This window comes from Amycolatopsis sp. PSD-21, from assembly GCF_055561455.1.
Genome location: NZ_CM145712.1, coordinates 7,023,056 through 7,077,412, shown reverse-complemented (window position 1 = coordinate 7,077,412; position 54,357 = coordinate 7,023,056). Strand labels below are relative to the sequence as shown.

Genomic DNA, 54,357 nt, shown 5'->3' with positions numbered 1-54,357 from the left:
GCGAGGCCGAACAGCTCGCCGACATCGAGCGGATCCGGACTGCGGCCGCGTGGCTGCCGGTACTCGACAACCTGGACATCGCGCTGGCGCACGCGGACGCCGACCCCGCCTCGATCGTCGAAGGGGTCAGGGCCGTCCGGGAGCTGGCCGACGCCGTCATGACACGGCTGGGCTTCTCCCGCCGCGCAGACGAGGCCGGGACGCCGTTCGATCCGTCCGCTCACGAAGCGGTGAGCACCGTCCAGGCGGGGGATGCGCCTGCGGGCACCATCATCGAAGTGGTGCGGCCGGGCTACGGGGAAGGGCCGAACCAATTGCGCCCGGCCGCGGTCGTGGTGGCGAGGCAGGACTGATGGCGCAGGACTTCTACACCGTCCTGGGCGTGGGCCGGACCGCGGACCAGGCGGAAATCCAGCGTGCGTACCGGAAACTGGCCCGGCAGTACCACCCGGACATCAACAAGGACCCCGGCGCCGAAGACCGGTTCAAGGAGATCTCCGAGGCCTACGACGTGCTGTCGGAGCCGGAGACCCGCCGCCGTTACGACGCGTTCGGCCCGGATTTCCGGCAGGTCCCCGACGGGATGGACCCGGAAACGTGGGCGCGGGCCAGGTCCGGTGGCCCGTTCACCACGGGGAGCCCGTTCGGGAGCGCCGAGGACATCGACCTCGAAGACCTGCTCGGCGGGATCTTCGGCGGCCGGACCCGGCGGCACGGTCCGATGCCCGGCGCGGACCAGGAAGCCTCGATCGAACTCACCGTCGAAGACGCGCACCACGGTGGCAAACGGTCGATCACCCTGGGCCCGCGCACGATCGAGGTCGACATCCCTGCCGGTGTCACCGACGGCCAGCGGATCCGGCTCGCCGGCCAGGGTGGGCGCGGCACGGACGGCGCGCCGCCGGGTGACCTGTACCTGATCGTGCACCTCGCGCCGCATCGGCGGTACCGCGTCGACGGCCGGGACCTGACGGTCGATCTCCCGCTGTCGCCGTGGGAAGCGGCACTGGGAACCACCGTGACGCTCGAAATCCCCGGCGGGGAAGCGAAGTTGAAGGTGCCGCCGGGCACGTCGACCGGGCGGAGGCTCCGGCTGCGCGGCCGCGGGCTTCCCCATCCCCGCGGCGCGGCGGGCGATCTCTACGCCAAGGCCTCCGTGGTCGTCCCGGCCGAGCTGACCGACGAGGAACGGGAACAGTTCGAACGACTGGCCGCGGTGTCCGCATTCAACCCGAGGAGCTCCGACCGGCGATGACCACCTACGCGCTGGTGCGCCACCCCGGCGCCGCCTACCTCGACCTGAAGACCTTCGCGCACGCGACCGGGCTGTCCGAGGAACTGGTCCGCCGCTTGACCGCGCTCGGCCTGTTCGAACCCGTCACGGACAGCGGCGGAGAACTGTGGTTCCGGGCCGGAGAACTCGTGGCCGCGGCCCGGATCCGGCGTCTGCGTGCCGGATTGCCGCTCAACTACGCCGCCGTCGGCCTCGTCGCCGACCTGCTCGACCGCATCGCGGAACTCGAGGCGGCCCTTCGTACCCGATCTCGACGCAGCGGAGACTGATCATGGACCCGAACAGGCTCACCCAGAAATCCCAGGAAGCGCTGCACGACGCCCAGACCGCCGCGCTGCGGCTCGGCCACCCCGATGTCGACGGCGAGCATCTGCTGCTGGCCCTGCTCGACCAGCCCGACGGACTCGTCCCGCGGTTGCTGACCGAGGCAGGCGCGGACCCGGCCCTGCTGCGCGGCGAAGTCGAGGCCGAACTCGCGCGCCGTCCCAAGGTCACCGGGCAGGCCTCCGCCCCTGGTGAGACGCGCGTGACCGCCCGGCTCGCTCGTGCGCTCGACGCCGCCGACCGTGAGGCCGGACGGCTCAAGGACGACTACGTCTCGGTCGAGCACCTCGTCGCGGCTCTGGTGGAGGAAGGCGCCACGAGCGCCGCCGGACGGCTGTTGCGATCCGCCGGGCTGACCCGGGACAAGTTTCTCGAGGTGCTGCGGAAGGTGCGCGGCAACCAGCGCGTCACCTCCGCGACGCCGGAATCCGCTTATGAGGCCTTGGAAAAGTACGGCCGCGACCTCGTGGCCGACGCCGCGGCGGGCAAACTCGACCCGGTCATCGGCCGTGACGCCGAGATCCGCCGCGTGATCCAGATCCTCTCGCGCAAGACGAAGAACAACCCCGTGCTCACCGGTGAACCGGGGGTCGGCAAGACCGCGATCGCCGAGGGACTGGCGCAGCGGATCGACCGCGGCGACGTGCCGGAGGGGCTGAAGGGCAAGACGGTCTTCTCCCTCGACCTCGGCGCACTGGTGGCCGGGGCGAAGTACCGGGGCGAGTTCGAAGAGCGTTTCAAGGCGGTGCTCAACGAGGTGAAGGCCGCCGAGGGCCGGATCCTGCTGTTCGTCGACGAACTGCACACGGTCGTCGGCGCCGGGGCCACCGAAGGCGCGATGGACGCGGGCAACATGCTCAAGCCGATGCTCGCCCGCGGCGAACTGCACCTCATCGGCGCCACGACGGCCGACGAGTACCGCAAGTACATCGAAAAGGACGCGGCTCTCGAACGCCGGTTCCAGCCCGTGCTGGTGGACGAGCCGTCGGTCGAAGACGCCATCTCCATCCTCCGGGGGCTCAGGGAACGACTCGAGGTGTTCCACGGCGTCAAGATCCAGGACAGCGCTCTGGTCGCCGCCGTCGTGCTGTCCCACCGGTACATCTCGGACCGGTTCCTGCCGGACAAGGCGATCGATCTGGTGGACGAGGCGTGCGCGATGCTGCGCACGGAAATCGATTCGATGCCCGCGGAACTCGACGAGCTGAGCCGCCGCCTGACCCGCGGCGAGATCGAGGAAGCCGCACTGGCCAAGGAAAACGACGCGGCGAGCGGGGCACGGCTGGAAGAACTGCGCCGCGAGCTGGCCGATCTGCGCGCCGAAGCCGGCGGGATGCGCACGCAATGGGAGGCCGAACGCGCCGCCCTGAACAAGGTCCAGACCTTGCGTGAGGAGATCGAACGAGTCCGCCACGACGCCGAAGCCGCCGAACGCGCCTACGACCTCGACCTGGCCGCGCAACTGCGGCACGGCAAGCTGCCCGAGCTCGAACGACGACTCGCGGGTGAAGAAGAGCTGCTGGCGGCCCGGCAGGCGGGTACGCGGCTGCTGCGTGAGGTCGTGACCGAGGAGGAGATCGCCGCCGTGGTGTCACGGTGGACCGGCATCCCGGTCAGCAGGCTGCAGGAGGGCGAGCGGGAAAAACTGCTGCGGCTGGACGACCTCCTCCACGAACGCGTCATCGGGCAGGACGAGGCGGTGCGGGCGGTCGCCGACGCCATCATCCGCGCCCGCTCGGGGATCAAGGATCCGCGCCGCCCGATCGGCTCGTTCCTGTTCCTCGGCCCGACCGGGGTCGGGAAGACCGAACTGGCCAAGGCGCTCGCGGCGAGCCTGTTCGACACCGACGACAACATCGTCCGCGTCGACATGAGCGAGTACCAGGAGCGGCACACGGTCTCCCGGCTCATCGGCGCGCCGCCCGGGTACGTCGGCCACGACGAGGGCGGCCAGCTCACCGAAGCCGTCCGCCGCAAGCCGTACTCGGTCGTCCTGCTCGACGAGATCGAGAAGGCGCACGCGGACGTGTTCAACACGCTGCTGCAGGTCCTCGACGACGGACGGCTCACCGACTCGCAGGGCCGCACGGTCGACTTCCGCAACACGGTCATCATCATGACCTCCAACATCGGCGCCCACTTCCTCGTGGACGGTGTCGACGCCGGCGGGGAGATCAAGCCCGACGCGCGTGACGCCGTCATGGCCGCCTTGCGCGGGCACTTCCGTCCGGAGTTCCTGAACCGGATCGACGACATCGTGCTGTTCACCCCGCTCACCGAACCGGAGATCGAGCGGATCGTGGAGCTGATGCTGGCCGATCTGCGCGGGCGGCTGGCGGCGCGGCGGATGACACTGGCCGCGCCCCTGGAGACCCTGCGCTACATCGCGGAGCAGGGTTTCGACCCGGTCTACGGCGCGCGCCCGTTGCGCCGGTTCCTCGCCCGCGAAGTGGAGACCAGGATCGGACGGGCGCTGCTCGGCGGGGAGGTCGGGGACGGCGCCGTGATCCAGCTCGGCCTCGCCGACGGCAAGCTCACCGTGACCTGCAGGAACCCCGACACCGAGGAAGCGGCGTGACCGACGCCGATTCACCGGTCGATCCCATACGAGAAGGACCGTCCGTCGTCGCGGCCGCGCTCGTCGACTGGATCGAAGCCCGGCTGCCGCGGCTGGTGGACGACGTGTGCGCGGCCGTTCGCGAGCGTATCGAGCTCTACCGCGACGAAAGGATCGTGCCGCGCGCCGACCTGCGCCGGTCGATCGCGGTGAACCTGCGGTTCATGGTCGACGCGCTGGCCGGGACCGGAGACCCCGACCAGAGTGCTCCGGAGGACACCGGTGCCCGCAGGGCACACCAGGGCGCCCCATTGCCCGAAGTGCTGCAGGTGTACCGGGTCGCCTGCGGGATGCTGTGGGACTTGCTCGTGCGGCACGCCCGCGCGTCCGCCTCGGAAGGCGCCATGGACGAGCTGGCCGACGTCGCGAGCCTGCTGTGGCAGGTCACCGACGGCCACGCGGTCCGGGTCACCGAGGCCTATCGGGCGACGAGTGCCGAGCTGCTCGCGGCCCAGCAACGACGGCGTTCGGCGCTGGCCGAAGCATTGTTCACCGGCCAGCGGGTCTTCGACGCCGGGCCGTGGGAAGCGGGACGGCTACTGGGCTTTTCGCTGGACGGCAAGCTCGCGGTGGTCACCGCCGAAACACTGAGCCTTGCTCAGGAGAGCCTGGTCGGCATCGAGCGGCGACTGGCGCGGCTCGGCATCGTCTCGGCGTGGCACCTCACGCCCACGCAGCAGGCCGGTGTCGTGTCGCTGCGCGAGGAGCAGTACGACGCGCTGCTGGCGCTACTGCAGGACGTGGCCAGGGCCCGGACCGGTATCAGCCCGCTGTACCGGTCGCTGACCGACACCCCGCGCGCACTCCATCTCGCCCGCGCGGCCCTCGCCGGCATCCAGCCGGAACGGCGCGAGGCCCGCGCGTTCAGCGCCAGCCCGCTCGCCGCGTTCGTCGCCTACGACCCGGACGAAGGGCGACGGCTCGCGGACGAGGTCTTCGGGGCGGTACTCGACCTGTCCGCGGAGGAACGCGATGTACTGCTGGAGACGCTGGAGGCCTACTTCTCCGTCGGTGGCTCGTCCGAACGGGCGGCGCAGGTTCTGCACTGCCACGCCAACACAGTCCGGTACCGGCTGCGCCGGATCCGCGAGCTGACCGATCGGTCGCTGACCGAACCCCGGCAGGTCGCCGAACTGGTGACCGCCCTGCAAGCGCTGAGCCTGAGCTCGCCGCGCCGGTCCGGCACGGTGCTGCTCGGCGAGCGCTGATCCCCTGTCGTACCCCGAACCTTTCATCGAATCCTGGGAAGTCTCATGAGCGAGCAGCGCACGATCACCGCCAAGACCATCGGCACGCCGCAGGGCGGGCTGTTCGACAATCCGTGGCCTCCCGATTTCCCCGCCGTCGGCCAGCGGGTCGCGATCTTCGTCTACGAGGTGACGAAGGTCGACGGGGAAAGCACCGGGAACATCCGGACCTACCACGTCGGCCCGGCCGAAACCGCGTCCCGTGGTGCGATCGGCACCGATTACGAACTGCCGCAAGGGGTCGCGGTCGCGTGGCGCGGCTGCGGGACCGGCACGGTGGTCCAGGTCTCCGATTCCACGCAGCGTGAGCGCACCTGCGAAGTGACCCCCGAAGACGCGGGACTGCTGTGAGCACACCGGAAGACCTGGCCCAACCCGTTCTCGCGCCGCTGACCGAAAGCGCGCTCTTCCTGACCCTGACGATCGGGGCAGGGGGAGAGGCGGCCGTACACGACCTGTTACCGGATCTGGCGGGGATGGTCCGGTCGGTCGGGTTCCCGTTGCCGGACGAACATCTGACCTGCGTCGCGGGCATCGGCTCGGCGGCGTGGGACCGGCTCTTCACCGGTGAGCGCCCGGCCTTGCTCCATCCGTTCCGCGCCCTGTCCGGATCCAGGCACCAGGCGCCATCCACACCCGGCGACCTCTTCCTGCACATCAGGGCGACGCGGCTGTACCCGTGTTTCGAACTTGCTCGCCGGGTGGTGGCCCGCCTCGACACCGCGGTCTCGGTCCAGGACGACACGGTCGGGTTCCGTTATTTCGACCGCCGGGATCTGCTCGGCTACGTCGACGGCACGGAGAACCCGGTCGGCCACGCCGCCGGTGTGGCCGCGCTCGTCGCCGACGAGGATCCTGGCTTCACCGGCGGCTCCTATCTGATCGTGCAGAAGTACCTGCACGATCTGGCGAAGTGGACCGCCAAGCCGGTCGAGGAACGCGACCGGGCGGTGGGCAGGCATCTGGCCGACGATGTCGAGATCGCGGACGCGGAGAAGGCCGTCGATTCCCACGTCGCGCTCACCACGATCGAAGGCCCCGACGGGACCGAACGCAAGATCCTTCGGGACAACATGCCGTTCGGGTCCATCGCCCGCGACGAGTACGGCACCTACTTCTGCGGATACGCCGCCGACCCGGGAGTGACGGAGCGGATGCTCACCAGGATGTTCCTCGCCGAGCAACCGGACCAGCTCCTCGACGTGTCCACCGCGGTCACGGGCGGCCTGTACTTCGTTCCACCGGCCGGTTTCCTGGCCGACCCTCCCGCGCTTCCAGCCGGCCGGGACTGAAGCGATGGGGGACTGGAAGGCCGGAGCGCTCGTGATCTTCGGGATCACCGGCGACCTCGCGGCGAAGATGACGTTACCCGCGCTGTACCGGCTGGAACGTCGGGGAGTGCTGCGCTGCCCCGTGGTAGGTGTCGCTTCCGGCGGGTTGTCCACTTCGGACCTGAGGGATCTGGCGCGGCAGGCGATCGAGAAATCCGGAGAATTTTTCGACGAAACGGTCTTCGCGCGCCTGGTGCGCCGCCTGACGTACGTGGGCGGTGACGCGAACGACCCGGACCTGTACGAGGCACTGGCCGGGGAACTGGCGAACGTACGGCGGCCGCTGTACTACCTCGCGCTGCCGCCGTCGTTGTTCGCGCCGGTCGTGGAACGGCTTTCCGCCAGGAGTCTCCTCGCCGACGCGCGCGTGGCACTGGAGAAGCCGTTCGGCGACGACCTGGCCTCGGCGCGGGAACTGCGCGCACGGCTCCGTCAGGTGCTGGACGACCGGCAGATCCTGCTGGTGGACCATTTCCTCGGCAAGGAACCGGTCATCGAGATCGAATACCTGCGGTTCGCGAACCACGGCATGGCCCGGCTGTGGGATCGCGAGAGCGTCGAGGCCGTGCACATCACCATGGCGCAGCGGCTGGACGTCGCCGGACGCGGCCGGTTCTACGACTCGGTCGGAGCACTGCGAGACGTCGTGCAGAACCACCTGCTGCAACTGCTCGCGCTGATCGCGATGGACGCCCCCATCGGATCTGGCGTGGCAGAGCTGCGGGCGAAGAAACTCGAGGTGCTCAAGGCGATCCCGCCGGTGGACGTCCACACCGCCGTGCGCGGGCAGTACGAGGGATACCACGCCGTGCCCGGCGTGGCGCCGGGTTCGGACACCGAAACCTACGTCGCGCTGAAGCTGGGGATCGACAGCTGGCCTTGGGCCGGCGTGCCGGTCTTCCTGCGAGCGGGCAAATGCCTGCCGGACAGTGCCACGGAGGTGCGGCTGTTCCTGCGGCACACGCCCCGGTTGCGATTCCTGCCCGACGCGGCGCAGGTCGAGGCCAACCAGATCGTGCTCCGTGTCTCGCCGACCCCCGCCCTCCGGCTGAGTCTGTCCGGTTTGGACAACCGAGGGCGATGGCGGCCGATCCGGCTGGACACGACCTTCGAACGAGACCTCGGCAGTCCACGCTCGCCCTACGAGCGCCTGCTCGCCGACGCGCTGGACGGCGACGACCGGCTGTTCTCCTGGCAGGACGCGGTCGACGAGAGCTGGCGCATCCTCCAACCCCTCCTCGCCTACCCGCCGCCCGCGCGACCGTACGCGATCGGCACGTGGGGCCCGCCCGCGGCGGACACGTTGGTGGAGGGCTGTCCCGCCTGGCAGCCGCCGTGGCTGCCAGGCACCTGAATCAGCTGAGAGGCATCGATGAACTGGATCCAGGAAGCCGGACCCGAGCAGGACTGGTACTTCAACACGAGGACCGGTGAGGTCGAACGGGGCCGCCGGTCGCGTGGCGTGGACCTGCTCGGCCCGTACCCCGACGAGGAAACCGCTCGCAGGGCGCTGGAGATCGCCCGGGAACGCACCGCCGCGGCCGATCGCGCCGACACCGAATGGAACGACACCGAGTGACCCGGTTCGGTGGCGCGACCGTGGCCGAGGCGATGCTCCGCGCGCCGAAGCTGCTCGATCACACGGCGACCGTCGCCCAGGTACGCGAACTGTTCCGCGACGACCACGTGCACGTGGCGCTGGTCGTCGCGGGCGCGGTACTGGTGAGCGTCGTCGAACGGCCGGACCTCACGGGCCTGCCCGGCGGGATGCCCGCGTGGCGCGCGGGACGGCTGACCGGCCGGGTGGTCGGCCCCGAGGCCGATCTGCTCGCGACGTGGCTGGCGATGCGCGGCCGCCGGCGGAGGCTGGCCGTGGTGGACGGCGACGGCGGTCTGCTCGGTCTGCTGTGCCTCAAGCGCACCGGTCTTGGTTTCTGCTCCGACGCCGATGTGGCGGCACGGGCCCGTTCTCAGGAGAAACATGCACGCGATACGGCAATACAAGCCGGGAAAACTGGTCTATGAGCTGCTTCCCGAGCCCAGCCCGGGACGAGGGCAGGTCCGGATCGCCGTGAAGGCGTGCGTCGTGGACCGTGGTGACGCGGCGATTCCCGGGCAAGCGGTGGCCGGAGTCGTCGACAAGGTCGGCGAGGGGCTCGGGCCTTTGCTCGCGCAGTCGGCCCACAACGTCCGCGCCACCGTGGCCCTGACCGACGGGGCGACCATCGTGGGCGGCCCGGTGACAGCGGTCCTCGATGGTGCCGGCGGGAAGGCGGGCCGTGCCGCGTTCGACCTGCTCGCCCCCGGAGGGCGCATGGTCCACCAGCAGGGCAAGGGGTGGGCAGGCGGCGACGGCCGAGCACCGGTTGGAGCCGTCGCGACTGGGGTTTCCAGAGTTCGACGATCACGGTAGCGAGAAGGCCATCGACGATAAACGGCCAGATAGAGGCGGTCATCGTGTCGGCGCCGAGGCGAAGGGCGAATTGGCGTCCGTGGATGTAGGAGGTGTAGGCCGCACGGAGGGCGACCAAGCCGGTGCAGCCGCATTGAATCCAGAGGGAGCGGTCTCGGCGGACGCTGGTCATGACCCAGCTCCCCGGCGGAGGCGGTTGATCCTCAGTGTGGCGGAAAGCCGCAGCTCAGAGGGCTGAGAGGACGCGTGGTTTCTCGCTTTTCGGGGAAAGTCGTCACGGCGTCGTGCCCGGCGACACGATCGCCACCCTCCACAAAGGACACAAACACTTCTCCGGTGGCGCGGCCCGCCCATAGGAACCCACGGGCGGGCCGCGCCACCGGTTTCACACGCCGTGGATCACCGCGGGGCGGAGATGCCCTGCCCGAGTCCGCCGTCGACGGTCAATCGGGCGCCGGTGGTGAAGGTCGCGTCGAAGGCCAGGAACAGCACCGCCGCGGCGATCTCGTCGACCGTTCCGTGCCGTTTCATGGGCGTCGCCGCGTCCCCCGCGGCCATGAACCCTTCCCGGTCCTGGTCGGACACTCCGGTGATGCCCATACTCGGAGTGTCGATGAATCCGGGGCTGAGCGTGTTCACCCGGATACCCCTGGGCAGCAGCTCGCTCGCGATCCCTTTGGCGAACGCCCTGACCGCGGCTTTCGCTCCGGAGTAGACGGTCATGGCGGGCGCGCCGCCCTCGTCGGCGATCGAGGTGGTGAACACGATCGAACCGCCGTCACGGATCAGCGGGGCCAGCCGTTGCGTGGTGAAGAAGGCGCCCTTGGTGTTGGTGGCGAAGCTCTCGTCGTAGGACGCTTCGGTCACCTGCTCGAAGGGTTCCAACCTGGCGGTGCCGACATTGACGAACAGAAGGTCGACCCGGCCGAGCTTCTCCTCGACGAAGGCGCCGAGGGCGTCGATGTCGGCCATGCTGGTGGCGTCGGAGCGGACCACGTGGGCGGGGCGGGACGCGAGTCCGGTCCGCGCCGTTTCGATGTTCCGCTCGTCGCGTCCGGTCAGCACGACCTCCGCACCGCCGTCGAGCAGCGCCTTGACGACCGCCTGCCCCATACCGTGTGTCCCACCGGTGACCACGGCTTTCTTGCCCGCGTATTTCCCCGCCGGCATCACGGCGCCGCCTTCCTGGCCAGCTCGATCAGACCCGGCAGATCGTGCCCGGCGCCGCGGTGGCCGATGAGGTCACGGAGCGGGACGAGCAGGTGGGAGAGCAGTTCGCCGTCGACGCCCTGGCGGGCGCTGGCCTCGGCGATATTGGCGATGGCGACCGCCTGCATGCTTTCCGGGGACACCGGGTCCTCGGCTTCCCGGACGGCGTCGGTCTGCTCGGCGAGCGCGGGCAGTCCGATGGTCATCGCGGTGAGCCAGGGGATGAGCAGTGACGAAACGAATTCCGGCAGGTCGGCCCGCTCCGTGCCGACGAGGGCGAGCGCGTGCCGGGCGCCCGCGGCCTGTCCGTACATCGCGCTGAGCAGGGCGAGGTCGTAAAGCGCCGCCAGCCCGGCATCGGTGCCGAGGTACCGGCTGCCGCCGAGTCGGCCGAGCAGGCCTTCGTGCTGGTCGAAGGCGGGTTTGGAGCCACTGTAGAGCACGAGGGCCTCGGGGTGGCCGATCATCGGCGGCACGGCCATGATGCCGCCGTCGAGGTATTCGGCACCGTGCCCGGCAGCCCAGACCGCGGTCTCGCGGCCCTGCTCAGGGGTCCCGTTGCTGAGGTTCACCAAGAGGCGGCCGGAAAGGGCATCGGCGGCGGGGGCGAGCACCTCGTGCATGACCCCGTAGTCGAGCAGGCAGACGATGACCACCGGGCTGGCAGTGATCGCTTCGGTGATCGAGCCCGCTCGCACGGCTCCGTCGGCGACGAGGGTGTCGGCTTTGGCGGCGGACCGGTTCCACACCGTCGTCCGGTGGCCCGCCTTCAGCAACGCCGCCGCGAGCGCCTTTCCCATGGCGCCGAGGCCGACGACCGTCACCGGGGTGAGGGCATCTTGCTCACTCACGAAAACTCCGTTCTGTTTCTTCGTTCTTCCGATTCGCACCCTGAGGTGAGCCGCACTGGATCCGGTCAAGGTCTGGTCTAGGTCCGGCGGGGTTACTGTGGTGACGTGCGTTTCGGGGTGCTCGGTCCGCTCGAGGTGTGGACGGCGGACGGGACACCGGTCACGATCCGGGAATCGAAGGTCCGCGCTCTGCTCGCCGACCTGCTGGCCAACGAGGGCCGCCTGGTGTCGGCCGACCGGCTCATCGCGGACCTGTGGGGCGACACGCTTCCCGGCAACCCCGCCAACACGCTGCAGACCAGGGTGTGGCAGCTGCGGCGGGCGCTCGCGGAGGCCGAGCCGGGTGGCCGGGATCTCGTGGTGTCGCGCCGTCCCGGGTATCTGCTGCGCGCCGGCCAGGACGCGCTGGACATGCACCGGTTCCAGGCGCTGCTCGCCCGCGCGCGGACCGTCCGCGATCCGGCGGACCGGGCGGCGGTCCTGACCGAGGCACTGGGTTTGTGGCGGGGACGCGCCTTCGCCGGCTTCGAGGACACCGACTTCGCCGGCCCTCTCGCGCAACGTCTTGAGGAACAGCGGCTGTACGCGATCGAGGAGCAGGCCGAGGCGAGGCTGGACGCCGACGATCGTGACGGCGCCGCGGTGGCGAGCGAGCTGGGCGACCTCGTGACGGCGCACCCGTTGCGGGAACGGTTACGGGCGGCGCAGATGCGCGCGCTCTATCTCGCCGGCCGCCAGAGCGAGGCGCTGGCCGGTTATCGCACGCTGCGGCGGCGGCTGGCCGAGGAACTCGGAGTGGATCCCAGCCCTGAGCTGGCGGAGCTTCACCAGGCGATCTTGGCGCAGTCGCCCACCTTGGTCCCCGCGGCGACCCCGGCGAGACCTCGGACGAACCTGCCGGCTCCGCTGACGCCCTTGATCGGCCGCGCGGAAGCCCTGCCGGTAGTGCGATCGATGCTCGACACGGGCCGGCTGGTGACCCTCACCGGGCCGGGTGGCGTCGGCAAGACCCGGCTGGCGGTGGAGACCGCCCGGCGGCTGGCCGCCACCTTCCCGGACGGCACCTGGCTGGTCGAACTGAGCGCACTGGACCGGGCCGACGACGGCGACCCGGGCACCGCGGTGGTCGATCTGGTGGCGAGGGTCCTCGATCTCCGCGACGACACCCCGGCGGGTCCGTTGCCCACGGGTGAGCGGCTTCCGCTGATCGACCGGCTCACGTCGTCGCTGCGCACCCGGCGATCGCTGCTGGTGCTCGACAACTGCGAGCACGTCATCGAGCCGGTCGCCGACCTGGCAGGACGGCTGCTGGCGGCCGCGCCGGGGCTGCACATCCTGGCCACCAGCAGGGAACCGCTGGCCGTCGAGGGGGAGCAGGTCTGGCCCGTGCCGCCGCTGGAACCACCCGAACCCGGCACGCCGCCGTCCGTCCTGCGGCGATCCAGCGCGGTCGAGTTGTTCGTGGCGCGCGCCTCCGCCGCCGCGCCGGGTTTCGAACTGGACGCGGGCAACGCCGACGCGGTCGCCGCCGTCTGCCGTCACCTCGACGGCATCCCTCTCGCCATCGAGCTGGCCGCCACTCGCGTACGGGCACTGGACGTGCGGGAACTCGCCACCCGGCTGAACGACCGGTTCCGCTTGCTGACCGGTGGACGGCGTCGCGGACCGGCCCGCCACCGCACCCTCGAAGCGATGATCGACTGGAGCTGGCAGCTGCTGACCCAGGCGGAACGGATCGTGTTGCGCCGCCTGGCCGTCCACGCCGACAGCTGTTCCCTCGCCGCCGCCGAAACCTTGTGCGCTGGAGACGGCGTGCGGCCGGACGACGTCCTGGACCTGCTGGCGAGGTTGGTCGACCGGTCGCTGGTCGTCGTGGTCGACACTCCTTCGGGTGCCAGGTACCGGCTGCTCGAATCGATCGCGGCGTATTGCCGGGAACGCCTCGACGAAAGCGGCGAGGCGGCGCGAATGCGGCGGTGGCACAGCCGCTACTACACGGAGCTGGCCGAACAGGCAGAACCGCATTTGCGCGGCGGGCAGCAGCGACGGTGGCTGGCATCGCTGGACGCCGAGACCGCCAACCTCCGCCGCGCGCTCGACGCCGTCGTCGACGAGGGCGACGTCGCGCTCGGCCTGCGGCTGGTCGGCGCGCTGGGCTGGTACTGGTTCCTCCGCGGCAGGCTCGGCGAAGCCCGCCGATCGTTCGAACTCGTCCTGGGACTCGACGTCGACCGTGGCGCCGCCTCGGCCATCGCTCGGGTATGGCACGCGGGAATCTCCCTGATGATCCGGGACATCGGCACACCGGCGCCGTCACCCGAGGAGCTGCGACGGCTGTGCGACGGCATCGACGACCCGGCCACCCTGGCCAGAATGGAATGGTTCCTCGGGTTCGCGCAGGCGGGTTTCGGCGCCCCGGCCACCAGCGAGGACTTGGCCGACCGGTCGCTGTCGGCCTTCCGCGCCACCGAGGACCGGTGGGGGATCGCGGCGGTGTCGAGCACGCGGGCGGCACTCGCGCTCGCCCGGGGTGACCTCGGCGTGGCCGAACGGCTCGGCGGGGAGAGCCTGGCCGTCTTCGGCGAACTCGGTGACCACTGGGGCCGCCTCAAGGCCGGCCAGGTGCTCGCCGTGCTGGCCGAAGTCGTCGGTGACTACGGCACGGCGGCCCGGTTGCACCGCGACGGGCTGCGCACCGCCGAGGAGCTCGGCCTGCGGACCGAAGCCGCGTGGGAGCTGTCCGGGCTCGGCAGGATCGCCCTGCTGGAGGGTGACTACGCCGCCGCCGACGACTGGCATCACCGGTCGATGCGGCTCGCCATCGAGCAGTCGCACCATCGGGGTATCCAGTACGCCGAGGTCGGTCTCGGTCTCGGTGCCCGAAGGCAGGGCAGGCTCGACGCGGCGGAGAAGCATCTGCGGAACTGGCTCGACTGGTGCCGCCGCTGGGACGGCGACGCCGGCGTCGCGCTCATTCTCGCCGAGCTCGGCTTCATCGCCGAGCAACGCGGCGACGCCGCGCAAGCGCTCGCCCTGCACCTGGACGGTTTCCGCGCCGCCCGCTCCACAGTGGACCCCCGCGCGATCGCGCTCGCGCTGGAAGGCCTGGCCGGCGCGCAAGCCCTCGCGGGACACCACGGCCACGCCGCGCACCTGCTCGGCATGGCCGCCGCGCTGCGAGGATCCGCGGGAGCACCCCTGCCCTCTGCCGAACGAAGCGACGTCGAGCGGATCACGGCGGCCACCCGGCAAGCGCTGGGAGAGCAGGATTTCGCCGCCGCGTTCGAGCACGGCGCCGGAACGACCTTCGACGAACTGTGACGCTTCCGGGAACCTCCTCACATCCGGTGAGGGTGCCTCGTCGTACCACCGAACCGAACACCGTCCCGGCGAGGAGCGACCAGACATGACCACGACCACGTTGAGCGAGCTGACCGGCGACTACGTCCTCGACACCACCGGCACGCGGATCGGGTTCGTCGCCCGGCACACGATGGGCACCAGGGTGCGCGGCCGGTTCGACCTGTTCGAAGGAAGTGCGCGCCTGGACGGTGACGACCCGTCGAAATCCAGTGCACGGCTCGTGATCCAGGCGAAGAGCATCCAGACCCGGAACGAACGACGCGACGAACAACTGAGCGCCAAGTTCCTGGGTACCGGCGACCACCCGGTCATCACGTTCACCTCGACCGCGGTGGACCAGGTCGGAGAGACCGGCTTCGACGTCGCCGGTGACCTGACCATCCGCGGCGTGACCAAGCCGGTGACGGTGGGCTTCGAGCTGACCGGCGCCGAGAACGACCGGCGGGTCGGCCTCCGGGGCGGCGTCACGATCAGCCGCGGGGACTGGGGCGTGAACTGGAACGCCGCGACCGGCGTCATGGTCGGCGCCAAGGTGCGGCTGGAGCTCGACGTCGTCTTGATCCGGCGGTGACCACCACGGCGTCGGGATCGGGCGGGACAGGTGCCGCCCCGCCCGATCCGGCCTGGCGCCGCTCACGTCTCCGGCGGGAACCAGGCCTGCAGGGTCTCCATGTCGATCGGCAGCGAGATGTGCTCGTGCGTGATCAGCCACGCGCCCTCCGATCGGCGGCAACCGACGGTCGAACGCACCCAGATCGAGGTTTCCAGGCCGTTCGTGCGCTTCCCGGAATCGAGGTGCAGCATGTGCGCGAACGCGACGTCGCCGCTCGCCGCGACGACCAACTCGTGCGTCCGCAGGCCGATGGGCCCTTCGTAGCCGTCGAACCACCGCAGGAAGTTGCCGCGGACCTCGTCGGTTCCGGTGAACCGGAGCGGGGGAACGGCGTCGTAGTAGACGATGCCGGGCGAATAGTGGGACATGAGCCGGTCGATGTCCTTCGCTTCGGCGGCGGCGACCCGGCTCGCCAGGAATTCCCTGACATCGGAATCGAGTGAAGTCATCGTGTTCTCCCTTTCACCGTCCGGTTCGGGGCGGCGATCCCCGTGGTTCCGGTAGTCCGACGACGCGGCCCGGCGAATTGTCAGGCGGCCGGACAAGGGCTTCACCGGCCTCGCCCGAGTGTTAGTTTCTTGACCGTGAGCCTTGATCCGGCTGGTGGCGTCGAGCAGCGCCCGTCCGATTCTCCGTACGTGGAGCGGGTTTACCGGGCCGGGACGGAGGCCGTCGCGATGCCGGCGCGGATGCGGTCCATCGCGAACTCGAACTGGGAGCTCGTGGTGTGGCGTGACCGGGGCGAGACGCATGTGGCGGTGCGCGGCCCCGAGACGAGTCCCACGGTGCTGGACCTGGAACCCGGCGAGGGTGAAACGGTCGGGATCATCTTCTCGCACGGTGCGTTCCTGGCGCCGCTGCCGGTGCCGGAACTGGTCGACACCGCCGTGACGAGCCCGCACACCACGGCTCGCTCGTTCGTCCTGCAGGGCGAGGAGTGGGAAACGCCCTCTTACGACAACGCCGACGTCTTCGTGGATCGGCTGGTCCGTGCCGGATTGCTGATGCGTGACCCGCTGGTCACCGACGTTCTTCGCGGCGACGCGGCCACGTTGGTCACGCCGAGGTCGGTGCAGCGGCGGGTGGCCGCGGCCACGGGGCTGACCCAGGGCGCGATCCGCCAGATCGAGCGGGCACGGCAGGCCGTGATGCTGCTGGGGCAGGGGATACCCGCGATCGAGGTCGTGCAGCTGGCCGGGTACCACGACCAGCCACACCTGGCGCGCTCCCTGAGCCGGTTCACCGGCTGCACGGCCTCCCGGCTGCGGCGGGCCGACGGCGACGAGATGTTGTCGCTTCTGTACAAGACCGACGTCATGGTCCGCCCGTAGTTTCGTGGTGACGCCGGGAGTGCCCGGCACACGAGACATCCTGGAGGGCTTGTCATGGCGATCACCCAGATCTACGTCAACCTGCCGGTCACCGACCTGGAAGCGAGCACGAAGGTCTACCTGGCGATGGGCGGAACGGTCAATCCCGATTTCAGCGGGGACACCTCCGTCCAGGTGGCGTTCGCCGAAACGATCCTGGTGCAGCTGATGACCCGCGAGACGTTCGCGACGTTCACCAAGCGGTCCACATCGGACGGCCCGATCGAGGTGATCAACGCGCTGGCCGCCGGATCCCGCGAAGAAGTGGACCGGCTCGCCGAAGCGGCCCTGGCCGCCGGTGCCACCGAGCCCCGCGCGGCACAGGACATGGGCTGGCTGTACAACCGGGCGATCGACGACCCGGACGGCCACTCCTGGGAGCTGCTGGCTTACGACCCCGGCGCCCTGTGACGGACCGCACGGGACGCCCCGTTGACCTCCAGCCGGGTCGAGGTCCGACCATGTGGCCATGACTCTCGAAGCTGACGAAATGCTCCTGTTCCGGAACACCATGCGGATCACCGACGGCCATCTGGAGGAGTTCACCGCCGCCGTCCGGGACGCCATCGACTTCGTGGAGCGCAACGCGCCGCAGGTGATGGTGCAGACGTTCGTGGACGCCGAGCGGATGCTGGCCTACAGCTACCAGATGTACGCCGATTCCGACGCCGTCCTCGAACACTGGCGGGTTTCCGAGAACCACATCAACGCCGTGTCGGCGCACTGCACGGTGGTGGACTTCCAGGTGCACGGCTCGCCGGACGAACGGGTGCTGGCGGGGATGCGCGAGATGATCGACGACGGCACCGCCGTCGTCACGCCCCGGATCGCGGGGTTCGTCCGCCCCCTGGCCTGAAGCCTTCCAGTACGGTGACACGGCGACGAAGAGGGGAAACGGGGGCACCGTGGCGGGAACGGCTCGTCGATGACACCCGCTGACGCGGCCATCCCGCCGACGCTGCTGAGCGCGGTCGTGGCGATCGGCAGGCGAGCCGGACTCCCGGTCCCGACCTGGTTCTCGGGGACCGGGCTCGAACCCGGTCTCCTCGACGACGTCGATGTCCGCGTGTCGTTGGAGCAAGCCAGGACGGTGCTCCGCAGGGCCGTCGCGGCGATGCCCGGCCGTCCTCTCGGTCTCGAGGTCGGAGCTCGCGACGCGTTGCTGTCCTTCGGCTTCGTCGGCGTGGCGATGAGATCGTCCGCGACCGTCGGCGACGCGTTCCGGGTGGTCGACGAACTGCACCGGGCTTCCGGCAGCCTCGCCGACTTCACCGCGGAGGGCTGGGACGGCGACGAGATCGAACTGTATCTCCGGGAGCGTTGGCCGGACCCCGTCCTGCTGCCGTTCCTCGCCGAGGAGGCGTTCGCCAGCACCATCGCGTTCCTGCGCTCCGTCCTCGGTGAGACCTGGACGCCCACCCGGGTGTTCCTCTCCTACCGCCCGCCGGCCCATGCCGCCCGATACCAGCGGTTCTTCCGTTGCCCGGTGCACTTCGACGCCGACGCCGACCGGCTGGTGCTCGGTTCCGACGTCTTGCCAGTGCCGATCCCCACACATCACGAACCGACGCTGCGGACGGCTCTCGCGGTGTGCCGGAGCCTGATCGCGCCGGAGCGGACCAGGCCCGGAGTCGTCGCCGCGGTGGAAGGACTGCTGAAGGCGCACCTCCACCGCCCGCTCACCATGGCCGACATCGCCGCGCAGATGCACATCAGCGAACGCACCTTGCGACGGCAGCTCGCCGAGGCGGGCGAGAGTTTCGCCGCCATCCGCGACCGTGTCCGCGAGCGGCACGCGACCGCGCTGCTCAGGCATTCCACCCTGGCGATCTCGGCCGTGGCCGCCGAAGTCGGCTTCAGCGATGGACGCGAGTTCCGCCGTGCTTACCGGCGTTGGACCGGCCGGGCACCCCTTGCCGCCCGCACCTCGGGCGACGGATGTCCGGCCGGCGAGACCTGACCACCGAGGTCAACCGGCCTGGCACAGCCGATCCTCCGCGCTTGACGGCAGCGCGGTGGCGCCGTCCGCAAGACGCGTGCGGGCACGGTGGTGTCGCTTCTCGACGGGGACGGTCTTCGTCGCTTTGGGCAGCCCCATGGCGGGCGTCCCGACGAACATGCTTTCGGCACGCTCGACGACGAAGGTCTCGTGCCAGACTCCCACCGCCTCCGGGTGTTTCCTCGCCATCGCGTTGAACCTCGTCCATGCCGGCCGGTGGCTCAGCGACCCGGCGGACGCGTAGGCGTAGAGCTTGTCGGCCGACGACCAGTACTGCACGGCGAACGGCCCTCTGCGGTTGAACAGGAACTCGTAGCCGAGCAGTCCGGAGTCCGGGTCTTCGGCGAGTTCGCGCATCATCGCCGGCATGGCGAAGAAGACCGGAAGCCAGAGATCGGGCCGCCACCACCGGTTGAACGTCATGCCGATGTGGAACACCACCAGCTCCCCCTCGTACTGATGTGTGACCCTGCCCGGGGTGATCTTCATCGGTTCTCCTTCGCCGCACCGTCGATTCCTTCCGGTGCCCAGTTCACCGCGCGGAGGGTCTTCGTGCGGAGGGCATCGACGGCCACCACGGGGGGCGAACCGGACACGTTCCGCATCCTCGGGACCGCCGCGCGGTGAGCCGTCATCGCGTGTAGAGGCGATGCATGAGCAGTTCGAGCGGGCCGCGGTCGAACCGCCGGAGCCACAGGGCGGCGAAGGCGACGTTCACCAGCCCCACGAAGGCCCAGAGGCCGACGATCCACCATGGACGGACGTCCGCGAAACGTTCGGCGAGGCCGAGACCCCAGCCGTAGCACAGGGCGCCGGCCAGCAGGTTCTGGAGGACGTAACAGGAGAGCGCGGTGCGGCCGACCGCGATCAGTCCACTTCGGACAGCCCCGGGCCGCTCGCGCATCCGGAGGCTGAGGTGGGTGACCAGGGCGAGCAGGCCCAGGGCGACGAGCGGGGGCAAGAGGTACCGGTCGACGAGCAGCCAGTCCGGGCCACTGAACCCGGTCAGCACGTTCAGCGGCAGGCCGACGGCGAAGCCGAGCACGAGCAGGCGCGAGCGGAGCCGCGCTCCCTTGTCGGTGTCGTCGAAAACGCCTGCCCTGCGGAGGCGGGAACCGAGCAGGAACAGGACGACGGCGGAGGGCACGATCAGCACGATCTCCGCTCGCAGCAAGAAGAAATCGTCCAGCCGGGCGGCGACCTGGGCGGGCCAGCTCGCGGTCTCGGAGGGGTCGACCGGGACGGGTTCTCCGGCGGCCTCCGGGGTGGCGACGAGCAACGCGGTCGCGGCGAGCACCAGCGTCACGTACACGCCGCCCACCACGACGACGACGTTCCGCACGACCCGATCGCTCCGGCCGACGAGGTACGCCACGAGCAGCGAGGTGAGCCCGTAGGCCATCAGGACGTCGCCTTCGAACACGAGCAAGAAGTGCGCGACCCCTTCCAGGAACAGGATTCCCGCCCGGAGCGGGTACCTGCCGGGCCAGGGAGCGCCGCGCCGGCGGGCGGACTGGTACTGCAGTTCCAGGCCGACGCCGAACAGGATCGTCAGCAGCGCGAGGAATTTGCCGTTGGTCAGCACGCGTAAGCCGACTTCGGCCCGCTCCGCGAAGGTCGTCGCGGTGCCGACGAAGTCCTGGAAGAAACCGGCCGGCCCGCCGGGATGCGCGAACAGGAACACGTTCGTGCCGAACGTGCCGAGTATCGCCACGCCTCGGAGCAGGTCCAGGGAGGAGATCCGGCCGCCACGGGATTGCCGCGCGGCGGCGACTGCCGACGTTTGGTGACTCATGGTATCGAGCCTGTCACCGCACGCGGCCGCCTACCTCCGTCGTTGGGACGACCCGGCACCGTCACTTCGTAGCACGCCCGATCGGTGATGCGCTTGCCGTTGCACGCACCGCGTGCATAATGGCGGACAGGCCATGCGAAGACGAATCCGGCGTGACGCCGGGAGGGGAGCGGAAGAGATGACCGACGAGATCGCCGCCGGGCTACGGCCGCCGGAGCCGGACTTTTCGACGATCACGACCGAGGAGCTGATCGCCTATCGTGAAGCGGAAAACCGGGCACGGGCGTCGAAGGCGGCCCGGGCGTTCCTCGGGGAACCGGACGACAGCGCCCTGATCGACTGGCGGATGATCGCGTTGCCCGGCCGCGATCTGCCGGTCCGGGTGTACCGCCCGGCCGTCGGCGGCGACGTCGCCCTGCCTCTCGTGGTCCACGTCCACGGAGGTTGCTTCGTCGGCACCGCGGTGCAATGCGATTGGCCCAACAGCATCCTCGCCGCGCGGCTGCCCGCGGTGGTGGTTTCGGTCGAGCATCGTCTTGCCGCGCCGGGCATTGCGCTCCCGGACGCGGCGGGCGACGGCTGGGACACGCTCGTGCACGTGGTGCGCCACGCCGGGGAATGGGGTGTCGACCCGGAACGGGTGGCCGTGGTCGGCGAGAGCTACGGAGGGCTGATCAGCGCGCTCACCGCCGTCCGGTCCAGGGAAGCCGGGCCGCGGCTCAGGGCGCAGGTGCTGGTCAATCCGGCGGTCGACGTGACCGAGTCGATGTACGACTATCCCTCGATCGCCGAGTACGCCTACCGCCCGACCCGGGCACTGCCTCAACTCCAGCTCGTCCAACGGCTTTCGGCTCCGCCGGGAGTCGACGCCCGCGAGTGGTCGCCCGTCCGCTTCGACGACTTGAGTGGGCTCCCGCCGGCGCTCGTGGTGGTGCCCACCCGTGACGCGCTCGCCGACCACGGCCGCCGCTACGCGCAACGGCTGCGTGAAGCCGGGACCGAGGTCCGGCTGTCCGAATATCCGGGAGCCAGGCACGGATTCCTGACGCTGCCCGGGGTGGAGCCGCAGGCCGGGGCCGCTCAGGCGGAGATATCCGAATTCCTGCGCGAGGCACTCGCTTCGACCTCGATCTGATCGAGGTGCGCGGCGAGGATGTCCGCGTAGGCGTCCCGGCGGTCGGTTCCGAGCGGGCGGATCTCACGGGCGAAATGGGCCACCGCGGGGAACTGTTCCGGGTCGGCCCCGAGCACGGCGACCCGGAACGATTCCAGGCCGTGCTCGCGATCCTCCGTGGCGAGGGTGCTGATCCCGCCGTCGGCGGAGATCAGCGCGGTCACGAGAACCGCGATCCGGTGGCAGTGGACGGGAAGGCGCTCGTCGGGCAGGCCCGACGAGCGCAACGCCTGGAGCAGCGCTTCCAGTACGGCGCGCGATCCGCTGCCGCCCGAGGCGTAGCGCCCCCAGACGGTGGCGATCTGGGGCCGGCGGGCGAAGACGTCGCGGAGCCGGAACGCGATGTCGGTGACGCACTTTTTCCAGTCGCCTTCGGGGCTGTAGCCCTCCATGGCGGTGAGGAGGGCGCGGTCCGCGACGGCGCGCAGGAGTTCGGCCTTGTTCCGGAAATGCCGGTACAGACTGGAGGAATCGGTGCCGAGCACCGCGGCGAGCTTGCGCACGCTGAACGCCTCCGCGTCGCCGCCCTCCAGGAGTTTGCCTGCCGCGTCGAGGATGTCGTCGCTGGTCCAGCGCCGTCGGCCTGTCATCACCGGTACTTCTTCCTGTCGCCGTCAGTGGCACAGTCTACGATCGCACGCGCCGGGTGCAACGCCGTCGGCTCGGATAAGGGGTGATCGACCATGGACGACTCCTACCGCCTGGAAGCGGGCTCGCCGCCGGTCGACGACTACCTGCGGTTGCGCCGCGAGGCGGGGCTCAGCGAACCGCCTCGGGAACAGGCCGAACGTGGGGCCGGCGGTGCCTGGGCCTCGGTCAAGGTGATCCACCGGCCCACCGGTGAGACGGTCGGGATGGGCCGGGTGATCAGCGACGGCGGGTGGTACTTCCACATCGTCGACATGGCGGTCCTCCCCGCGCATCAGCGGCGCGGTATCGGGGACGCCGTCCTCGCGGCTCTGCTCGCCGAGATCGACGCCGCGGCTCCGGGCGCGTACGTCAATCTGCTCGGCGACCCGCCCGGGTGGCGGCTGTACAAACGGCACGGGTTCGTCGAGACGGCTCCCGGGACCGTCGGTATGCGGCGGGTGCTCGACTCCTGAGGGATGCCGCCGGGTCTCGTGGCCGGTGTCGCGAAAGCCACTTTCGAGACCTCTGATGTCCCGAAAGTGGCTTTCGCGACGCGGCCGCCTAGCTCGCGCCCAGCACCCGCTCGACGAAAGCCCCGGCCGCCAGCAGTTTCCGGTCTTCGCCTGCCGAACCGTCGAGGGCCAGTCCGGCTGGCAGGCCGTCGCGGTCGCGCCCCATCGGGACGGTCAATCCCGGGTAGCCCGCGATACTGCCGGGCTGGCAATTACGGATGAAGGTCGGGAAGGTCGGGACCGCGCGCCCGCGGTGGACGAATTCCTCGACGGCCGAGAAATCCCGGGCCGTCGCGGGGGTGGTGGGGAAGGCCAGCGCGTCGATCCCGTTGTCCGCGAAGATCTTCGCGTACGTGTCGCGCAACGCGGAGCGGTTGGCGAGGGCCGCCTCGTAGACGCCCGGCCCGACACCCGGTACGACCGCCTCGGCGAAGATCGCCCGGACGTCGGCGGCGGCGACCTCGGCGACGAGGCGCTCGAACGAGACGTCGGGCACGTATTCGGCGAGATAGGACCGGAGCGCGACGCCCGCTTCGTGGATCACCAGCGGCATTCCCTGGTCGGCGACGAGTTCGGCGAGGGGCGTGTCGTCGATCGGCACCAGGTCGGCACCCGCCGAACGCAGGCGGGCGAGCGCGGCGTCCCACAGTTCTTCGACCTCTTCGGCCAGATCGCCGGTCAAGAAGCCGTGCGGAACGCCCAGCCGGATCGGTGAGCGCTCGACCAACGGTTCCGGCTCCTCGCCCGCGAGCACCGCGTCGAGAAGGGCGAGATCGGCGACCGTGCGGGCGATCGGCCCGGCCGTGTCCCGGGTGGTGCTCAACGGGGTCATGCCGCCGGACGGATAGCGGCCCGAGGTCGGCCGGAAACCGCAAACGCCGTTGAGCGCGGCGGGAACCCGCACCGAACCTCCGGTGTCGGTCGCCAGGCCCGCCGGAACGATGCCCGCCGCGACGGCGACCGCGGTCCCGCCGCTGCTGCCCCCGGCGAACCGGGACGGGTCGCTGGCGTTGCGCACCGGGCCGAGCGGGGTCGTGTCGCAGGTGATGCCGAACGCGAGTTCGTGCATGGCCGCCTTGCCGACGATCACGGCGCCCGCGTCGGCCAGGCGCCGGACCACCTCCGCGTGCTCGCGCGGAACGTGGTGCGCCAGCGCCGGTGTGCCCGCGGTGTTCGGCATGCCGGCGACGTGGATGTTGTCCTTGACCACCAACGGGATACCGCTGAGCGGACCGCCCGTCCCCGGTGCGCCGTCTTCCGACGCGAGATGGCTGATCGCGTTCAGATGCCGGACTTCTTCCGCGCGCGAACGGCTTTCCGAAGCGCTCCAAGGCCCACTCACGGTTGCCAGCTTAGCGTGACAAGTGCCACACTCAACGAAAAAGACAATCGTTTTCATTAAGCTGCGGCGCGCCACCTTCCCACGAGAAAGGTCGATCGTTCATGAGCTCCGGTCCCTCGCTGCACATTCTCACGCGCTCGGATCTGCACAACCTCGAACTCACCCCGGACGAGGCGATCACGATGGTCGAAGACGGCTACCTGGCCTACGCGTCCGGAGCCTCGCGGAACCCGGCGAAGCTGATGGTGCCGATGCCGGATCCCGCGCGGGACGCCGTCGCGTACTCGATGCTCGGCTACGACGGCTCCCTCGAACAGGCCGCGTTCAAGACGAGTTACCGCCAGGGCAGCACGTCGGCCGAGAAGTACTACACGACGATCACCCTGTACGACGACACCACGGGAATGCCGTTCGCGCTCATGGACTGCCACCGCGTCGGCGCCACCCGAACGCCCGCGAGCACCGCGCTGATCGCGCGGTCCTGTGCCCGGCCCGGCGCGCGATCCGCGCTCATGGTCGGCACCGGCGCGCAGGGGATCCGGACGCTGCCGTACCTGCTCACCGCGTTGCCGGAACTGGAGCGGCTGCGGTTGTTCGGCACGCATCCCGACGGCCTGCGCGACAGCGTCGCCGCGGTGAAGGAACGGTTCCCCGACCGCGAGGTCGAACTCGTCGACGACGTGGAGGCCGCGGCGCGCGAGGCCGACATCGTGGTCGCGGCGTCGGGCCGCGCGGCCCACCCGAAGATCCGGCTCGGCTGGCTGCCGCCGGGCGGGCTGCTGATCTCGGTCGCCAGCAAGGGGGTCCAGGAGGGCACGCTCGCCGAAGCGGACTACACCGTGGCCACCAGCGGCGCGCAGGTCGAGGTGACCGGACAGCGGATGGCGGGCCCGGACGGCGTGTTCCGGATCGACGCCGAACTGCCGGAGATCCTCGCCGGTCGCGCGCCCGGCCGTCGCGGCGACGAAGACCGGGTGTTCGCCTTCAGCAGTGGCATGATCATCACCGACATCCCGGTGGCGCACGCGCTGGCCGCCCGCGCCATCGCGGCGGGCCGCGGCCGCGAGGTGGCCCTGTGGACCTGATCGACACTCTTTCCCCGCCCCTGCCCGCGCTCGAACGCCCTTGGGCGCCGCGACTGCGTGACTCGGAGACCCTGTGGGAGATCGCGCGCGCCGTCGGCGGCGGGCCGTTCCACGTGATACATCCGGCGACTTTCGCCGGGAACCTCGAAGGAATGGTCGCGGCGCTCGCCGCCGAGCGCGTCGAAGGCACCGTCTACTACGGAAAGAAGGCCAACAAAGCGGCGGCGTGGCTGCGGGAATGCGTCCGGCCCGGCACGGGCGTCGACGTCGCGAGCGTGCCCGAACTGGTGCACGCCCTCGGAAACGGTCTGCGCGGCGAATCGATCGGGGTCACCGGCGCCGCCAAACCGGACGGCCTCCTCTGGCTCGCCCTGCGGCACCGCTGCCTGCTCGCGGTGGACGCGGCCGACGAGCTGGAACGCGTCGCGCGCATGGCCGCCGAGCTCGGGGAGACGGCCCAGGTGCTGCTGCGGGTGCGGCCGCCGTCCGCGCCGGAGAGCCGGTTCGGCTTCGCTCCCGACGCCTTGAAAACGGCCGTGCGGCAGTGCGCCGAATCGGTCGTCCTGCGCGGTTTCTCGTTCCATCTCGACGGTTACGATCCCGTGCCGCGGGCGGAACTGGCCGCGTACCTGATCGATCTGTGCCAGGACGCCCGCGCGTTCGGGCAGCCCGCGTCGAAGATCAGCATCGGTGGCGGGATCGCGGTGTCCTATGTGGATGCCGGGGACTGGGCGCGGTTCGAGTCCGGCAGGAACGACGGCTGGTTCCACGCCGGCCGCAATCCGTCGAAGACCTATCCGTACCACCAGGCGCCGGCCGGGGCGGCCATGGTGACGGCGATCCTGCGCCACGAGATCGCCGGGAAACCGCTCGCGGAGCGGCTGCGCGCGGCCGGGATCGAGCTGCTGCTCGAACCGGGGCGTGCCCTCGTCGACGGCGCCGGGTTCTCGGTCTTCCCGGTGCTGGGCTGCAAACCGGCCGAAGGCCACCTGATCACCACGGTCGCCGGTCTGTCCATGAGCCTGTCCGAACAGTGGAAGGGCAGCGAGTTCCTGCCCGATCCGGTTCTCGTACGCCGGGAAGCCACGGACGGTGGGCCGGTGCGCACCGTCGTCGCCGGTTCGAGCTGCATGGAGTACGACGTGCTGACCTGGCGCGCGGTGGAGCTGCCCGTCCGGCCGAGGACCGGCGATCTGCTCGTGTACCCCAACACGGCCGGCTACCAGATGGACAAGAACGAGAGCGGCTTCCATCAGCTTCCCCTTCCCCCGAAGGTGGTGACCGACGGCGACCGCTGGCACGTCGACACCGACTACCCGATCCAGGAGATCCGATGACGATCGTCCAGCGCGCGTCCGAGCTGATCGGGAACACGCCGCTGCTGGAGCTCGCGCGCACCGGCACCGGGACGCGCCTCCTGCTCAAACTCGACCACCTCAACCCGACCGGCTCGTGCAAGGTGCGCATGGCCAGGCAGATGATCGACGAGGCGGAACTCGAAGGGCGGCTGCGGCCGGGCGGGCATATCGTCGAACCCACCTCCGGCAACACCGGCAACGGGCTCGCCCTGGTGGCGCTGGAACGCGGCTACCGGTTCACGGCCGTGGTCGACCACCACGCCGCCAAGGAGAAGCTCCGGATGCTGCGCGCCCTCGGCGCGGAACTGGTGTTCGTCGAGAACCCGCCGGACGGCGGGGTCGGCTCGGTCCAGCGGCGGCTCGTCGCGGCCCGGATCGCCGCGGAAAACGGGGCCTACCATCCCGATCAGCACAACCATCCCGGCAATGGCAACGGGTACGCCGGGCTGGCGCGGGAACTCATCGGCCAGCTCGGCGACGTCGACGTGCTCGTCGCGGCGATCGGCACCGGCGGCTCCCTGTGCGGGACGGCGCGTTCCCTGCGCGCGGCGGGGGCGGGCACCCGCGCGGTCGCGGTCGAACCCGTCGGCTCGATCATCTTCGGCGGCGCGCCGGGGATCTACCACCAGACCGGGGCGGGCAGCCCGGCCGGTTTCCCGGTCGGGGACAACGTCGACCGGTCGGTGATCGACGAAGCCCACCGGGTGTCCGACAGCGACGCCTTCGCCGGGGCCCGCGTCGTCGCCAGGCGCACGGGCGTCCTGGTCGGCGGGACCACCGGCGGCGCGATCCACGTCGCGCTCCGGCGGCTCTACGCGTATCCGGCCGGAAGCGTCGTCGTGGTGCTGTGCAACGACGCGGGGGAGAAGTACCTCGACTCGGTCTACGACGACGAATGGCTGCGGGCCAGGGGAGTGCTCGACGAACTGGCCCACCGCCGGATGGAGCGCTGGTTCGCCACCTACGCCGCGTCCGTGCGCGCGGCTACCCGCGACCGGACGGCTCGCCCGGCGCCGGTGGCGGTGGGCGTATGAGCACGGCGGTGGAGACCCGCGGCTACCGCGCGCTCGTCGCGCTGGCCGCGCCGATCGCGGGGATCCAGCTGGCGCAGGTGGCGCTCACCAGCGTCGACCTGGCCATGCTCGGGCTGCTCGGCGTGACCGCGGTGGCGGCGGGCGGGCTGGCGATCCTGCTCTACAACCAGATCCGCACCATGTGCGTCGGCATGGTCACCGGCGTCGGGAATCTCGTGGCCACGGCGGCCGGGGCGGGGGAACTCCGCACCGGCACCGGGGAACTCGACGAGCGGGCGCGGGACGAGATCCGGTCGCTCCTGCGGTCGGCGTTGCTCGTCGCGACGCTGACCGCGGCGGCGGGCGCGGCCGTCCTTTGTGGACTGGCGGCCGCGCTGCCGTTGCTCGGGCAGAAGCCGGAGATCGTGTCGCTCGCCAGGGCGATGATGTTCGCGCTGGCGGGCGGGCTGTTCCCCATGGTGTGGCTGAACGTGGTGCGCCAGTTCGCCGTCGGGCTGCGGCGTCCGGGTTCGCTCCTCGCCGTGACACTGGTGTCGATCGCGGTCAACGCCGCCCTCAACGCGGCCTTCATCTACGGCTGGGCGGGGTTGCCGGAGCTGGGCGTCGCCGGGATCGGGCTGGCGACGACGCTGGTCCAGTTCTTCACACTCGCCGTGTTCGCCTCGGCCGTCCGGCGGGATCCCTCGCTGCGCCCCATGGTGTCGCTCGCGCTCTGGCGCGCGGATCCGGTGGTGGTCCGGCGGATCGTCCGGCACGGGACGCCGATCTGTTTCACCTACGGGTCGGAGGCCGCGATCACCTCGATCGCGACCATGCTGATGGGCGCCTTCGGCCCGGCGATGCTCGCCGCGTCGAACGTCGCGAACCAGCTCGCGTACATCGTCTACCAGGCGAACATCGGGCTGTCGCAGGGATCGTCCATTCTGGTCAGTCGCGCGGTCGCCCACGGCGATCACGGGCGGGCGCCGGTGATCGCCCGCCAGGCGTTCACCCTCTCCTGGTCGCTGATGGCGGTGGTGAGCCTGGCGTACCTGGTGGTGCCGGAAGCGCTGTTGTGGCCGTTCCTGCACGACGAGGCCGACACGGTGGTGCTCGGCACGGCGTCGGCACTGCTGGTGTTCGCCATCGCGCAGCAGTACAGCAAGGGGACCCAGAACATCCTCGTCGGTTTGCTGCGCGGCCTCGGCGACACCGTTTCAGGGCTCCGCTGCACCCTCGTCGGTTACTGGGCGGTGGGTGTGCCCGCGATGTTCTTGTGCGCCTACGTGTTCGGCTGGGGCGGCTGGGGTGTCTGGACCGGGCTGTGCCTCGGTTTCGCGGCGACGGCGGCGCTGCTCGCACGGCGGTTCGCCGCTCACGGGCCTGGTTCGGCGCGGTAGCGGTCGATCCGGTGGAGCAGATCGCGGGAGGCGGGGTCGGTCGCGTGCCCGCGCAGGAGCGCCGCCAGCGGCCCGAGCCGGTCCTTGGTGCGGATGGAACCGAGGCCGCGTGCCAGGTCCAGCGCTTCGGAGCCGGTGCGGACGGCTTCGTCGAAATCGCCTTGGAGCGCGTGGTTCTGCGCGAGCATGATCAAGGTGAGCGCCAGGCTGCGGGACATTTCCGCGCCGTAGCCGTCGACGGCGTCGCGTAGCCGCGCGATCGCCTCGTCGCTGTGGCGTGAGGCGACCGTCCTGGCCAGTTCGGTCAGGACGGTCCCTCGCATCGCGGCCATGTCCGTGGTGCCGAAGAAGGCTTCCCATGGGTGCGCGGGTGCCCAGGTTTCCGCGCTCTCGAACTGGCATTCCGCCCGCGCGAGGCACGCGAGGGTGGCGCGTTCGTCGCCGGTCTTGGCCAGTGCCCACGCCTCGTTGACGGTCAGGATCGCCCGCGCCCGCCGGGATCCGGACCGCTCGGCCGCGGCCTGGCCGTGCCGGAGCTGGCTCAGCCCGTCCTCGAGGTCGTCGTGGTGCAGGGCCAGCCTGCCGAGGCGGTACCGGATGTTGGCGACGAGATTGTCGTTCCCCGCTTCGGCGGCGAGGCCGAGCGCGCGGTCGAACCGGATCCGCGCCGGGATCCGGCGGCCGATGTCGAATTCCGTCCAGCCGAGCAGATTGTGCAGATCGGCGAGCACGGTCAGCAGCCGCGGGCGCAGCGCGCCGGGCACCGAACCCCAATTGAGCAGCAGGCTGACCGATTTCACGACGTGCACCGCGTCGTGGGAAAAGGCGCCGCCCTGCCGGTAGTCCAGCGCGCGCAGGACGTCGACGGCGTTTTCGAGACATTCGACGTCGGTGGTGCCGATGCGACCCGGCGGTCCGCCTTTTCCGGTCGTTGTCATGAACTCACCTCACGCAAGTCATGGCCTTCCTCCGGCTACCCGGAGCCGCCCCCTCCGAAACCGGCCGTCACTCCTCGGGGGGCCTTGATTTGACCGGTTCCAAAGACGCTCTTAGGGTCCATGGTGATGTCCGACTTCGAGGCACAGCTGCGAGCGGTTTCGCTGCGCGTGACTCGGCCCCGGCTGGCCGTGCTCGCCGCGCTGCGCGATCATCCGCACGTCGACACCGAAACGGTGATAGCGCTGGTGCGGGCCGACCTTCCCACGGTCTCCCACCAGGCGGTCTACGACGTGTTGCGGGCGCTCACCGAAACCGGGCTGATCCGGCGTATCCAGCCGGCGGGCGCGCTCGCCCGTTACGAGACCCGGGTGGGGGACAACCACCACCATGTCGTCTGCCGGTCCTGCGGTGCGATCGCGGACGTCGACTGCGCCGTCGGCCATGCCCCCTGTCTCACCGCCTCGGGCGATCACGGGTTCGTGATCGACGAGGCGGAGGTCGTCTACTGGGGCCTGTGCCCCGGTTGCGCGGCCGAACCCGTCCAGCGATGAAATCGCCTGCCCGGAAGGAAAGAAATGAGTGACACCCCGGAGAAGGGCTGCCCCGTGGCCCACGACTCCGTGACCGCGCACGGTAGCGAGAGCGAGAACCCGGCGATCGATTCGCCGACGCCGAAGACGGGCGGCCGCCCGCGCACCAACAAGGACTGGTGGCCCAACCAGCTCGATCTGTCGGTGCTGCACGCCCACTCGCCGAAGGCCAACCCCCTCGGTGAGAACTTCAGCTACGCCAAGGAATTCGCCAAACTCGACGTCGAGGCCCTCAAACGGGACATCGTCGAGGTGCTCACCACCTCGCAGGACTGGTGGCCCGCCGACTTCGGCCACTACGGCGGCCTGATGATCCGGATGAGCTGGCACGCCGCGGGCACCTACCGCATCCACGACGGCCGTGGTGGCGCCGGAGACGGCGCGCAGCGCTTCGCCCCGCTCAACAGCTGGCCCGACAACGCCAACCTCGACAAGGCGCGGCGGCTGCTGTGGCCGGTCAAGGAGAAGTACGGCCAGCAGATCTCCTGGGCCGACCTGCTCGTGCTCGCCGGGAACGTCGCGCTGGAATCGATGGGGTTCAAGACCTTCGGCTTCGGCTTCGGCCGGGTGGACACCTGGGAGCCCGAGGAGATCTTCTGGGGTCCGGAAGACACCTGGCTGGGTGACGAGCGCTACGCCAGCGACTCCGAGATGGTGCCCGACGTCGGCGCGACCGAGATGGGGCTCATCTACGTCAACCCCGAGGGGCCCCGCGGCAACGCGGACCCGGCCGCGGCGGCGCATTTCATCCGGGAGACCTTCGCCAGGATGGCGATGAACGACGAGGAGACCGTCGCGCTCATCGCCGGCGGGCACACCTTCGGCAAGACCCACGGCGCCGGTATCGCCGACGACCACGTCGGCCCGGAGCCCGAAGCCGCCCCGATCGAGACGCAGGGCCTCGGCTGGCTGAGCACCCACGGCAGCGGCAAGGGCGCCGACACGATCACCAGCGGTCTCGAAGTGACGTGGACCGACAAGCCGACGCAGTGGAGCAACCGGTTCTTCGAGATCCTCTTCGGCTACGAATGGGAGCTCACCACGAGCCCCGGCGGCGCGAAGCAGTACGTCGCCAAGGACGCCGAGGCGATCATCCCGGACGCGCACGACCCGGCCAAGAAGCACAAGCCGACCATGCTCACGACGGATCTGGCGCTGCGCGTCGACCCGGCGTACGAGAAAATCTCGCGCCGCTTCCTGGAGAACCCGGACGAGTTCGCCCTCGCCTTCGCCAAGGCCTGGTACAAGCTGCTGCACCGCGACATGGGCCCGGTCAGCCGCTTCCTTGGCCCGTGGGTCCCCGAACCGCAGCTGTGGCAGGACCCGGTGCCGGAGGTCGACCACGAGCTCGTGGGGGACGCCGACATCGCCGCCCTCAAGGCGAAGGTGCTCGAATCCGGGCTCACGGTCGCCCAGCTGGCCGGCACGGCGTGGGCCTCCGCGGCGAGCTTCCGGTCCACCGACAAACGCGGCGGCGCGAACGGTGCCCGGATCCGCCTGGCGCCCCAGCGTGACTGGGAGGTCAACCGGCCGGAGGAGCTCAGGAGCGTCCTGGCGACGCTGGAAGGCATCCAGCGCGAGTTCAACGACGCCGGTGGCGCCAAGATCTCGCTGGCCGACCTGATCGTGCTGGCGGGCACGGCCGCCGTCGAGAAGGCCGCGCGCGACGCCGGCACCGAGGTGAGCGTGGCGTTCCACCCCGGCCGCACCGACGCCACGCAGGAGGACACCGACGTCGAGTCGTTCAAGCTGCTCGAACCGCGTGCCGACGGGTTCCGCAACCACCTGCGTCCCGAGGAGAAGCTGCAGCCGGAGGTCCTGCTCGTCGAGCGCGCCTACATGCTCGACCTGACCGCCCCGGAGATGACCGTCCTCGTCGGCGGCCTGCGTTCGCTCGGGATCACCGCCGGCGACACCCGCCACGGGGTCTTCACCGACCGGCCGGGCGTGCTCACCAACGACTTCTTCACCAACCTCCTCTCGCCGGGGACCAGGTGGAAGGTGTCGGAGTCCGAGGAGAACGTCTACGAGATCCGTGACGTCACCACGGACGACGTGAAGTGGACGGCCACCGCGGTCGACCTCGTCTTCGGCTCGAACTCCCAGCTGAGGGCGCTGTCCGAGGTCTACGCGGGGCAGGCCGCGCGCGAGCGGTTCGCCGCCGACTTCGCCAAGGCCTGGACCAAGGTCATGGAACTGGACCGGTTCGACCTCGCCTGAGGTCCTTGCGCGTGAGGGCCCCCTTCCCTCGGCTCAGCCGAGGGAAGGGGGCCTTCACGCGCTTCACGGAACGTCGAGTTCGGTGTGCCGGGTGGCGAGGGTGCGGGCGAGTTCGGCGAGTTTGACGTTGAGGTCCTGCGAGGTGCGGCGTAGCAGGTCGAAGGCCTCGTCGGCGGTCAGGCCGCGGCGTTGCATGAGGATCCCCTTCGCCTGCCCGATGACGTCACGCGATTCGACGGCCCGCCGGAGATGGCTCGCCTCCAGCTCCGCCCGGCTCACGGCTTTCGTGGCCGCCAGCGCGAGCGAGCCGTGGGTCGCGAGCAGCAACGCGGTGTCCTGTGCGCGCGAATCGAGCGCGCCGGGGCGGCGGCTGTAGATGTTCAGCGCGCCGGGCACCCTCGGCGGGGGCGCGTCGGGCACCATCACGGTGGACAGGATCGCGGTGTAACCCTCCCGCACGGCGGCCTGCGAGAAGTCCGGCCACCGCTTCTCCGCCTTCAGGTCCTCGCTGCGGATGTAACCGGGGCTTTCGCTGTCGGCGGCGTCGACGCACGGCCCCGTACCCGCGCGGTACTGCACCTGGTCGAGCGCCAGCGCCACTTCACCGGTCCAGACGGGGGTGTGGAAGGTTCCGTCCGGGGCGCGCAGGGTGACCGACACCAGGTCCGCGCCCGGGACGACCCGGTACGCGGCGTCGACGACCTGCTCCAGGACCTGGGCGGGCGTCGAGGCCGCCAGCAGCAGGCGCGTGAGCTCGACGAACTGCTCGGCCAGCGGGCCCGAGGACGGGCTCTCGCCGGAGCCGAAGCCGGCCTTGTCACGCTGCCACAGTCGTTCGTCCGCCATCACTGACCATCCACTCGTGTCCGCCGTCCCTCACCGGGTACCCTGCGGCGTCAGCCGCCAATCGAGAGTCCGATGTGGACAGTGCCTCAGGGGTCGACCCTTGCCCGGAGCAGGCAGAACACGTTTCCCTCGGGGTCGGCGAGCACATGCCACGACTCTTCCCCCGTCTGGCCGACGTCGGCGGGCCGCGCCCCGGCGGCGAGCAGCCGCTCCAGTTCCGCGTCCTGATCGCGGTCGGTGGGGTTCACGTCGATGTGCAGGGGCAGCTTGCCCGGCTTCGGATCGTCGCTGCGGCTCAGGATCAACGTCGGCTGAGGTCCGCCGAAGCCGACACCGGGCGGCCCGATCTCGATGTCTTCGCCGTCCTTGCCGATTTCGACGTATCCGAGCACTTCGCACCAGAAGGCCGCCATCCGGACCGGGTCGGCGCAGTCGAGGATGAGTTCGGTGATACGGCAGGCCATACGGCGAGGATAGCCCGCCTTCGTCCGGAGCGGACCGTCCCGGTGCGACGGTTGCGGTCCCGTCCGCGCCCTTCTACCGTCGAGGAATGGCGATCGATACCGAAGCCGGGCAAGCCGTTCCTCTCGTCGTGGTCGAGGCGGCCCGCTCGGAAGCAGCGATCACCGTCGAGGTGGCGGGCGACATCGACATCGCGACCAGTTCCCGGCTCCGCGCCGAGCTCTTCGAGCTGCTGGCCGATGCCCCAGACGCCGCGGTGATCGACATGACCGGCGTCGGCTTCTGTGATTCCTCGGGCCTTTCCGTGCTGGTGCAGCTGAATCGTCACTGCCAGGAAGCCGGGATCGACCTGAGTCTCGCGCCGTCCAAGGTCCTGCGCCGGGCACTGGAGCTCACCGGGCTGTTGCCCACCTTGAAGGTGGCCGACGCCTAAGCGACGACGCGGACAGTGCCCAGTTCGGGATCGGCGGCATCGTAGATGAACATGCCGGAGCGGACGCCGGTGTGGAGATAATCGATGATCGCGTCGGTGAACACCTCACCGGGCGCGATCGCCGGCACGCCCGGCGGGTAGGGGCTGACCATCTCGGCGCTCACGCGGCCCTCGGCCTTGTCGAGCGGCACATGCTCGGCGTCGGCGAAGAACGCGTCGCGGGGCAGCATCCGCATCTCCAGGGTCAGTTCGGCGGCGGAGGGCAGGTCGACCGCCGGCCGCCGCTCGAAATCGTGGCGGGTCAGCCCGCGCAGGCCGCGTACCAGGGCGGACACCGTCTCCTCGTCGTCGGCGTGGGTGATCTGCACCGCGATCCGCCGGTGGTCGGACAGCCCGGTGTGCAGATGACGTTCGGCGAGATGGTCGGCCGCCTGGTAACCGGTGATGCCGAGCCCGGCGACGTCGATCACGATCTTGAGGGGGTCGTGTTCGAACGCGAGCGGGTGGAATTCCGCGGCGAGCGCGTGCAGCCCGGGGATGTCTTCGATCTTCGCCCGCACGCGGGCGGCCAACGCGAGCGCGTCGCCCAGCAGTTCCTCGCCGTGCTCGACCATCTGCCTGCGCCAGCCGTCGAGGGAGGCGTACAGCAGGGCGGAGGTGCTCGTGGTGCCGAGAAGATCCTCCCTGGCCTTGAGCACGTCGGGGGAGACCCGCTCGCCCTGCAGGTGGAACACCGACGCCTGTTCGAGCCCGCCGCCCATCTTGTGCGTGCTCGTCACGCAGAGGTCGGCTTCGCCGTCCATCGCCCAGGTCGGCAGGTCGTCGTGGAACGGGTAGTGGGCGCCCCACGCCTCGTCGACGATCAGCGGCTTGTCCACCGCATGGCAGGCGCGGGCGACACCGCGGATGTCGGCGCAGGTGCCGTAGTCGGTCGGGGTGATCAGCAACATGCCCTTGACATCGGGCGCGTCCGCCAGCGCGGCCTCGACCTCCTCCGGGCCGGGAGGATGCGCGAGATGGTGCTCCTCGTCGTATCGGGGGCGGACCCAGACCGGGTGCACACCGCTGATCACCAGCCCGGCGACGACCGATTTGTGGGCGTTGCGGGACACCAGGAGCCGTTCACCCGGCCCGGCGACGGCGAGCATGGCGCTCTTGACCGAGAGTGAGCTCCCGCAGGTGGAGAAGAAGGTGTGCTCGGCGTCCACCGCGTCGGCCATCAGTTCCTGTGCCTGGCTGAGGATGCCGCGGGACATCCTGCGGTCGTCCAAACCGTTGAGGGTGAGCAGATCCGACGCGAACGCGTCACGGCCGAGCAGGTCCAGCACGCGCGGATCCGCGCCGCGGCCCTGTTTGTGACCCGGTGGGGTGAAGGCGAGCCCGCCCGCGCGGCGGTAGGCGTCGATGGCTTCCAGCACCGGTGCGCGCGAGTGGTCCATCCTGTCTCCGATCAGCGGCCGAGCGCGTTCTGCAGTTCCTTCTTGGTCATGCTGGACCGGCCCTTGATGTTGCGCTTCTTCGCTTCGTTGTAGAGCTGGTCCTTGGTCGGCCCGCCGGGACCCTTCCGGTTGCCGGACCGTTCGCCACCGCGTTTCTGCGGCGACTTGTCCTTGGTCGAGCTCTTGCTCGCGGTCTTGGATTCACCGGACTGGGCGCGGTTCTTGTTCACCGTGCGGGCGGCGATCTCCTCGGCGCGGCCGGTGCTCGCGCCGCGTTTCTTCTGAGAGGACTTGATGTGCTCGTACTGACGTTCGCGTTTGTCGCTCCAGCTCTGTTCAGGCACGGTTCCTCCTTCGCTCGTGACCTGCGGATACCCGTTCGCCCCGCCGGTCAATCGCAAGATCACCCGTCCAGGGCAGGGGCGATGTTTACCGATTCCGCGGGCCGGGTATCGGTACGGCGACACGGGGAGAGGTGACTTTGGTGAACGCTACGTCGCTCATGGAAGACATCGATCACGTCGTCCTGCGGGAGGACGTGATGCCGGCTCCTCGCGCCCGCCGTACGAGGCGCAAGGACGATTACTCCCATTGCCGTCCCCTTTTCGACGAGATGGCGGCCCTGCCCGCCGGTCACCCGGAACGGGGGCGTCTTCGGGAACGCCTGATCCTCGAACTGCTGCCGATCGCCGAGCACATCGCCGTCCGGTTCAGCGGACGAGGACAGCCGCGGGAAGACCTGATCCAAGTGGCGCGGATCGGCCTCATGAAGGCCGTGGACCGGTTCGATCCGGGGCAGGGCGGGGAATTCCTCGCGTACGCGGTGCCGACGGTGATGGGCGAGGTGCGGCGGTTCTTCCGTGACACCGGCTGGGCGGTCCACGTCCCGCGCGGGATGCAGGAACTGCGCACCCGGCTTTCGCGGGCGACCACGGAACTGACCCAGACCCTCGGCCGCGCGCCGACCCCCACCGAACTCGCCGGGCATCTCGACGTGCACGTCGACACCGTCCGCGAAGGCCTGCTCGCCGCGAACAGCTACCAGACGTCGTCCCTCGACCGGCCGGTCAACGACGGCGATGGTTCGCTTCCGCTGTCCGATGTGGTGGGAGAACTGGATTCCCGCTTCGAGCACATCGAGGATCGGCACACCGTGGTCCCGCTGCTCGAAAAGCTGCCGGAGCGGGAGCGGGCGATCGTCACGATGCGGTTCTTCGAGGGGATGACCCAGTCGCAGATCGCCGAACGCATCGGGATCTCCCAGATGCACGTTTCCCGGCTGCTCACGAAGATCCTGCAGGATCTGCGCGGCAGGCTCAGCGGCTGAACAACGCGCCGAGCCCCGGCCGGATCGGCGGGGTCCCCAGTGCGTGCAAGGAATCCCAGAGGGTGACGGCGGTGGCCGTCAGGACGGGTTTGCCGAGGGCCGTTTCGAGGTCTTCGAGCAACGGCGTCGTGTGCAGGGCCGTTTCGGGGATCAGCAGCGCCTCGGCCTCGTCGTGGTCGGCCGCCGCGGCGAGGGCGGTGATGCGGTCGCCGTCCCAGGCCGCGAGCGCCCGGTCCGAAGGCGCGTCGGCGGAGACCGAACGAACGGTGGAGACACCCGCCTCCGCGAGGAAATCGGCGAAGGTCGCGGTCGTGTCGCGGTGATAGACCGAGGCGAGCGCCACGCGCCCGGCGCCCAGGTGGGCGAGCGCGGTGAGGTACGCCAACGAGGTGCTGCGCGCGGGAACGCCGAGCCGCTCGCCGAGCACACGCGACTGTTCGAGCGCGCCGTCGAGGCCGCGCGTGAAGCTGCAACTGGAGCAGGCCCAGCTGACGACGTCCGGCGCCGTATCGAACCGTGCGGCGGCCACGAGACGGTCCGGTGCGCCGAGTTCGCGGACGGCCTCGTGTTTTCCGGCCGCGTCGAGGTCTTCGACGCGGCCGATGTCGTCTCCCCACGGGACGTAGGCGAAGTCCACGGCCAGATCCGGGCTCAGTTTTCCCGCCAGGGCGAGGAAATCGTCCTCACCGCAGTCCCGCGTCGGGTACAGCAGGCCGATCCTGGTCACGGCTCACTCCTTCCGGGTCGAAGCCCTTCGGAGGTACCCGACGCGAGCCGCGGTCACTCGTGAGAGGCGGGCACGACGCCGAATTCCGGCGGAGTGAGCTGCCCGACGCTGTGGTCGTCCTCGCGGACGGCCTTGAGGAAACGCGCGACCTGGGCCGGGCGCGGGGTGGCGGTCTTCCCGCCGAGGTAACGGAGAACGATGAGATCCTCGCCGGAGTGGGTCTCGATCGCCACGGCCCAGCCGTGGATCTCGTCCCACAGCAGGGCGACGTCGCGCTCCGGATGGGTGGGGAGCCGCTCGTCGAGCGCGACGTACGCCGAGACGGGGCTGTCGTGGTCGACGGTGCAGGATTCGAGGCCGACGCCGAGGACCTCGGTGACTTCGGCGAGATACCCCCACACGGCGTCGCGGGTGTGCGGGTGACGGACAGGCATGGTGAGCAACGAGGACTTCCCTTCTTCCCCGGCCTCGTCCGGTGCGGGCGCGGGCCCGCACCGGACGGGACACTCAGGCCTGGATCTCCTTGCGGTCGGACGCGGAACCGGTGATTTCGATGCGCCGGGGCTTGGCCTTCTCGGCGATCGGGATGCGCAGGGTCAGCACGCCCGCTTCGTAGCCGGCCGCGATGTTGTCGGTGTCGAGCGCGTCGCCGAGGAACAGCTGGCGGGAGAAGACGCCGAGCGGACGTTCGGAGACCTGCATCTGGACGTCCTTCCCGGCGAACGGCCGCCGCTCCGCCTTGACGGTCAGGACGTTGCGCTCGACGTCCAGCTCGATCGCGTCGGCGGAGACGCCGGGGAGGTCGAAGCAGACGACGAACTCGTCGCCTTCGCGGTACGCGTCCATCGGCATGGTGGCCGGCTTGGACCAGGTGCCCGGATTCGCGGCGCCGAACATGTGCTGGGTCAGCCTGTCCAGTTCGCGGAACGGGTCGGTGCGCATCAACATCGGGTTCCACCTCCTGGGTCGTCGTCTCTGGTGTCAACACGCACTACTGTTCTAACATGTCATCGAAACGATGACAACCACCAAGTCGTCGATTGGATGACAACCATGGACGAAGACCCCACCCTGACCGTGCGCAGCGTGCGCGACGTGGTGGCCGAGGCCCGTTCCGGTGTCGCGGAGCCGGAGCGGGTCCTGGCGGCGCTGACCGCGTTGAAGGCCGTCCGCGAGCAATTGGCCGCTTGGGAGCCGGAGCTGATCGCGGCCGCTCGCGCGGGCGGCACCAGCTGGACGGCGCTCGCCCCCGCGCTGGGGGTCGCGAGCCGTCAGGCGGCGGAGCGGCGGTTCCTGCGGTTGCGGCCGTCCGACGGCGGCGAGAGCACCGGGGAGGCGCGGGTCGACGCGGAACGCGACCGGCGGGCGGGTGATCGCGCGGTGGCCGAGTGGGCGCGGCGCAACTCGGCCATCCTGCGGCAGCTGGCAGGCCAGGCGGGCGCGCTCGACGGGTTGAACGCCAAGGCAAGGGAAAGCGCCGAACGGCTGAACGCGGTGCTCGGCGAGGACGACGTCACCGGTCTCCTGGCGCCGCTGGCCGACCTGCGCGCCCATCTGCCCCGCGAGCACACCGGCTTCGCCGAACGGCTGGGTGAGATCGGCATGCACACCGAACAGGTCCGGCGGTCCGCCGTCGACGACCGGAGGGATCGTCACTCTTCACGGTGAGGTGTGAACACGGCGCGGGACGGGTACCCGCTGCCGTCCGCCGAGTGAGCCGGAGGTCTTCGATGCTGGTCCGATCCGATTCCCTGCCGGCCGCCGACGTCGTCGAGCTGGCGTTGAAGGTGCTCGCCGCGGAAGGTTTGCACGGGCGAGCCGCGCAGGCGGCCCTCGAAGCGATGGCGCGGGAACGGGGCCTGCCGGTCAAGCGGTGCGCCGCGCTCATCGTGGCGGCCGTGGACGGGCGAGTGAACTGACGCCTGGTCGCGTGTTGCGAAAGCCACTTTCGCAACACGCGAGTGAGCCGTCCGGCGGTGGCGTGCGGGGCCCTCGGGTGCCGTTGCGGATGTCGCGAAAGCCACTTTCGGGACATCAGACGTCCCGAAAGTGGCTTTCGCGACACCGGTCGCCACGCCCCCGAGTGCATGAAGGGCCCCTTCCTTGCGTCAGGCGCAGAGAAGGGGCCCTTTACGTACTCGGGTCGGCAGCCCTACTGGCAGGCTTCGCAGTCCGGGTCGTCGATGCGGCACGCGGCACCATCGGTGAGCGGGAAGTCGAAGTCGTCGAGCGCGGGGACGGCCAGAGCGGTTTCTTCCGGCGTGGCGGTGGCGGACATGTCACTCCCTTGGTGCGGAACGGGTCTTATCTCTCTGTAGCGCTGAAGATCGCCCGTCATTCCGTGACGCGCGCCACAGCCGCGCGGAACAGCGTTTCCGCGTCGTCCACCGCCTTGGCGAGGGCGTCCGGATCCGAGCGCAAACCCGCGACGACCGTGTCGATCTCGCGCAATCCGGCCCGCAGCAGCAGCCTTTTCTCGTTGGTGACCCACTCGCCGCGGGCCGCGAGGATCGCGTGCGCGGTCTCCATCGCGGCGGTGGCCAGCGCGCCCGCGACCTCCGTGGCCTGCCCGCGCGGGACGAAGGCGCCGCGGGTGTACCGCAAGGTCAGGCCGGCGCGGCCTCGCCACATCGCCGGTGCTGTTTCCCGCAACGCTTCCGGGTAGTCCGGCCGCGGCAGGTCGCCGCGCAGCACGCGGTTGACCGCGAGTTCGGCGACGGGCAGGTAGCTCGGGACGCCCGCGAGGTGGAACATCAGCGGTTCCCAGTGAAACCGGCCTTCCCGCGCCTCGGCGAGATGGTGCTCGACGGAGCCGAGGTCGCGGTAGTGGACGTCGACGTGCCTGCCGTCGATCGTGAGCCAGGCACCGCCGTTGAACACGCCGCCGCCCCACGCGCCGAGTTCGGAGACCTCGCCGTCCCAGCCGACGGCCCGCAGGTCCGCCGGGTCGAAGCCGCCGCGGTAGTAGACGGCGAAATCCCAGTCGCTGCCGGGGTCGTGGGTGCCCTGCGCGCGCGACCCGCCGAGGGTGACGGCGTGCACCGCGGGAAGCGCGGCCAGGGTGTCGGCCACGTGGGTAAGGAAGGTGTCGTCGTTCATCGCGCGGACGAGTTTAGGGTCGGGCTCGCGTGGACGCGACCGGTTTTGAGCGCGCGAGAGCGTGTTCCCGGCCTTACGCTCGAAGGATGACCGCGATCCCAGGACGATTCCGCGCGCCGCTGGCGTTCCTTCCGTTCCTGGCCGCGGTCGCGGTGGTCGCGCTCGTCGGCGGGCTCGCCGCGTCCGGCGCTCGCTCTGTCTACAGTGGACTAGAGCTGCCGTCGTTCGCGCCGCCCGCGTGGTTGTTCGGTCCGGTGTGGACGGTCCTGTACCTCGCCATCGCGGTGTCCGGCTGGCTGTACTGGAAATCCGGTGGTGAACGCCGCGCTTTGAACTGGTACGTTCTCCAACTGGCCCTGAACGCCGCGTGGACGCCGCTGTTCTTCGCGGCAGGCGCCTACGGCCTGGCCCTCGCCGACATCGTCCTGCTCGACGCCGCGATCGTCGTCACCGCCCTGTACTTCCGCCGGTCTTCCCGGGTTTCGGCCGCGTTGCTGGTGCCGTACCTCGCCTGGACGCTGTACGCGACGGCGCTCACCGCCGCGATCGTCGTGCTCAACTGACCCCGAGCGGCAACGTGGCGGCCACTCCCTTGGCGTGCCTGCCGTCGAGCCGGTCGAGGGTGAGCCCGCCCCGGCGGGCGGCGAGTTCCAGGTCCCGCACCGCGTGTTCCACCGCGTGCGTCCCCGCGGCGGCGATCCGGATCGAGGCGCTGACGTGCGGTTCGGTCTCAGCGGCGCCCCGGCGGGCGGTCACGGCGAGCGTCACCGCGGCTCCGGGGGCGGCGGCGAGCAGACGGCGCGAGAGATCCGCCGTGAGCATCGGGGAAAGCGCGTCCCAGCCGTCGAGGCGGAACGTCGCCTGGCAGATCGGGCCGCTGTGCCAGTACCGCCAGTCCTCGCGGATACGCGCCCGGCCCGCCGTGACGTGCGCCAGCGAGGCGAGTACGCCGAGGACCTCGTTTTCGGCGAGTGCCCGCACCGGCAGGCCGTCGCGACGGAGTTGCCGCCGCACCCGCCGGACCGTGTTCCCCAGCGCCTGCCGCACGTCCGCGTCGCGGTGGACGTCGACGGTGCGCAGCGCCTGCAACGCGACCCAGCCCCGCGGCGGCCGTGAACGGTCCGCGCCGACGTGGTGGATGACCTGCGCAGCGACGTCCGACGCCTGTTCGCGGGCGGGCGGCAGCAGCGTGAGCGGTGCGGGCATCGGCAGCTCGCGGGCGGCCGATTTCGGTTGCAGCACAGCGGTGATCCCGTCGGCGCGGCTGACCATGAACACCGTCTCGTCGCCGATCTCGCCGGCGGTCCCCGTCGCTTCCGGCGACAGCAGGCGCAGCAGCGCCCGGCCGGCCTCGCCCGCGTTCCGGAGATCCCGGTCGCGGTCACGCGTCAGATAGCCGGACGCCGAACCGAGCCAGGCGTAGAGCCAGCGTCCGCGGATCCGCACGGCGGTCAGCGCGAGGACCACGACGGCGGCGGTGACCACCGCGGCCGCCAGCGGCCATGGCCGCCCCGCCACCAGGACGAGCGCGACGAGGACGAGTTGCCAGCAGACGATCTGCGGCACCCCGATCCCGCCGAACCGGCCGGAACGCCGCACTGGGACGGGCTCCGGGGGATTCGGCCGTGGCGCACCGGGCATCGGGGCGGGGACGGGTACCGCCGCGAACCCCCGCGGCCGCTGCTCCGCCTGGCGAGCGGCGGTGAGTGCGGCCAGCGCGGCTTCACGGGCGGCGGCCCGCGCGGCGGGCGCGGCGTACGCGAGCGGATCGGGCGTGGCCGCGGTCCGCGGGACGGCAGGCCCCGCTTGGGGAAGCGGTGGAGGCGGCGCCTGGTACCGCCCGCCCGTCCTGGCCGCGCCGAGATCGGTCATCGTCGTGCCTCCTCAAGCCGTGTCGCCCCAGCGTCCCCGGGGAACATGAGGTTTCGATGACAAGCGACCGCGAGGCCGCGACAGGCTGTTTCATCGAAATTTCATGGTCGCTCTCTAGCTTGATCGCGTGAACACCGAGAAGCGGTTCAGCGCGGTGGCCAGGACGCGGATGGCCGTGGCGCTGGTGGTCGCGGGCTGCCTGGCGCTGGTCGGCCTCGCCGTGACCGGACAGGCGGCGACCCCGGAACGGCTGGAGTTCGTCCAGGTCGGCCACTGGGTCTACAACGACGCCGCGCAGTCCGCGTTCCATGTCGACGGTTCGACGAACCGCGTCGACGCGCGCGCGGACGTGCCCGGCGCGAACGGCAGCCAGGTCGCGCAGGGGGACGGTTCCGGTTACGTGGTCGAGCGGAACCGCATCACGGAGTTCGACAAGGCGACCTTGAGCGTCGAGGAGTCCGTGCCGCCGCCCGCGCCGGAAACGCCGTTCGTGCTGGAGATCGCGGGCGGCCCGTACCTGGTCTACCGCAACGCCGGCCAGATCGTGCGGCTCGGGGACCCGGCCGCGACAGTGCCCGCAGGGGGGCCACTGTCCCGGCCGGTCGCGACGACCGAGGGAACCGTGTGGACGCACCGCGTCGACAACGGGTCGGTCTGCGAGCTGCCCAAGGGCGCCGCCGTCATGGCCTGCCCCGCGCAGCTCCCGCCAGGGCACGGCGGCGGGCTCACCCTCGTCGGCGACCGGCCGGTCGTGCTCGACACCACCGGCGACAGCCTCCACCGCGTCGGCCCGGACGGGCTCGGCGACGCGCTTCCGCTCGGTATCAAGCTTTCGCCGTCGGCGCAGGTCGCGAACAGCGCGGTCGGCGACCGGCTGGCCATCGCCGACCCGGAGCGCAACCAGCTCCACCTCATCGACATCAGCGGCCTCGACGAGGACCGCCCGTCCGCGAAGCCGATTTCGGTCGAGCTGTCCAAGGGCAGCCGCTTCAACGGCCCGCTCTCGTCGTCGAACGTCGTCGCCATGGTCGACGAGACCCGCGGCGAGGTGCTGACCTACGACGCCACCGGCAAGCTCCGGTCCACCACGAAGGTGCCGGGCCAGGGAACGGCGCCGAGGCTGGCCAAGGGCGAGGACAACCGGATCTACGTCGACAGCTCCGACGGCTCGCATGTGCTGGTCGTCAACGGCGACGACGGCACGGTGGTCGACGTCGACGTCGACAAGGCGGCCAGCAGCCAGACCGCGGGCGCGCCGTCGGCCGGTCCGGAACCGTCCGGGGACCAGCCCGCGCCGCCGCCGCAACAGCAGCAGGCTCCGCCGAACACCCAGCAGGCGCCGCCCCCGCCGGTGGCGAAGGCGACTCCGCCCGGCGCCCCGAGGAAGGTGGGCGCGACGTCCGGGGACGGCTCGATCAAGGTCTCGTGGAGCCCGGCCGCGGACAACGGCGCGCGGATCACCGGCTACCGGGTGACCTGGACCGGAGGCTCCATGCGAGTCGGGGGATCGTCACGAGGGGCGACGATTTCCGGACTGACCAACGGAACCCCGTACGTGATCACCGTCGTCGCGGAGAACTCGGCGGGCATCGGCCCTGGCGCAAGTGCCAAAGCGGTCATCCCAGGACCCGCGAACCGGCCGGCCGGCGCGCCCGCGGTCACCGCGAACGCCACCGCGGCCGGGAACGTTTCGGTGAGCTGGACCCAGCCCGACCTCCGCGGTGGCACCCTGGTGCATTACCTGGTCAGCGTGACGGGCAAGGGGCAGCGCACGGTTTCGGGCACGTCCGCGGACTTCACCGGGGTCACCGGCACCGCGACCGTCACGGTCCGCGCGGTGACGAAGTTCGGTTCGGGAGCGGAGGTCAACGGCGCCACCGGCAGCCGGAAGATCACCGTCCCGGTGGCCTCGGGGCCGCCGACCATCACGATCACCCAGGTTCGGGGTAAGGACAGCGCACTGTACGTTTCCGTGAACGTCGACGGGAAGGGCGTTCCCGCGACCTGCACGGCCGAGTTCTTCAGCGAGACCAAGCCGACGGCCTGTTCCGGGGCCACGACCCTGACCATCCCCAGCGTCGCCTGGGTCGGTGCCATCACGATCACCGCGACCGTCAAGACCTCCGCGGGTACCGCCTCGGACACCTGGCGAGGTGTGCCCACGGTGAACGGCGGCGCGCTGGTGTGGCTCGGCCCGCTGGCATTGGTCGGCCTGCGCCGACGAAAGGAAAAGGAAATTCTGTGACGCTCACACCCAGGGTCGCCTACGAGCAGATCGCCGAGAACGTGCAATCGGTGGTGCGCGGTAAACCGGAGGTCGTCCGGCTCACCGTGGCGGCGCTGTTCGCCGAGGGGCATCTGCTGATGGAGGACGTGCCCGGCGTCGGGAAGACGACGATCGCGCGCTGTGTCGCCGCCAGCATCGGCGGCCGGTGGAGCCGGATCCAGTTCACCCCCGACCTGCTGCCCGGCGACATCACCGGCGTGATGGTCTACCACCAGAACGCCGAACGTTTCCAGTTCCACCCCGGCGGCATCTTCGCCAACGTGGTGCTGGCGGACGAGATCAACCGGGGCACGCCGAAGACGCAGGCCGCCCTGCTGGAGGTGATGGCCGAACGCCGCGTCACCGTCGATTCGGTCGGCCAGGCGGTGCCGCGGCCGTTCCTCGTGGTGGCCACGCAGAACCCGATCGAGCTGGAGGGCACCTACCGGCTGCCCGAGGCGCAGCTGGACCGGTTCCTCATGCGTATCTCGGTCGGTTACCCGGATGTGGAATCCGAGATGCGCGTGGTCATGGGGGACTGCGCCGGGGTGACGCCGGACGAACTCAAGCCGGTGCTGAGCATCGCCGACGTCCAGTCGGTCATCGACGAGGTCCGGAAGTCCCATCTGGCACCGGAAATCGTCAACTACGCGGTCCGGCTGGCCGCGTCGAGCCGGTCGCATCCGGACGTCCGCTACGGTGCGAGCCCGCGGGGCAGCATCGCGCTGATCCGTGCGGCGCAAGGGCTCGCGGCCACGTTCGGCCGCGACTTCGTCACCCCCGACGACGTCAAGGACGTCGCGCATCCGGTGCTCGACCACCGGCTCGTGCTGACCGCCGACGCGGAACTCAACCAGCGGCGGACCGCCGACATCGTCGACGAACTCCTGGGCGCGACGGCCGCTCCCATGGCCGCGATGGGGAGGTAGGCGTGCGGCTCACCCGCCGCGGCGTCATCGTGCTGGCCTTCGCCGCCGGGTCCTACGCCCTCGGCGAACTGGCCGGATACCCGTTTTTCCGTGCCATCGCGGGGATCGCCGCGGGCGCGGTGCTGATCGCACTGGTCACCACCAGGTTCCGGCCGCGGGTGGAGATCGGCCGGACCGTCCAGCCGGACCGGGTCGAACGGGGGAAGCCCGCGCTGGCCTCGCTCGTCGTGCGCAACCCTGGTTCGCGGCGGCACGGCGGTTTCGCCGCGGGGGACGGGATCGGGACGGAAACGCACCGCCTGCGGGTCCGCCCGCTCGCGCCCGGCGCCGAAGCGACGTACCACTACGAGCTTCCGACGACGAAACGCGGGAAACTGCGCGTCGGGCCGCTCGTGGTGCACCGGCCCGACCTGTTCGATCTCGCCCGCGGCGACTCGACCGTCGGGGATTCCGCGTGGTTGTGGGTGCATCCACGACGGCACGTGGTGCGCGCCGCGCAGGCCGGGCACCCGAGGCACCATCACGAAGGCCCGATCACCGACCCGCCGCTGCGCGGTTCGGCGGATCTGCGCGCGGTGCGGGAGTACGTGATCGGCGACGAGGTCCGGCATCTGCACTGGAAGGCGACGGCAAGGACCGGACGCCTCATGGTGCGCGAGTACGCCGACCCCGCCCAGCCCCGGTTCACCACCGTGCTCGACACGCGGCCCGCGTCGATGACCCCCGCCGTTTTCGAAGAGGCCGTCGAGGTGGCGGCCTCCCTGTTCTACGCGTCGGCGTCGTCGGGGCAGCACTGCCGCCTGATCACCTCCGCCGGCGCGGACACGCTGACCGACAGCGGGGTGCGCGCGGCGAGGACGCTGCTCGACGAACTCGCGCTCGTCACGCAGGACGCGGCGGACGACGCCCCGTTGCTGCCCTCGGCCCTCGCCGCCGCCGAACGCCCCGGCGGGGTGCTCGTGGTGGTCACCGGCCCGGACGCCGACCTCGGCCATGCGGCCCGCTGGCGGCCCGACACGGTGATCCGGCTCGGTGACCTCAGGCCGTCGGCCGGCTCCGGCGGCGTGATCGTCGCGGTCGACGCCGCGGGCGCCGCGGCCCAATGGAACTCCTTGGCGGGGAAGGCATGAGCGCCCGATTCGATCGGCTCGCGGTCGCCGGCCTGCTCGGCGCGACGGGGGTCGCCGGGCTGCTGTTCGCGCCCGTGTTCGGCTGGGCGGAACTGCTCGCGCCGGTGCTCGTGGTCGTCCTGATCGCGTACGGCTGCGTCGAACTGACCGCCAGGTTCCCCAAACTGACACCGTATCGGCCGCTGCTCGTCGCGGTACTCGGTCTGCTCGGGCTGATCGAGACGGTCTTGACGTCGACGACGCTCGCCGCGCTGCCGACCGGCGCTTCGTTGCGCGGGCTGGCGCGCGGCTTCACCGAGGGCTGGCGGCTCACGTTGCAGTCCACCTGGCCGGCGCTGCCGGTCCCCGAACAGCTGCTGTTCGTCCCGCTGTCGGTGCTGCTCGCCGTCGTGCTCGGGCTGGAAGTGCTGCTGCGGCTGGGCAAACCGCTCGTGGCGCTCGTGCCGAGCCTGGCCGTCGCCGGGCTCGCGCAGGCGTATCAGGCGTCGACGGGACTCGTCGCGGTGGCGGCCGCGCTGGGATACGCGCTGCCCGCCGGTCTCCTGCTGTGGTCGGGGCGCCGCGTCCGGTCCGTGAGCCGGGCACCCGGCGTGCCGCGTTCGTGGCGGGTGACGGGGTCGGCGGTCTGGCCCGCACTGTCCACTGTGGTCGCACTGGTCGCCGGGTCGGTCGCGTTCGCCGCGCTCGATCCGGTCGGCCGGGATCCGCTGACGCTCAAGGACACCCAGGCCGCGCCGCCGCCGAGGAGCAGGGTGGGCAACCCGCTGGACGAGATCGCCCAGCGGCTCATCCAGCCCGGCGAGGAGGTGTTCCGCTACCGCGGCGACGCCCCGGTCGACCAGTGGCGCCTGATCGTGCTCAACGGTTTCGACGGCGCGAACTGGCTGTCCGATTCCCGGCTCCACCGGCTCGGCGCGGGTCTCGAGGGTGCTCCGGGCGGTGCGGGTGGCAGCGCCGAGCTCAAAGTGCGCGGGCTTTCGGGTCCCTGGCTGCCGAGCCATCAGGATCTGACCGGGGTGGACGGGGTGACCCCGTTGGTGGACCAGGCCGCGGGCACGCTGATGCTGGAATCGCCGTCGACGACCTCGGTGCGGGACTACCGGCTCACCTGGTCCTCACCCGAGGTCGATCTCGGTGCAGGCGAAGTCGACGCGCGCGCACCGGGCGGGCTCGGCGGACTCGGCACGGTGCCGCCCGACGTCGAGCAGGTGGCGAAGGACGCGGTGCGCGGACTGCGCCCGACGTTCCAGTCCGCATTGCAGCTGGAACGGTTCCTCAGCACGAACTACCAGGTCGCGACGGGTACGGAGGAGCTGCCCACCGGGCACGGCTGGCCGCAGCTCCGGCACTTCCTGCTGGAGAGCAAGCGGGGGACGAGCGAGCAGTTCGCCGCCGCGTACGTGGTCCTGGCGCGGATGAGCGGTATCCCGGCACGGCTCGTCGTCGGATTCCGGGGCAACGCCGAGAAAGACGGCGACACGCACGTCGTCCGGAACCGCGATGTCCTGGCGTGGCCCGAAGTCGCGGTCGCCGGGGCGGGCTGGGTCGCGCTCGATCCCACCGCCGCGGCCGTGGGATCGAGCCGGAACCAGGCGGGGCCCGGTAAGGCGGTCGCCAAGGCGAGGGCCCAGCTGCCCGCCGAACAGCAGCTGCGGCCGCCGCAGCTGCCGCCGGGTACGCAGCCCGACTCCGCCGAAGACCAGAGCGCGGAAGCGGGGGTGAGCTGGTGGTGGCCCGCTCTCGTCGGCACGATCGTCCTTTTCGGACTCCTGTGGCTGGTGGGGGTGCCGGTGGCGAAGGTGATCCGCGCTCGACGTCGTCGCCGCCGGTCCGGTGAGGAAGGCGTGCTCGGCGCCTGGGACGAGATCCGCGACCGGCTGCGTGCGCACGGCGTGCCGTTCCGGATCGGGATGACCCCGCGCGATCTCGCCGAATCGGCCGGATCGCTTGCCGGGGAAGGGATCCGCGAGCCGGTCGCCCGGCTGGCCAAGGTGCTGGACGTGACGCTGTGGTCCGGCGTCCCGGTGGGCGACGGCGCGGTCCGGCGGGCGTGGCAGGAGGTCGCCGAGGTACGCCGGGGCCTGGCCACCAGACCGTTCGCGGCTCGGGTGCTGGCGGCACTCGAGCCGCGGACCCTGGTGCCGGTCAAGGGCCGTAAAGAGGGCTGAAGGTGGCGTGTCGCGAAAGCCACTTTCAGGACATCAGACGTCCCGAAAGTGGCTTTCGCGACACGGCCGGGCCTGTTCCGGGCAGCTCACGGGTTGCAGCGGGCGCCGCGGATCGCGACCGGTTCGGTGGTGTAGATGTGGCGGCCGTCGGTCGCCCTGAGCTGGAAGCAGTACCGGCGCGCCGGGTCGACCGGGACGTCGAGGCTGCGCTGGCGGTGGGCGACGAGCTGTTTCGTCTCGAGCCGCTCGCCCGCCATGATCACGACGAAGTCCAGTTCGCCTTCCGCGGTCCAGTTCAGCTGCACGTGATCGCTCTGGTCCCGCGGCGGGGCGAGCGCCAGTTTGACGTCCGGCGCCGGTGCGGAAGCCGGTGCGGGCGGCGGGATCGCGGCCGCGACCGGGACGGCCTGCCCGCCGATCTCCGCCGGGCCGAGGACCAGCGGCACCACGGCCAGCCCGGCGGCGAGCACCCCGGCGCCCGCGAGCGCGACGGGCTTCCAGGGGAGCCGGCGCTCTGTCTTGAGCGGGCCGCTGAACTCGCGGATCAGGGTCCGGCCGCCCGAAGGCGGCGCCTGTACCACCTGGACCGGTGACGGGGCGGCGGGCTGCTGCTGGACCACGGCGAAATCGTCGAACTCGACGTCGGCGTCTTCCTCTTCGGCCGGTACGTCAACGGGTTCCGCGGTGACGACTTCGCCGCCGGGCTGCCGCAGCTTCGTGAACAACCGCGCCAGCGACGCGACGTCCTGCGGCCGGTCGGCCGGTTCCTTGGCCAGCAACCGGAGGATCGTGGCGGAAAGCTCCCTCGGGACGCCGGGATCCTGGATCGGCGCGACCGGTTCCCGCAGTACCTGGAGGATCCGCTCGCCGGGCTGCTGCCCGGTGTGCCGGGGAAAGGGCGGCGTCCCGGTCAACGCGGCGTAGAGCACCGCGCCGAGTCCATAAAGGTCGGACGCGGGGGAAAGCGTGTCGTCGCGCAGGGTTTCCGGCGCGGTGTACTCGACCGCGTACATCGGATCGCGCGGGAATCGCCGCCGCAGGGCCACCCCGAAGTCGGCGAGCACGAATTCGCCGGAAGCGCGGTACAGCACGTTGTGCGGGGTCACCCCGCCGTGCAGCACGTCCGCGCCGTGCGCCGCGGCGAGCGCCGACGCGATCGCGGCGCCGAGGGCGAGCACGTCGGGAACACCCAGCCTGGCACCGGAATCCAGCAGACCGGCGAGTGAACCCGGGCACAGTTCGCGGCGGATGCCGGACCGCCCGCCCGCGTCGGTCAGGACGTCGTCGATCTGCAGCACCGAGCGCGTCGAACGCACGGCGGCCAGCGCCTTCCGCTCGCGTTCCAGCCACGCGGAGGTCTCGCGGTCGAAGGCGCCGGGGAACATCTTGATCGCGAAGTCGTTGCCCCTGGCGGGATCCCGGCCCGCGTAGACGGTGGCGATGGGGCCCTGGGCGAGCAGCCTCGGTCCGCCGACTCCTGTCTCGATGCTCATGACCCCATTGTCGCGCAAGAAGACCGGATCCGGAGTACTTTCCCCGCGGCAGGTTCCTGCCGCCGGGGCCCGGCGGGCGGGCCGCTGGCCGACCCTTTTCCCATGCAGACTGCCGGCCTGGTCAGGGTCACCATCACCACTCCGCACCGGCGCATCGACATGGCGCTGCCGGAACACGCGTCCGTCGCCGAAATCCTCCCCGGCCTGCTCGCGCGGGCGGGCGAGGGGATGGCGGACGACGGGGTCGCCGGCGGCGGCTGGCAGTTGCGCCGCGCCGACGGGACCCCCTTCGATCTGGACCGGACGCTGGGCGCGCACCGGGTCCGGGACGGGGAGATCCTCCATCTGACGCCGCGCCGCGCCGAATGGCCGGAGCCCGAGTACGACGACCTGGTGGACGCGATCGCCACCGGGTCCGGGCGCACCGGCAAGGCCTGGGGGCCGCGGCACACGCGGCAGGCCGGATTGGCCGTCGGCGGGGTGGCGGTGTCGTTCGGCCTGCTCGCCGTCCTGCGCGCCGGCCCGCCGTGGACGTCACCGGCGGCCTGGGCGCTGGCCGTCTCCGCGCTGCTGCTGGCCGCCGGTGTCCTGCTCGCGAGGGCACTGCGCGACGCCGGTGCCGGTGCGGTGCTCGCCGCCGTCGCGCTTCCGTTCGCCTTCGCCGGCGGCGGGCTCCTGCTGGCGGGTGACGACCCGATCGGCGCGCTGTCCGCCGGTCATCTGCTGCTGGCCAGCGCGGCGCTGCTGCTCGCGGCCGTCGTCGGTCATCTCGGGGTGATCGCCGCGCCCGAACTGTTCGCGGGCGCCGCCACCGTCGGCCTGCTCGGGGTGCTCGGCGGCTGGCTCGCCACCTTCGACGACCTGGCCGGGTACCGGTCGGCGGCCGTGATCGGCGGTGGGGTCCTCGTGCTCTCGACCACGTTCGCGCCGCTGGCGCTGCGGCTCGGCCGGGTGCCGATGCCGGTGCTGCCGCGCTCGACCGCGGACCTGGTCCGCGACGATCCCCAGCCGCCGCTCGATCTCGTGCACGCCGCCGTCGCCAGGGCGGACGCGCTGCTCACCGGGATGCTGGGCGGCGCGGCGATCGTCGTCATGTACTGCCAGCTGCAGCTGATCCGCAGCGACAGCGAGGCCGCGGTCGTGCTCGTCGCCCTGCTCGCGGCCGGTTTCCTGGTGCGGGCGCGGTTGTACCCGATCCTGCGGCAACGGCTGCTCGTGCTGGTGACCGGGATCTTCGGCGCCGGCTGCCTGCTGGCGGGCCCGCTCATGGCGGACCGTTCGCTGCTGCTCGTCCTGGCCGGGCCGCTGTCCCTGGCGGTGGCGGCGGGCGTGATCGCGTCCGGTGTCGTGCTGAGCACCCGCGCCGCCAACCCGTATCTCGGCCGGATCGCCGAATACTTCGAGATCCTGCTGACGATCGCCGTCGTCCCGGTGGCCTGTTCGGTGCTCGGGTTGTACGGCTACGTGCGCGGGCTGGGGGGCTGAAACCATGGCGTCCAAACGGGATCAACTGCAGGCGTACCAATTCCTGGTGCAGCGCGCCATCTCCGCGCTCGTGACGAGGGAGACCGACCCGGAGCAGCCGCCGTTCCGGCGGCCGTCGGGTGCCGCGTTCGCCAGTGTCGCGCTGGCGATCGTGGCGCTGGCGTGCGTCGGGGTCTACGGGATGATCGTGCCCGGCGGGAACAATGCCTGGCGCAAGAACGCCGCCGTCATCGTGGAGAAGGAGAGCGGGACGCGGTACGTCTATCTCGACGAACGGCTCCACCCCGTCGCGAACTACGCGTCCGCCCTGTTGCTGCTCGGCGAACACGGCACCACGGAACGGGTTTCGCGCGATTCGCTCGCCGGAGTCCCGCGAGGGCCCCGGATCGGCATCGCCGACGCGCCGGACGGCCTGCCCGGCCCGGAAAAGCTGCTCACCGGATCGTGGTCGCTGTGCTCGGCGCCCGCGAGCGACCTGGCGGGCAGCCGGATCGAGGAATCGGTCCTGCTGGCGGGCGCGTCGCCGTCGGGCGGCGCGGAACTGGGAGACCAGGCGCTGCTGGTGGAATCGACGTCGACCGGCGACCGGTTCGTCGTGTGGCGCGGGCACCGGCACCGGATCAACGACTACGGCGCCGTCGGCACCGGGCTCGCGCTGACCGCCGAACCGTGGGCGCGGGTGGGCCGGGCGTGGCTCGACGTGCTCCCGGAAGGCACGCCGATCGGCCCGCTGCCGGTGGCGGCCGCGGGCGAGGTGTCCACCGCGGTGCCCGGCCGGACCGACATCCGGAACGGGATGCTGCTGATGGTGCAGACCTCCGGCGGCGGGCAGCAGCACTACCTCGCCGAGCGGGACGCCTTGCGCCCCATCACCGAACTGCAGTACGACGTCCAGCGCGCGAGCGCCCAGATGCTCGCCGCCTATCCCGGCGCCGAACCGAAGACCGTGCCGCTGCCGCCTTCGCTGGCGACCATGTCCCGTCAGCTGGACCCGGTCCGCGCCGACGCGGGCGCCGCACCCGCGACCCGCCCGGCCATCGCGCGTCTGCGCGACCAGGACGCCACCGTGTGCGCCACCTTCGGCGACGGCTCCGCGGCCCCCGCGCTGACCGTCGACCCCGCGATGCCCGCCGCGGACCCGATGTCCACCACCGCCCGCCGGACCGCCACCGGGACCCCGCTCGCGGACCGCGTCCACGTGCCGCCCGGCAGCGCGATCGTCGTCGAGGCCATGCCCTCGCCTTCCGCCGCCGTTGGAACGCTGACCGTCGTGACCGACATGGGTCGCCGCTACCCGCTGGCTTCACCCGACGTGCTGAAGATGCTCGGCTACCCGTCGGCGCGCCCGGTGCGCCTTCCCGCCGGTTTGGTCGCGCGGCTGCCCGAAGGCCCGAGCCTGGACCCGGCCGCCGCGCGGCGGCAAACCCTGGGCGGCTGAGCGCGATTCGCGTGTCCCGAGGCGTAACTCACGTGTTTGGAGGCGTAACTCACGAGTTACGCCTCCAAACACGCGAGTTACGCCTTCAATCACGCGAGTTACGGGAACGACGTGAAGGCCCTCTTCGCTGCGTCCAGCGCAGTGAAGGGGGCCTTCACGTCCGAGCGGTTCAGCGGGAGGTCGGCCGCCAGAGGTCTTCGTCGAGCATCTGCACCGAACCCGACTCCGACTCACCCGGCCGCCGTCCGCGCGTCAGCGTGAACCCCGCGTCGGGATTGCCGTTGGCGGCCCGGCCGCGCAGCTTCGCCGGAACGCCGTCGCTACCGCCGGAGGACGTCCTTCGCGACGCACCGTTCCGTCCCGTCGGCTGGTCGCTCGAGCCGGGGCGCAGCGTGCCCGCGGTGGCCTGGCCTCCGCCGCCGTGGGGCGACATCATCGGTGGAACCCCCGCTCCCGCGGATTTGGCCCCGGAGGGGCTCGCGGCGCCCGGCTGGATCTCGGACGCCAGGCTGGGGGCCCGCTTTCCGACGACCGGTTTGGCCGCGCCGCCGAGC

56 protein-coding genes and 1 pseudogene (2 of these 57 only partly in view) are annotated in these 54,357 nt (G+C 70.9%); 36 read left to right on the top strand and 21 right to left on the bottom strand.

The features are described from left to right. The 11 genes in view from ACZ1DY_RS33140 to ACZ1DY_RS33090 are tightly spaced (at most 45 nt apart) and all read left to right on the top strand, a layout consistent with a single transcriptional unit that may run on beyond the window. Positions 1-353: the 3' portion of a nucleotide exchange factor GrpE gene (locus tag ACZ1DY_RS33140; RefSeq protein ID WP_257484979.1), read on the top strand. Its footprint begins 130 nt before the window's first position; the window shows 353 of its 483 coding nt (coding positions 131-483); its start codon lies off the left edge, out of view; the stop codon is at positions 351-353. Beyond that, positions 353-1,255, top strand: coding sequence for a DnaJ C-terminal domain-containing protein (locus tag ACZ1DY_RS33135; protein WP_465481999.1), 903 nt, complete (start codon positions 353-355; stop codon positions 1,253-1,255). The genes ACZ1DY_RS33140 and ACZ1DY_RS33135 overlap by 1 nt, the downstream gene beginning before the upstream one ends. Next, a complete protein-coding gene (locus ACZ1DY_RS33130; protein WP_465481998.1) occupies positions 1,252-1,563 on the top strand; it encodes a chaperone modulator CbpM in 312 nt (103 codons plus the stop codon). Before ACZ1DY_RS33135 ends, ACZ1DY_RS33130 begins: the two co-directional genes overlap by 4 nt. A gap of 2 nt (positions 1,564-1,565) precedes the next feature. Continuing rightward, the gene (gene clpB / locus ACZ1DY_RS33125) at positions 1,566-4,196 is read left to right on the top strand and encodes an ATP-dependent chaperone ClpB (RefSeq protein WP_465481997.1); all 2,631 of its coding nucleotides are present in this window, start codon (positions 1,566-1,568) and stop codon (positions 4,194-4,196) included. Further along, positions 4,193-5,443 carry a PucR family transcriptional regulator gene (locus tag ACZ1DY_RS33120; RefSeq protein WP_465481996.1) on the top strand — a complete coding sequence of 417 codons (1,251 nt, stop codon included), beginning with the start codon at positions 4,193-4,195 and terminating at the stop codon, positions 5,441-5,443. The genes clpB and ACZ1DY_RS33120 overlap by 4 nt, the downstream gene beginning before the upstream one ends. 45 nt (positions 5,444-5,488) lie before the next feature. Then, entirely contained in the window at positions 5,489-5,833 is a 345-nt protein-coding gene (locus ACZ1DY_RS33115; RefSeq protein WP_257484984.1) for a hypothetical protein, read from the top strand. Next, positions 5,830-6,774, top strand: coding sequence for a Dyp-type peroxidase (locus tag ACZ1DY_RS33110; protein ID WP_465481995.1), 945 nt, complete (start codon positions 5,830-5,832; stop codon positions 6,772-6,774). The genes ACZ1DY_RS33115 and ACZ1DY_RS33110 overlap by 4 nt, the downstream gene beginning before the upstream one ends. 4 nt (positions 6,775-6,778) lie before the next feature. Next, complete coding sequence (locus ACZ1DY_RS33105) at positions 6,779-8,167, top strand: glucose-6-phosphate dehydrogenase (RefSeq protein WP_465481994.1); 1,389 nt, start codon at positions 6,779-6,781, stop codon at positions 8,165-8,167. Between the two features lie 18 nt (positions 8,168-8,185). Next, a complete protein-coding gene (locus ACZ1DY_RS33100; protein ID WP_465481993.1) occupies positions 8,186-8,392 on the top strand; it encodes a hypothetical protein in 207 nt (68 codons plus the stop codon). After that, entirely contained in the window at positions 8,389-8,838 is a 450-nt protein-coding gene (locus ACZ1DY_RS33095) for a hypothetical protein (protein WP_465481992.1), read from the top strand. The genes ACZ1DY_RS33100 and ACZ1DY_RS33095 overlap by 4 nt, the downstream gene beginning before the upstream one ends. Further along, complete coding sequence (locus tag ACZ1DY_RS33090) at positions 8,795-9,226, top strand: hypothetical protein (RefSeq protein ID WP_465485837.1); 432 nt, start codon at positions 8,795-8,797, stop codon at positions 9,224-9,226. The genes ACZ1DY_RS33095 and ACZ1DY_RS33090 overlap by 44 nt, the downstream gene beginning before the upstream one ends. A 52-nt stretch (positions 9,227-9,278) precedes the next feature. On the opposite strand, the pseudogene ACZ1DY_RS33085 reads toward ACZ1DY_RS33090, so the two are convergent. The 3 genes and pseudogenes from ACZ1DY_RS33085 to ACZ1DY_RS33075 all read right to left on the bottom strand — a co-directional run. Next, positions 9,279-9,398: pseudogene (locus ACZ1DY_RS33085) on the bottom strand (DUF2637 domain-containing protein); the annotation flags it as partial. 227 nt (positions 9,399-9,625) lie between these two features. Then, positions 9,626-10,396 (bottom strand): SDR family oxidoreductase, encoded by a 771-nt coding sequence (locus ACZ1DY_RS33080; protein ID WP_465481991.1) that lies wholly within the window; start codon positions 10,394-10,396, stop codon positions 9,626-9,628. Then, positions 10,396-11,286 (bottom strand): NAD(P)-binding domain-containing protein, encoded by an 891-nt coding sequence (locus tag ACZ1DY_RS33075; protein ID WP_465481990.1) that lies wholly within the window; start codon positions 11,284-11,286, stop codon positions 10,396-10,398. Before ACZ1DY_RS33075 ends, ACZ1DY_RS33080 begins: the two co-directional genes overlap by 1 nt. A gap of 105 nt (positions 11,287-11,391) precedes the next feature. Between ACZ1DY_RS33075 and ACZ1DY_RS33070 the strand changes: the two genes are divergently transcribed. Both ACZ1DY_RS33070 and ACZ1DY_RS33065 read left to right on the top strand, forming a co-directional pair. Beyond that, the gene (locus ACZ1DY_RS33070; protein ID WP_465481989.1) at positions 11,392-14,607 is read left to right on the top strand and encodes a BTAD domain-containing putative transcriptional regulator; all 3,216 of its coding nucleotides are present in this window, start codon (positions 11,392-11,394) and stop codon (positions 14,605-14,607) included. Positions 14,608-14,692: 85 nt separating this feature from the next. Next, positions 14,693-15,220 (top strand): YceI family protein, encoded by a 528-nt coding sequence (locus ACZ1DY_RS33065; RefSeq protein WP_465481988.1) that lies wholly within the window; start codon positions 14,693-14,695, stop codon positions 15,218-15,220. Between the two features lie 62 nt (positions 15,221-15,282). Here ACZ1DY_RS33065 and ACZ1DY_RS33060 read toward each other — a convergent pair whose 3' ends face one another. Beyond that, the gene (locus tag ACZ1DY_RS33060; protein WP_257484993.1) at positions 15,283-15,711 is read right to left on the bottom strand and encodes a YybH family protein; all 429 of its coding nucleotides are present in this window, start codon (positions 15,709-15,711) and stop codon (positions 15,283-15,285) included. A 135-nt stretch (positions 15,712-15,846) separates the two neighbouring features. On the opposite strand from ACZ1DY_RS33060, the gene ACZ1DY_RS33055 reads away from it, so the two are divergent. From ACZ1DY_RS33055 to ACZ1DY_RS33040, 4 genes are all read left to right on the top strand, one after another. Beyond that, positions 15,847-16,593 carry a helix-turn-helix domain-containing protein gene (locus tag ACZ1DY_RS33055; protein WP_465481987.1) on the top strand — a complete coding sequence of 249 codons (747 nt, stop codon included), beginning with the start codon at positions 15,847-15,849 and terminating at the stop codon, positions 16,591-16,593. A gap of 54 nt (positions 16,594-16,647) precedes the next feature. Continuing rightward, the gene (locus tag ACZ1DY_RS33050) at positions 16,648-17,043 is read left to right on the top strand and encodes a VOC family protein (protein ID WP_465481986.1); all 396 of its coding nucleotides are present in this window, start codon (positions 16,648-16,650) and stop codon (positions 17,041-17,043) included. 58 nt (positions 17,044-17,101) lie between these two features. After that, positions 17,102-17,488: a hypothetical protein gene (locus tag ACZ1DY_RS33045; protein ID WP_465481985.1), complete on the top strand. Its 387-nt coding sequence runs from the start codon at positions 17,102-17,104 to the stop codon at positions 17,486-17,488. Positions 17,489-17,557: 69 nt separating this feature from the next. Continuing rightward, entirely contained in the window at positions 17,558-18,592 is a 1,035-nt protein-coding gene (locus ACZ1DY_RS33040; RefSeq protein ID WP_465481984.1) for an AraC family transcriptional regulator, read from the top strand. 9 nt (positions 18,593-18,601) lie between these two features. Here the strand turns inward: ACZ1DY_RS33040 and ACZ1DY_RS33035 are convergent, their stop codons facing one another. After that, on the bottom strand, positions 18,602-19,120 hold the full coding sequence (locus ACZ1DY_RS33035; RefSeq protein WP_465481983.1) for a DUF4188 domain-containing protein: 519 nt from the start codon (positions 19,118-19,120) through the stop codon (positions 18,602-18,604). A gap of 142 nt (positions 19,121-19,262) precedes the next feature. Further along, positions 19,263-20,426 (bottom strand): DUF418 domain-containing protein, encoded by a 1,164-nt coding sequence (locus ACZ1DY_RS33030; RefSeq protein WP_465481982.1) that lies wholly within the window; start codon positions 20,424-20,426, stop codon positions 19,263-19,265. A 178-nt stretch (positions 20,427-20,604) separates the two neighbouring features. Here ACZ1DY_RS33030 and ACZ1DY_RS33025 point away from each other — a divergent pair, with 178 nt between their 5' ends. Beyond that, positions 20,605-21,561: an alpha/beta hydrolase gene (locus tag ACZ1DY_RS33025; RefSeq protein WP_465481981.1), complete on the top strand. Its 957-nt coding sequence runs from the start codon at positions 20,605-20,607 to the stop codon at positions 21,559-21,561. On the opposite strand, the gene ACZ1DY_RS33020 is transcribed toward ACZ1DY_RS33025, so the two are convergent. After that, positions 21,507-22,190, bottom strand: coding sequence for a TetR/AcrR family transcriptional regulator (locus ACZ1DY_RS33020; RefSeq protein ID WP_192742850.1), 684 nt, complete (start codon positions 22,188-22,190; stop codon positions 21,507-21,509). The genes ACZ1DY_RS33025 and ACZ1DY_RS33020 overlap by 55 nt on opposite strands. A 93-nt stretch (positions 22,191-22,283) precedes the next feature. On the opposite strand from ACZ1DY_RS33020, the gene ACZ1DY_RS33015 reads away from it, so the two are divergent. Next, positions 22,284-22,703: a GNAT family N-acetyltransferase gene (locus ACZ1DY_RS33015; protein ID WP_465481980.1), complete on the top strand. Its 420-nt coding sequence runs from the start codon at positions 22,284-22,286 to the stop codon at positions 22,701-22,703. 88 nt (positions 22,704-22,791) lie between these two features. Here the strand turns inward: ACZ1DY_RS33015 and ACZ1DY_RS33010 are convergent, their stop codons facing one another. After that, positions 22,792-24,084: an amidase family protein gene (locus tag ACZ1DY_RS33010; RefSeq protein ID WP_465481979.1), complete on the bottom strand. Its 1,293-nt coding sequence runs from the start codon at positions 24,082-24,084 to the stop codon at positions 22,792-22,794. A 101-nt stretch (positions 24,085-24,185) separates the two neighbouring features. Here ACZ1DY_RS33010 and ACZ1DY_RS33005 point away from each other — a divergent pair, with 101 nt between their 5' ends. The 4 genes from ACZ1DY_RS33005 to ACZ1DY_RS32990 are packed head-to-tail and all read left to right on the top strand — an operon-like array spanning position 24,186 to position 28,940. After that, entirely contained in the window at positions 24,186-25,169 is a 984-nt protein-coding gene (locus tag ACZ1DY_RS33005) for an ornithine cyclodeaminase (protein WP_126734435.1), read from the top strand. Continuing rightward, positions 25,160-26,506 (top strand): type III PLP-dependent enzyme domain-containing protein, encoded by a 1,347-nt coding sequence (locus tag ACZ1DY_RS33000; RefSeq protein WP_465481978.1) that lies wholly within the window; start codon positions 25,160-25,162, stop codon positions 26,504-26,506. Before ACZ1DY_RS33005 ends, ACZ1DY_RS33000 begins: the two co-directional genes overlap by 10 nt. Further along, the gene (locus tag ACZ1DY_RS32995; RefSeq protein WP_126734433.1) at positions 26,503-27,561 is read left to right on the top strand and encodes a PLP-dependent cysteine synthase family protein; all 1,059 of its coding nucleotides are present in this window, start codon (positions 26,503-26,505) and stop codon (positions 27,559-27,561) included. Before ACZ1DY_RS33000 ends, ACZ1DY_RS32995 begins: the two co-directional genes overlap by 4 nt. After that, on the top strand, positions 27,558-28,940 hold the full coding sequence (locus tag ACZ1DY_RS32990; protein WP_257485001.1) for an MATE family efflux transporter: 1,383 nt from the start codon (positions 27,558-27,560) through the stop codon (positions 28,938-28,940). The genes ACZ1DY_RS32995 and ACZ1DY_RS32990 overlap by 4 nt, the downstream gene beginning before the upstream one ends. Here the strand turns inward: ACZ1DY_RS32990 and ACZ1DY_RS32985 are convergent. Next, positions 28,916-29,878 carry a hypothetical protein gene (locus ACZ1DY_RS32985; protein WP_257485002.1) on the bottom strand — a complete coding sequence of 321 codons (963 nt, stop codon included), beginning with the start codon at positions 29,876-29,878 and terminating at the stop codon, positions 28,916-28,918. The genes ACZ1DY_RS32990 and ACZ1DY_RS32985 overlap by 25 nt on opposite strands. A gap of 126 nt (positions 29,879-30,004) precedes the next feature. Between ACZ1DY_RS32985 and ACZ1DY_RS32980 the strand changes: the two genes are divergently transcribed. Together ACZ1DY_RS32980 and katG are read left to right on the top strand one after the other, a co-directional pair. Beyond that, on the top strand, positions 30,005-30,430 hold the full coding sequence (locus ACZ1DY_RS32980) for a Fur family transcriptional regulator (protein ID WP_126734430.1): 426 nt from the start codon (positions 30,005-30,007) through the stop codon (positions 30,428-30,430). 24 nt (positions 30,431-30,454) lie between these two features. Beyond that, positions 30,455-32,689 carry a catalase/peroxidase HPI gene (gene katG, locus ACZ1DY_RS32975; protein WP_465481977.1) on the top strand — a complete coding sequence of 745 codons (2,235 nt, stop codon included), beginning with the start codon at positions 30,455-30,457 and terminating at the stop codon, positions 32,687-32,689. 63 nt (positions 32,690-32,752) lie between these two features. Here katG and ACZ1DY_RS32970 read toward each other — a convergent pair whose 3' ends face one another. Continuing rightward, positions 32,753-33,535 (bottom strand): ANTAR domain-containing protein, encoded by a 783-nt coding sequence (locus tag ACZ1DY_RS32970; RefSeq protein WP_465481976.1) that lies wholly within the window; start codon positions 33,533-33,535, stop codon positions 32,753-32,755. Between the two features lie 86 nt (positions 33,536-33,621). Then, positions 33,622-33,999, bottom strand: a complete 378-nt coding sequence (locus ACZ1DY_RS32965; RefSeq protein WP_126734427.1) for a VOC family protein — start codon at positions 33,997-33,999, stop codon at positions 33,622-33,624. 86 nt (positions 34,000-34,085) lie between these two features. On the opposite strand from ACZ1DY_RS32965, the gene ACZ1DY_RS32960 reads away from it, so the two are divergent. Further along, complete coding sequence (locus ACZ1DY_RS32960) at positions 34,086-34,430, top strand: STAS domain-containing protein (protein WP_465481975.1); 345 nt, start codon at positions 34,086-34,088, stop codon at positions 34,428-34,430. On the opposite strand, the gene ACZ1DY_RS32955 is transcribed toward ACZ1DY_RS32960, so the two are convergent. Both ACZ1DY_RS32955 and ACZ1DY_RS32950 read right to left on the bottom strand, forming a co-directional pair. Then, entirely contained in the window at positions 34,427-35,869 is a 1,443-nt protein-coding gene (locus ACZ1DY_RS32955) for an aminotransferase class I/II-fold pyridoxal phosphate-dependent enzyme (RefSeq protein WP_465481974.1), read from the bottom strand. The genes ACZ1DY_RS32960 and ACZ1DY_RS32955 overlap by 4 nt on opposite strands. A gap of 11 nt (positions 35,870-35,880) precedes the next feature. Further along, a complete protein-coding gene (locus ACZ1DY_RS32950) occupies positions 35,881-36,213 on the bottom strand; it encodes a plasmid stabilization protein (protein WP_126734424.1) in 333 nt (110 codons plus the stop codon). Positions 36,214-36,410: 197 nt separating this feature from the next. Here ACZ1DY_RS32950 and ACZ1DY_RS32945 point away from each other — a divergent pair, with 197 nt between their 5' ends. Beyond that, complete coding sequence (locus ACZ1DY_RS32945; RefSeq protein ID WP_465485740.1) at positions 36,411-37,196, top strand: SigB/SigF/SigG family RNA polymerase sigma factor; 786 nt, start codon at positions 36,411-36,413, stop codon at positions 37,194-37,196. Here ACZ1DY_RS32945 and ACZ1DY_RS32940 read toward each other — a convergent pair. The 3 genes from ACZ1DY_RS32940 to ACZ1DY_RS32930 form a co-directional block, all read right to left on the bottom strand. Further along, positions 37,186-37,923, bottom strand: a complete 738-nt coding sequence (locus tag ACZ1DY_RS32940) for a maleate cis-trans isomerase family protein (protein ID WP_465481973.1) — start codon at positions 37,921-37,923, stop codon at positions 37,186-37,188. The genes ACZ1DY_RS32945 and ACZ1DY_RS32940 overlap by 11 nt on opposite strands. A gap of 53 nt (positions 37,924-37,976) precedes the next feature. Then, the gene (locus tag ACZ1DY_RS32935; protein WP_257485007.1) at positions 37,977-38,357 is read right to left on the bottom strand and encodes a DUF6292 family protein; all 381 of its coding nucleotides are present in this window, start codon (positions 38,355-38,357) and stop codon (positions 37,977-37,979) included. Between the two features lie 73 nt (positions 38,358-38,430). Further along, positions 38,431-38,871, bottom strand: a complete 441-nt coding sequence (locus ACZ1DY_RS32930) for an Hsp20/alpha crystallin family protein (protein WP_257485008.1) — start codon at positions 38,869-38,871, stop codon at positions 38,431-38,433. A gap of 105 nt (positions 38,872-38,976) precedes the next feature. On the opposite strand from ACZ1DY_RS32930, the gene ACZ1DY_RS32925 reads away from it, so the two are divergent. Both ACZ1DY_RS32925 and ACZ1DY_RS32920 read left to right on the top strand, forming a co-directional pair. Beyond that, positions 38,977-39,591 carry an HSP18 transcriptional regulator gene (locus tag ACZ1DY_RS32925; protein ID WP_257485009.1) on the top strand — a complete coding sequence of 205 codons (615 nt, stop codon included), beginning with the start codon at positions 38,977-38,979 and terminating at the stop codon, positions 39,589-39,591. 62 nt (positions 39,592-39,653) lie between these two features. Further along, positions 39,654-39,842, top strand: a complete 189-nt coding sequence (locus tag ACZ1DY_RS32920; RefSeq protein ID WP_257485010.1) for a hypothetical protein — start codon at positions 39,654-39,656, stop codon at positions 39,840-39,842. A 233-nt stretch (positions 39,843-40,075) separates the two neighbouring features. Here the strand turns inward: ACZ1DY_RS32920 and ACZ1DY_RS32915 are convergent, their stop codons facing one another. Both ACZ1DY_RS32915 and ACZ1DY_RS32910 read right to left on the bottom strand, forming a co-directional pair. Next, a complete protein-coding gene (locus ACZ1DY_RS32915; RefSeq protein WP_007031507.1) occupies positions 40,076-40,201 on the bottom strand; it encodes a hypothetical protein in 126 nt (41 codons plus the stop codon). A 56-nt stretch (positions 40,202-40,257) separates the two neighbouring features. Further along, positions 40,258-41,022 carry a nucleotidyltransferase domain-containing protein gene (locus tag ACZ1DY_RS32910; protein ID WP_465481972.1) on the bottom strand — a complete coding sequence of 255 codons (765 nt, stop codon included), beginning with the start codon at positions 41,020-41,022 and terminating at the stop codon, positions 40,258-40,260. A gap of 86 nt (positions 41,023-41,108) precedes the next feature. On the opposite strand from ACZ1DY_RS32910, the gene ACZ1DY_RS32905 reads away from it, so the two are divergent. Next, a complete protein-coding gene (locus ACZ1DY_RS32905) occupies positions 41,109-41,585 on the top strand; it encodes a TspO/MBR family protein (protein WP_257485012.1) in 477 nt (158 codons plus the stop codon). Here ACZ1DY_RS32905 and ACZ1DY_RS32900 read toward each other — a convergent pair. Then, entirely contained in the window at positions 41,578-42,894 is a 1,317-nt protein-coding gene (locus ACZ1DY_RS32900; protein ID WP_465481971.1) for a type VII secretion protein EccE, read from the bottom strand. The genes ACZ1DY_RS32905 and ACZ1DY_RS32900 overlap by 8 nt on opposite strands. Before the next feature lie 127 nt (positions 42,895-43,021). On the opposite strand from ACZ1DY_RS32900, the gene ACZ1DY_RS32895 reads away from it, so the two are divergent. Genes ACZ1DY_RS32895 through ACZ1DY_RS32880 form a run of 4 tightly spaced genes read left to right on the top strand, consistent with a single transcriptional unit; the run spans position 43,022 to position 49,387 of the window. Then, positions 43,022-45,139, top strand: coding sequence for a fibronectin type III domain-containing protein (locus ACZ1DY_RS32895; protein WP_465481970.1), 2,118 nt, complete (start codon positions 43,022-43,024; stop codon positions 45,137-45,139). Beyond that, complete coding sequence (locus tag ACZ1DY_RS32890; protein ID WP_126734414.1) at positions 45,136-46,089, top strand: AAA family ATPase; 954 nt, start codon at positions 45,136-45,138, stop codon at positions 46,087-46,089. The genes ACZ1DY_RS32895 and ACZ1DY_RS32890 overlap by 4 nt, the downstream gene beginning before the upstream one ends. Positions 46,090-46,091: 2 nt before the next feature. Then, the gene (locus ACZ1DY_RS32885; protein ID WP_465481969.1) at positions 46,092-47,219 is read left to right on the top strand and encodes a DUF58 domain-containing protein; all 1,128 of its coding nucleotides are present in this window, start codon (positions 46,092-46,094) and stop codon (positions 47,217-47,219) included. Then, the gene (locus ACZ1DY_RS32880) at positions 47,216-49,387 is read left to right on the top strand and encodes a transglutaminase TgpA family protein (RefSeq protein WP_465481968.1); all 2,172 of its coding nucleotides are present in this window, start codon (positions 47,216-47,218) and stop codon (positions 49,385-49,387) included. The genes ACZ1DY_RS32885 and ACZ1DY_RS32880 overlap by 4 nt, the downstream gene beginning before the upstream one ends. An 86-nt stretch (positions 49,388-49,473) precedes the next feature. On the opposite strand, the gene ACZ1DY_RS32875 is transcribed toward ACZ1DY_RS32880, so the two are convergent. After that, positions 49,474-50,880, bottom strand: a complete 1,407-nt coding sequence (locus tag ACZ1DY_RS32875) for a serine/threonine protein kinase (protein ID WP_465481967.1) — start codon at positions 50,878-50,880, stop codon at positions 49,474-49,476. A gap of 102 nt (positions 50,881-50,982) precedes the next feature. On the opposite strand from ACZ1DY_RS32875, the gene eccD reads away from it, so the two are divergent. Both eccD and eccB read left to right on the top strand, forming a co-directional pair. Beyond that, complete coding sequence (eccD, locus tag ACZ1DY_RS32870) at positions 50,983-52,365, top strand: type VII secretion integral membrane protein EccD (RefSeq protein ID WP_465481966.1); 1,383 nt, start codon at positions 50,983-50,985, stop codon at positions 52,363-52,365. A 4-nt stretch (positions 52,366-52,369) separates the two neighbouring features. Next, entirely contained in the window at positions 52,370-53,803 is a 1,434-nt protein-coding gene (eccB, locus tag ACZ1DY_RS32865) for a type VII secretion protein EccB (protein WP_465481965.1), read from the top strand. Positions 53,804-53,972: 169 nt separating this feature from the next. Here eccB and ACZ1DY_RS32860 read toward each other — a convergent pair whose 3' ends face one another. Beyond that, positions 53,973-54,357, bottom strand: partial view of a hypothetical protein gene (locus ACZ1DY_RS32860; RefSeq protein WP_465481964.1) — the end only. 830 nt of this gene lie beyond the right edge of the window; only the last 385 of its 1,215 coding nucleotides appear in the window; its start codon lies off the right edge, out of view; it ends in the stop codon at positions 53,973-53,975.

What these genes read in the sequence shown, in the direction of transcription:
- ACZ1DY_RS33030 (WP_465481982.1), bottom strand. Translation starts at nt 20,426, where the DNA reads ATGAGTCACCAAACGTCGGCAGTCGCCGCCGCGCGGCAATCCCGTGGC.
- ACZ1DY_RS33050 (WP_465481986.1), top strand. Translation starts at nt 16,648, where the DNA reads ATGGCGATCACCCAGATCTACGTCAACCTGCCGGTCACCGACCTGGAA.
- ACZ1DY_RS33025 (WP_465481981.1), top strand. Translation starts at nt 20,605, where the DNA reads ATGACCGACGAGATCGCCGCCGGGCTACGGCCGCCGGAGCCGGACTTT.
- ACZ1DY_RS32920 (WP_257485010.1), top strand. Translation starts at nt 39,654, where the DNA reads ATGCTGGTCCGATCCGATTCCCTGCCGGCCGCCGACGTCGTCGAGCTG.
- ACZ1DY_RS33100 (WP_465481993.1), top strand. Translation starts at nt 8,186, where the DNA reads ATGAACTGGATCCAGGAAGCCGGACCCGAGCAGGACTGGTACTTCAAC.
- ACZ1DY_RS32955 (WP_465481974.1), bottom strand. Translation starts at nt 35,869, where the DNA reads ATGGACCACTCGCGCGCACCGGTGCTGGAAGCCATCGACGCCTACCGC.
- ACZ1DY_RS32945 (WP_465485740.1), top strand. Translation starts at nt 36,411, where the DNA reads ATGCCGGCTCCTCGCGCCCGCCGTACGAGGCGCAAGGACGATTACTCC.
- ACZ1DY_RS33035 (WP_465481983.1), bottom strand. Translation starts at nt 19,120, where the DNA reads ATGAAGATCACCCCGGGCAGGGTCACACATCAGTACGAGGGGGAGCTG.
- ACZ1DY_RS32880 (WP_465481968.1), top strand. Translation starts at nt 47,216, where the DNA reads ATGAGCGCCCGATTCGATCGGCTCGCGGTCGCCGGCCTGCTCGGCGCG.
- ACZ1DY_RS32980 (WP_126734430.1), top strand. Translation starts at nt 30,005, where the DNA reads ATGTCCGACTTCGAGGCACAGCTGCGAGCGGTTTCGCTGCGCGTGACT.
- ACZ1DY_RS32935 (WP_257485007.1), bottom strand. Translation starts at nt 38,357, where the DNA reads ATGCCTGTCCGTCACCCGCACACCCGCGACGCCGTGTGGGGGTATCTC.
- eccB (WP_465481965.1), top strand. Translation starts at nt 52,370, where the DNA reads ATGGCGTCCAAACGGGATCAACTGCAGGCGTACCAATTCCTGGTGCAG.
- ACZ1DY_RS33005 (WP_126734435.1), top strand. Translation starts at nt 24,186, where the DNA reads ATGAGCTCCGGTCCCTCGCTGCACATTCTCACGCGCTCGGATCTGCAC.
- eccD (WP_465481966.1), top strand. Translation starts at nt 50,983, where the DNA reads ATGCAGACTGCCGGCCTGGTCAGGGTCACCATCACCACTCCGCACCGG.
- ACZ1DY_RS32910 (WP_465481972.1), bottom strand. Translation starts at nt 41,022, where the DNA reads ATGAACGACGACACCTTCCTTACCCACGTGGCCGACACCCTGGCCGCG.
- ACZ1DY_RS32930 (WP_257485008.1), bottom strand. Translation starts at nt 38,871, where the DNA reads ATGTTGATGCGCACCGACCCGTTCCGCGAACTGGACAGGCTGACCCAG.
- ACZ1DY_RS33060 (WP_257484993.1), bottom strand. Translation starts at nt 15,711, where the DNA reads ATGACTTCACTCGATTCCGATGTCAGGGAATTCCTGGCGAGCCGGGTC.
- ACZ1DY_RS33020 (WP_192742850.1), bottom strand. Translation starts at nt 22,190, where the DNA reads ATGACAGGCCGACGGCGCTGGACCAGCGACGACATCCTCGACGCGGCA.
- clpB (WP_465481997.1), top strand. Translation starts at nt 1,566, where the DNA reads ATGGACCCGAACAGGCTCACCCAGAAATCCCAGGAAGCGCTGCACGAC.
- ACZ1DY_RS33135 (WP_465481999.1), top strand. Translation starts at nt 353, where the DNA reads ATGGCGCAGGACTTCTACACCGTCCTGGGCGTGGGCCGGACCGCGGAC.
- ACZ1DY_RS33015 (WP_465481980.1), top strand. Translation starts at nt 22,284, where the DNA reads ATGGACGACTCCTACCGCCTGGAAGCGGGCTCGCCGCCGGTCGACGAC.
- ACZ1DY_RS32985 (WP_257485002.1), bottom strand. Translation starts at nt 29,878, where the DNA reads ATGACAACGACCGGAAAAGGCGGACCGCCGGGTCGCATCGGCACCACC.
- ACZ1DY_RS33080 (WP_465481991.1), bottom strand. Translation starts at nt 10,396, where the DNA reads ATGCCGGCGGGGAAATACGCGGGCAAGAAAGCCGTGGTCACCGGTGGG.
- ACZ1DY_RS32990 (WP_257485001.1), top strand. Translation starts at nt 27,558, where the DNA reads ATGAGCACGGCGGTGGAGACCCGCGGCTACCGCGCGCTCGTCGCGCTG.
- ACZ1DY_RS33105 (WP_465481994.1), top strand. Translation starts at nt 6,779, where the DNA reads ATGGGGGACTGGAAGGCCGGAGCGCTCGTGATCTTCGGGATCACCGGC.
- ACZ1DY_RS33090 (WP_465485837.1), top strand. Translation starts at nt 8,795, where the DNA reads ATGCACGCGATACGGCAATACAAGCCGGGAAAACTGGTCTATGAGCTG.
- ACZ1DY_RS33045 (WP_465481985.1), top strand. Translation starts at nt 17,102, where the DNA reads ATGACTCTCGAAGCTGACGAAATGCTCCTGTTCCGGAACACCATGCGG.
- ACZ1DY_RS32970 (WP_465481976.1), bottom strand. Translation starts at nt 33,535, where the DNA reads ATGGCGGACGAACGACTGTGGCAGCGTGACAAGGCCGGCTTCGGCTCC.
- ACZ1DY_RS32915 (WP_007031507.1), bottom strand. Translation starts at nt 40,201, where the DNA reads ATGTCCGCCACCGCCACGCCGGAAGAAACCGCTCTGGCCGTCCCCGCG.
- ACZ1DY_RS32875 (WP_465481967.1), bottom strand. Translation starts at nt 50,880, where the DNA reads ATGAGCATCGAGACAGGAGTCGGCGGACCGAGGCTGCTCGCCCAGGGC.
- ACZ1DY_RS32965 (WP_126734427.1), bottom strand. Translation starts at nt 33,999, where the DNA reads ATGGCCTGCCGTATCACCGAACTCATCCTCGACTGCGCCGACCCGGTC.
- ACZ1DY_RS33130 (WP_465481998.1), top strand. Translation starts at nt 1,252, where the DNA reads ATGACCACCTACGCGCTGGTGCGCCACCCCGGCGCCGCCTACCTCGAC.
- ACZ1DY_RS32925 (WP_257485009.1), top strand. Translation starts at nt 38,977, where the DNA reads ATGGACGAAGACCCCACCCTGACCGTGCGCAGCGTGCGCGACGTGGTG.
- ACZ1DY_RS32900 (WP_465481971.1), bottom strand. Translation starts at nt 42,894, where the DNA reads ATGACCGATCTCGGCGCGGCCAGGACGGGCGGGCGGTACCAGGCGCCG.
- ACZ1DY_RS32960 (WP_465481975.1), top strand. Translation starts at nt 34,086, where the DNA reads ATGGCGATCGATACCGAAGCCGGGCAAGCCGTTCCTCTCGTCGTGGTC.
- ACZ1DY_RS33115 (WP_257484984.1), top strand. Translation starts at nt 5,489, where the DNA reads ATGAGCGAGCAGCGCACGATCACCGCCAAGACCATCGGCACGCCGCAG.
- ACZ1DY_RS32995 (WP_126734433.1), top strand. Translation starts at nt 26,503, where the DNA reads ATGACGATCGTCCAGCGCGCGTCCGAGCTGATCGGGAACACGCCGCTG.
- ACZ1DY_RS33040 (WP_465481984.1), top strand. Translation starts at nt 17,558, where the DNA reads ATGACACCCGCTGACGCGGCCATCCCGCCGACGCTGCTGAGCGCGGTC.
- katG (WP_465481977.1), top strand. Translation starts at nt 30,455, where the DNA reads ATGAGTGACACCCCGGAGAAGGGCTGCCCCGTGGCCCACGACTCCGTG.
- ACZ1DY_RS33065 (WP_465481988.1), top strand. Translation starts at nt 14,693, where the DNA reads ATGACCACGACCACGTTGAGCGAGCTGACCGGCGACTACGTCCTCGAC.
- ACZ1DY_RS32905 (WP_257485012.1), top strand. Translation starts at nt 41,109, where the DNA reads ATGACCGCGATCCCAGGACGATTCCGCGCGCCGCTGGCGTTCCTTCCG.